Genomic DNA, 57671 nt, shown 5'->3' with positions numbered 1-57671 from the left:
AAGTGATCAGGAATCAAAACAGTCGAGGCATAGACGTCGCTGAGGTCCTCTTCGATCCAACCCCGCAGTGGCTGACCGATCTTCCACAAGATGTCTTGCCAGGCTTCGTCGTGAGCTTGGAGGTGGTGACCAAATTCGTGCAGAACGGTGAAGTTGTCGCGTCCACTGCCAGTGCGTGCCAGGGTGATAGTCGGTGGATCGGGGCGATACAGCCCGTCGACGGAACACCCCTCAGGCCTGTGGTCGGTGATCCGGATCCGGATCGTCGAGTTCTCGGTGATCGCGTGGGTGGGGTTCTCGAACAGCGCATCGTTCGGGATTCCATCAATCGTCATAGAGCGCTCTCGAAGCCGAGCAGCAAGTTGCTCGAGGATGCCCTGCTGACGCCACGCGTCGTTAGAACCCACCTCCGGAATGAGTATCACTACTCGTTCCTCAACCGGCGCACTGCCCGTTCCATCAGCTCGGCAGTTCGGTTGGTGCCAGTTGCCGTGCGAGCGGCCAGAGCAAACTCTGACTGCAGCGCAAGCCGGACGTCCAGCTCGGGCAGATTGCGGGCATCTCCGACGGCCCTGAGGTCGTCCTTGTAACGGGGCTTTCGCAACTCTCTCACCCACTCGCCCGACGCTGGCTCAAGAATCTCTCGCACATCAAGACCCCATGCGTCCGCAAGCAACTCAGCCTGCTCTTTCGTGGGGACACGGTCCTGCTTCAACAAACTGGACGCATCGGGCACAGTCACGCCTAGCGATTCTCGGACTTCGCTCACCTTGGCACCCTGCTCCAGTAGGACATCCCGCCGGAACACACCGTAGCCAGGCAGATCAGTCGGCCACTCGTTGAAGCAGAGGTGTTGGTATTGCCGCAGCAGTTCAGCGATAAAGGCGGCCTCGTCTGCCTCCTCCCCACCGAAGACCTCAAGCGGGGGCGAATGACCAGTGCGGACGGCGGCCCGTACTTCCTCGACCACGTCGGTCGACAGCCCGAGTCCGACACGCCGATGCAGCAGATGGCGTCCGAGGCCGGTCTCCGCCACAGACCAGAGTGCGAGTTCCGCGTGGAGATCGGCACTTTGCAATCTGAGCGCTGGCCCCGCCGCGGGATCAGGTGGAACCGTCACCGGCCAGGCAAGGATGTAGTCGTCCCGAACTCGGGAAATCAGAACCAGACCGACGGCAGCACTATTCCAGCTGAGCAGCCAAAGCTCGCCGACACTTGGCTGGGGACAACTGCCAACTTCCCATGCACCGCGGCCCTCAGGGGGGATGGAATTAGGAGCCCTGTCTAGGCTCAGGTCTTGCATGCGTTCCTTCTTGTCACATCGTGGGCTCAGTAGGTCAGTTGGAGATCAGTACCTGATCCGCTCCCAATACTCAAGAAACTCGCTTCGCCCCGGCTCCTGCAGATGCCCATAGAACGGGCAAAGCACCTCGTTCCCGAACCGCGATCCTTCTATTGTGTGCTGAAACCTCTCTGACCACCACCCTGGCTTGTTCAGGTTGCAGGATGTGTCCACAGAACTCGCCAGGTCACCGCGGGATCGAGTGGTTGTACTCCGGCCCAGCGTGGTCCAGAAGGTTGTGTTCGGCAATGCCGCCACCACCCCAACGGGGCGGTAGGTCTCGTGCGCGTCGCCGCCGACAAGAATGCTCGGACTCGCGCCGTAAATATCGGCTGGGATCGGTTCACTGTCGGGCACGCCGAGACGATAGCTCGCCTGACCGACAACGACGCACCCGCCACCCGCCTGGACAAGCCTGCGACCCAGGATTGCGCTACTCGGACTAGAGCTTCTGTCACTTGGACGAGCGAAGGCCGGGGCTGGAATGTAGATCGCAACTAGTGTGTAGTGACGTCGCCGGAGGAAGGATTCACGCCGTGAGCGCTGTCGATGTAGTGCTTGACGAGCTCAGAAACGAGCTGAACACCTCTATCGTTTCAACCCTCCTGGCCTCCCACGCGCTGGGATATTTCGCCGACGAGATGCGGTCTTGGGACAGCAAAGTCGGCCGACACCCACTCAACATTTGGCTGGGCGATCCCACGGTGCACTTCAATGACGCTGAAGACCCAGAGAGCCCGGACGCCGACCGACACACGCCTTCAGCCAGCATCCTGAGATCGGAGGCGTTGCGCATGATGGCCCTGCGGGGGCCCATAGAAATCAATCTAAGTCAGAGCTGGATCGTAAGTTTCTATGCCAGGTGGGAGGAGCACTTCAGGAAGCGACTTGCCGATGCGCACGGATGTGACGTCGAAGCTGTGATTTGTCCACCGCTTGGCGATCTCCGCCACCTACGCAATCTCGTGGTCCACAACGGCGGTGAAGTTGATTCCCGCTGGCGACGTAGCCAAGTATTTTCACACTGGTTCGAAGTCGGCGAGACGATCTACCTCCGAGGACATCACTTTCTGGAGTTCGAGCAAGCAATCCCATGGGAGGCACTCAAAGCGTCGACTACCTGAGACCTCCCTTCCTGCTCTAATTTCGAGCGGGCGGAGTAGTTGACGCTTACTGGCTGGGGCGGGGTCCAGCCTGACCTTCGTCGCGTTTAACTCGATGTGCGCGACTTCTGGGTATCGTCCGGCAGACTCACGGGTGCAACCTCCACCTGCTCTTCTCTCAAGGCCCAAAGTCAGGGCAAATTCCGTAGTAGCGCAGAGACTTACTGCATCGGAATGACAAGGTCTTGTGCATGACTAACCCATACTTCAGGAACGGCAAGCACCGCTTGCTGGATTCATACGTGGTCCACTTGGATGAGCTCGGAACGAGCATGGCCTTAAGCGCATACGACAATGACGCACTCGGGGTCTTTCTTAGCAGGACACAGGAACTCCGAGATGACCTTGAGTGGTCGGGTCTGCAGATCCATGCGTTCAGCGACAACGTACTTATTGGTGCGCCGCTCGACGACCCACAGTTCGATTGGGCGGAAGGTCCACATAGCCTCTTCCGGCCTGTCGCCCTTCACCAGTACAGGGCTGCTCTGCAAGGTGTCTACATTAGGGGGGCTTTGGCACGGGGGGCCTTGTACATGAGTGACCACCAGGTAACTGGGCGGGCCCTCCTAACTGCCTACAAGCTGGAGTCGGGGGTAGCACGGGTCCCGCGCATTCTTGCCACGCCCGAGGCGATAGCGCCGCGTCATGTAACCATCAAGGCCTTCGGGGGCGACCCGCTCTCATCTCCGTACTCTCGCGACTTCGCTGTCGACGAGGATGGGTGGGCTTTCATCAACTACCTGTATCAGGCGCACGATGCGGAGACTGAGGACGAGCGCGCCACCCAATTGCAACAGCACGCTGAGCACATCGAACGCAATCTGAAGACGTTCGTCGAACCTGGTGGAATCCGAGACAAGTTCGTGTGGCTGGCGCACTACCACAACTGGGTCTGCTCCACGTTCTTTGATCAGACTGGCGTGAGCGACACCCTCCTGTCACTCCTACAACCCGGCGAGCGGAGCAGCCCACGGTTGTTTATGCGCTTACAAGACTGAACCCGCGCCCTGCCAGCATGTCTCAAAAACGATGGGTTAATGAGAGCTCCTCCGGCGAGAGAGGCCCAGGCAATGATGGTCACCCGACCATTAGCGGAGATTTCTCAAAAACCCGTCTCAAAACCTGTATTCTCATAACCTGCAACAGGGCGAGTTTTTGAGAAAATGGAGCGGTATGGCGACCATCGGCTACGCAAGAGTCAGCACTACAGACCAGGACCCGCAACTGCAGCTGGACGCGCTGTCGGAGGCCGGAGCCGTTCGCGTCTTTACTGACCATGGAGCCAGCGGCAGCAAGGCGGATCGACCTCAGCTCATGGCCTGCCTCGACCACCTTCGCGAAGGCGACGTGCTCACAGTGTGGAAGCTCGACCGGCTAGGCCGGGATACGAGGCATGTACTCGACGTCATTTCCGAGCTCACTGAGAGGAAGATCAACTTCACCAGCATTACGGAGGGCCTGCATACCGATGGCCCGATGGGTAGAGCCATGCTCACCATCATGGCCGCGTTCGCCCAATTGGAACGAGACACGATGATCGAGCGAACCCGCGCTGGCCTGGCCGCAGCAGCCCAGAATGGCCGGAGAGGTGGTCGACCTCGCAAGGTCGACGACGCTCTCGCTTTGAGGGCACGTGAGCTGAAATCCAAGGGCATCTCCGCTCAGGAGATCGCCATGATGCTGGGTTGCTCTTTAGCAACCGCCTACCGGCACCTCAGTACTCCTACCTGACCACGCACGCGGCGATCACGCGGGCAAACCATGTTCTCGACCCCGGTCGCTTGTTGGCTACGAACGCCGATACGGTGTCGGCGGCGGACGTCCGCCCCGGAACGACTAGCGCGGAACACGAGAAGCACCCGCCCCACCGGAGGTTGGGCTCCCGCGCTTTGTGGAACGATTCGGCCATGACTCAGCCCGCGGCCACAATCATCGCGTCCTGTATTGCACTAAGCGCCGCCCTTCTGGCTTTCATCGGTGTGATCGTCAACAACTGGAACCAGAACCGTATGGAGCGCGACCGGGCGAAACGCGAAACCGCAGAGCGCAGGAGACTCGAGCGGATCGAATTGTTCGTTGAGGTCTTGGCCGACATCGACCAGGTGCAAACCATTTTCGTGTACTCGGCGAACTTCGGAAAACGCGGGAACTGGCCGATGAAGGAATACGACGACACCGTGCCGACCAAGCTGCTGATCGAAGCGGTGCGGAAGGCCTTGACCACGTCATTCAAGCTTCAACTACTTGGCTTCCCAGAGCGCAGCGCCGACGTAGCCGCGTTCACGAAAGTTGTTCATGACGAGTTCCGAACCTTGCCGAGTGAGAAGGGCGTTGAAGGCACTGCCGATGCTGTCACAAGGATGAACAATGCACGCGACCAAGTCGCGGATGGCTTGCGATCCGAGATACCGTCCGTCGAACGCGAACGCGAACACGAGCCGAGTGCGTGAGAATATCGAGCCATGACTCAACCCGTCGCGACGATCATCGCGGCCTGCATAGCCCTCCTCGCCGCCGCGTTGACGCTCTTTGGCGTTTGGTTGAACCTTCGACACCAGGCACAGTTGGACACGAACAAGGCAGAGCGTGATCGACTCGCGACACGGCGGCAAGAACGAGCCGATCTATTTATCGACGTAATGACTGCCGTGCGACCGGCGTTTGCTCGCTACCAGGACGCCTATCACGTTGGCCGTCGGCAGCTCACTATGCCTGAGTTCGGCCTCGACGAGGAGGCACGGGCGGGCTCGTTTACTGACGCCGAGTTCGCCGCTATGACTGAGGACCTTGATATCCACTCGATGCGATTACGCTTGCTCGATTTTGGTTCCCAAGCAGATTTTCTGCAGGTGTTCTTGACCGTTCTCGAGGATGCGTTCATAAACGCGCAGATAGCCGTTCACCAGTTCTACGACGACGGTGTAGAACCCGTCGTCGACGACGCGACGCTTCAGTCCGAGATGCGAGCGGTGTACGAGGCACGGGGCAACCTGCTCAAGTCGATGCAAAACCAGGTCGAAGACGCCACACCATCAGCAAGCTGAGCCTCAAATTTTGGGTTTACGATGCGCGGCCAAGAACCAACCCCACCGCGACCAGTCCTGTGGCGTGCATCGCCCTTGCAGGAGGGTGGCCTCGTCACCGAACACGCGCCGTACGTGCTCCAGTCGGGGTGTCCCACGCGGCCGTCGCCTTGTCGGTAGTTGTGTTCGCTGGGGCGACGTCCGGTGCCACGCCGGTAACCCCGGCCGAACGATTCGCGAACTCGGTCGCACCCCAGCGAGGGTCTCGGCCGTCGTGGCCCACAGCGGGATTACATTGGCGGCACGGCGAACTGGCAGTGGGACGAGATACTCCTAGCCTGCGATCTGGTGGCGCAGAACGAATGGAAGGAGTTGCGACCGACAAGCCCGCAGGTCATCGAGCTATCGCAGTTCCTCCGCACTCAGGTCTCAGGTGCCGTGTTGCTGGACGATCCAGAGTTTCGGAACGTCAATGGCGTGTCCAGGAAGACCACCGACGTCATGACCGCCCACCCGGCCTACTCAAGAGCCAGGACGAAGGGCGGGCGCACAACCCAGGACGTAGTTACCGCGTACCTTGCACATCCCATCTTCCACCACCGCGCATCAGTCGAACTCCGCAAAGCCGGGACCTTGGCACGGGGTGAAGACCAAGACTTGACGTTCCAGGCCGAGGACGAGCCTGCGGCGATCGAAGGCCGAGTGGCGGAACGTCTCACTCGGATAAGGGAGCGTGATCCGAAACTGCGCCAGCAGAAGATACGCCAGTCGCAAGTACTTCATGGCGGGCTCGCTTGCGAGGTGTGCACATTTGACTTCGAGCAGTCATATGGCGCTCTCGGGTCTGGTTACGTCCAGGTCCATCACGTTGTCCCGCTGCACTCATCAGGCGAAGTGACGACCACACTGGACGGCCTTGCCATTGTCTGCGCGAACTGCCATGTGATGCTTCATCGTGGGGCCAACTGGAGGACACCGAGCGAGCTTCAGGCGGTTCTGGCTACTCGACCACCGTCTAAGAAGTGAAGGTGGTTGAGTCCGCGACTCTAATTCGTGGATCTAGTCGACCGAAGAACGACCACCACCGCGGTCGATTATGCCGCACGGCCTTGACCCCCTATGGGTCAATCTGGCGACGTCGTCTTCCCCTGGGTCCCGGACATCGCGTTGGCGTTCGTCGCTGAGCTGAACGTTCTCGCTTCGTTCCAGAAGAGAACGGGTGGTACACACATCCGAATCGCGTAGACGTTGGGCAGAATGCTTTCTCTCCACTCCCAGTGCTAGGCGAGGCTTAGAGCTGTCCCTGTTGTTACAGGAGACAGCTCTGTCATTCCCATTAGCAGTATGAGGATGAGGCTGTTGGGCTACGGATATTAGTCGTATGCCCCAGGACCGGAAAATGCCGGCGATGCAAGCTTATTCAGCTTCGGAGGTGATGCCAGGTCTGCCTTTGACTCATCACGCTCGACGGCTTGGACATGGCGTTCGCACCATGCAGAGAGCGATCCCGCTCTAACCGGGGACGACTCGGCTCGTGAAGCCGATACCACTGGTAACGTGTGGTCTGCGTTCGGTAGAAAGACCCTGGGCTCCCGGCTTGACATCGGGAGGTGCACCCGGGGTCTTTCTTTACCCGGTCGACGATACTCCGTGACGGCGCTCGCTGGTAGCTGCCTCGTGTACCAGAACTGCACTAGAACAACGATATTCGGCATTTGTGTCGGTTGCACCGTCGAACCAAGCTCCACCTCGTTTCGGCGGTGGGTTCAGACGCAGATGATTGCTAGTGAGACACTGGCTGTGAGCTTTGATTTGCATCGCAGCCCGGGATGCAAATCGCTTGCCGTTGGCTTTTCGCTATTCGGCTTGAATGTTCGTGGGGCAGCCTCGCTGTTGCCGCTTCCGTGGCAGACCGGGATCCCTCTCGCGTGAAAATGCGAAGCATCAACTGCTCCGCCTAATCAACCGGTGCATCCCACGTCGCGTCGCGGTCCGTTGTGCACCATCGATTCCACTGGTTCTTGTGCGGCTTGGCGGAGCAAAGGCCTCTGCCCTCGATGGAGCAGTTCTCCCCATGCGAGCGACGCCGACAACACAGAGCGGGCGATTAGCGGTTCAACGATGCCCTGCGCTGCGACCTCAAAAATTTGGCCGCGCCCAGGCGGCGAGCCCAAAATCTTCACAACGAAGCCCTGAGCTCCGGTGTCTCGATCCATGACTTTTCACATTCGCTGCAACCACCGAACCCTGAGCAGCGTGAGAGGCGGTCACCTGGTATTACGGCGACCAGGGCTGGTGACGAGGCCCAGCCGGGCGAAGGAACTCGCTGACGGCTGGACGGGCCTTCTCATGTCGAACCACCGATACCTGCCGCCGGCCTGAAGTGAGCTGGGTTCGACCACGAGGAGGCCGTTGCGCCCCCGAGATTGGATCGCGCTCCCGCAATTTGCGGGCATGAGTTGCAAGCCGGGTGCTCTGTACAGAACTTCCCAGGTGTTCATCGCTGTCTTTGAGGTCATCGTCGCGCCGAGTTCTTTCAGATCCCACATCGACCCGCCCCGGCTCGGATCGACCTTCAAAAGAACATGACCCTTGGGGACACGCAGGCCGATATTGGCGGTTGGGGTTCTCGTCCAGAGGTCGTGGACGATGTCATGGTTCCGGGTGGCGGAATCGACTCCACTGCGCGACAACGGATGTATGGACCCCGGCATCAGACAGACGACTTCAAAGCCGTCATTGACGTACCGGTGCGCCCACGCGTACATGTCGATCATCACTTGGAGGCCCAGAGGATGGCCGGACGACCGGATTCTGCGGGGAAGCCAGCTCTTGCGAGTCCATTCACCTCGATGAACCCAGCGCGGTCCGCGGCCGAGATCGCGCTTCCGATCTGACCTCGAAAATGCAGCTCGGGAGGGAGCGCACGATAAATCTGCGATGCGGTGAACTCATGGCACGAGCGCACGGCGGCGAGCAAAAGGCGGTCGATGGCCTTGGCCGCCAGGGCAACAAGCCAATTCTTCACTTCGGCACGCGCCGCCTCCGCGAACTCGCCGATGTTTACAGCATCGATATGGGCGACGAGGCCGTCCCCATAGACGGTGCCGAAAGCCTCCATCAATTCCGCGTTGCTAGTCAGGGCGTCAGCCTCGTCAGTCCGACTCAGAACATTCCGGAGGAGAGCCAGCGAATTGACCTCGTCGCACTCGGATTCGTCGAAGAAGTCGTCTAGCAATGTCGTTGGCCAGTTCGCTGCGGCCTTCCCGTCCAACCAGCTGGTCCGGTCGTTTCGTGTTTCATCTTCACTTATCATCGGTTCGTCCTTCGTCTGAAATGTGTTTGTGCGGGGACCACAGGCATTGGTTGCCATACGGGGTCGAACTCAACGCTCGGTTGGAATGAATCGCGTGTCGGTACGGATAAGAATGTTGTCCTTCTCCCACGCGTCGAACTTGTCCAGCGGGTAGCGGATTTGCCTACCGAGCCTTAGGAATGGCGGCCCGCCGCCCTTGTAACGCAGCTGCGCCAGCTTGGACGGAGTCACCTGCAGGATTTGTGCCATTTCCTCTACCGTCGCGTGACTCGAACTTGACGTCATCCCAGTTCCTCCTCAATCGTCTGACTTCTACGTTGCCTGAGCGAGTATGAGCTCAAACCAACCCCAGTGTCAACCATCTGGGTTTCAAGTAGCATGTGGTGAATGAACGACCCCCAATCGCTGACAGACGTCGTTGGAAGCAATCTGAAGCGGCTGAGAACCGAGTCAGGGTGGACACTGGAAGCGGTATCAGTTGTCGCACGTAGAAGAGGTCTTCGATGGTCGCCAAGCAGAGTCGCGGACATGGAGGGCGGTCGAGTCGCAGCTACTCTGCCTACCGTTATTGCGCTCACGGTCGCGCTGAACGACCTATTGCATGAGTCCGTGACCGTGGGAGATCTGCTTTCCTCCGACCTACCAATCGAGGTCAACCCATCGCTTGAGGTCGCGCCCACCAAACTTCAGTCCTGGTTCCTCGGTGAGCCAGCCGAACTCCCAACGAATAAGCTCATTGGGCCGCTACGGCTTCAACTCGGCAGCTCTGGCGTCCCTTACGATCTTGAGGCGTTCGGAGACCTGGAAGGCGTCGACCGACCGCTCGTCGAACAGATTTACGCGACGTTCGGACAGACCGAATCACGTATCAGCGACGGGCTAACTATCAGCCCAATCCGTCTCGCAGTCTTGTCGGCAAAGCTTTGGGGCCGGTCGTTCGCCTCTGAGCGAGACTCACGGGCCGGTGCGCACGCGAATCCGCAGAAGCGTGGCCGCATCACCCGTGAGCTGAAAGACCAACTGCGGCAGGAGATTGACCGACGTGGCGACAGTCGATAGTTACTCCACCGCCGGCGGGAAACGTTACCGAGTTCGGTACCGCACCCCGGATCGTAGACAGACTGACAAGCGCGGATTCAAGACCAAGCGGGACGCGCAAGCATTTGCCTCGACGGTGGAGGTTGAGATGATGCGCGGCGAGTACGTTCCGCCGGGACTGGGCAGGATCACCGTCAGTGAGTTCGGCCCGCAATGGCTGTCCCGGAAAGAAACTGACCTCAAACCGTCCGCTTACAAGTCAATCGAGACTGCGTGGCGCGTTCATGTCTGCCCACGATGGGGCACCACGCGGCTTGCGGACATCACGCTCGATTCTGTCGAGCGGTGGATCGCCGATCTAGGACGCTCAGGTAAGGGTGCCACCGTAGTAATCCGGGCTTACGGCGTATTGGCTGGAGTGCTCGACTCAGCCGTTAAGGCTAAACGTCTTGCGAAAAACCCGGCACGCGGTGTGGAGAACCTTCCGCGGAAACAACGGAAGTCACATGTCTACTTGTCCCATACCGAGGTCCACGAGCTTGCTGACGCATCCGGTCAGCACCGAGTGCTCGTGTTCGTTCTGGCTTACTGCGGCGTTCGATGGGGTGAGGCAATCGGACTTCGTGTCCGTCACCTCGATCTCCTCCGCAAGCGTCTGAACATCGTTGATAACGCGGTGCAGGTCGACAACCAGATTCACGTCGGCACTCCGAAATCACACAAGTCGAGAGCAGTCCCGGTGCCGGCCTTTCTCGTCGAGGAGCTTGCGCGACTATGTATTGGCAAAGATCGAGATGACCTCGTGTTCTCAGGACGCAACGGTGACTACCTTCGACGGTCGGTGTCGTCCACGGGTTGGTTTACACGAGCGGTGGCGACGTCGGGAGTGCCCCGGCTTACGCCTCACGATCTTCGACATACGGCGGCGAGCCTGTCGATCAGTGCGGGTGTCAACGTGAAGGCGCTTCAGCGGATGCTCGGACACGCGTCCGCAGCGATGACCCTCGATGTCTATGCTGACCTCTTCGACGACGATCTGGACGCCGTGGCGGTAGCTCTTGATCGTGCCATGTCGGCGCAGGTTGTGGGCAGATCGTGGGCAGATCAACCAACCGACACCGAAATAGGAGTAGAGAAAAAGCCCTGACCTGCACCGTTGGGTGAGATCAGGGCTTCGTTCCTTGGCGGAAGCGGAGGGATTTGAACCCCCGGACGCTTTTACACGTCTCTCGCTTTCAAGGCGAGTGCATTGGGCCGCTCTGCCACGCTTCCGTGTGCGATCTTAAACGGCCGGGCGGCCCGAGGCCCAATCGCCCCTCATCGTCCAGCCCTCATCGTCGCGGTGCCGAGCCGGACGCGTCCATCGCGGCGTCGACCTTCTCGAAGATGTCGCCCAACACCTCAAGTTCGTGGGGCGAGAGGATGTCGACGAGGTGCTGACGGACGCCGCGGACGTGGGTGGGTGCCGCCTCCGCCAATCGCCGACGGCCCTCGTCGGTGATCACCGCGAGCACGCCTCTGCCGTCGTTGACGCAGGTACTGCGAGACACCATGTCCTGGAGTTCCATTCGCCTGATCTGATGCGTCAGGCGACTTCTGGAGGACAGGACACCGTCCGCCAGCTCACTCATTCTGATGGAGCCGTCGACCGATTCCGACAACATCACCAGGATGCGGTATTCGGCCATCGACAGATCGTGGCGATCCTGCAGATCCTTGTTCAATACCCCCATCAATCGTTGCCCGCCGTCCATATAGGCGCGCCATGCTTTCATTTCCGCAGTGTCGAGCCACTGCGGGTCCCCCCCGGGACCAATGGCTAATTCGGCCGTCACGCGTGTCATCTTAGGCAGGAAATCTACCCACGAGTAGGTTGACGCGGTTCGAGGCCCTGTTCGGTACAGCGCCCTAAGGTCGAAGAATGACCGATCCCAACATCGACCCGCCGTACGTTGCCGCCGCCGACCGCTACGAGTCCATGCTCTTCCGCCGAGTGGGCTCACGTGGCCCCCGACTTCCGGCGGTGTCGCTGGGACTGTGGCACAACTTCGGTGACGACGTACCGCTGATGAACCAGCGCGCAATCCTGCGTCGCGCATTCGATCTGGGTATCACGCACTTCGATCTGGCCAACAATTACGGCCCGCCGTACGGCAGCGCGGAGAAGAACTTCGGTCGCATCTTCGCGGAGGATTTCGCCGGATATCGCGATGAGCTGATCATCTCCAGCAAGGCCGGCTGGGACATGTGGCCCGGCCCGTACGGCTTCGGTGGCTCTCGCAAATACCTACTCTCCTCGCTCGAACAATCGTTGACGCGGATGCGACTCGACCACGTCGACATCTTCTACAGCCACCGCCCCGACCACGACACCCCGATCGAAGAGACTGCGGGCGCACTGATCAGCGCTGTGCAGCAGGGCAAGGCCCTGTACGCGGGCATCAGCTCGTACAAGCCCGAGGGCACGCAGAAGATGGCGGAGCTGCTCGCCGACGCGGGTGTTCCCCTGTTGATCCATCAGCCGAGCTATTCGATGGTCAATCGCTGGATCGAACCCGAACTGCTCGGCACTCTCGACGCGATCGGCGCGGGCGTCATCGCGTTCTCACCTCTGGCCCAGGGCATGCTCACCGACAAGTACCTCGACGGTGTCCCGTCGAATTCGAGAGCAGCGCAGGGTAAATCGCTGAATCCGGACTGGCTCACCGATGACCACATCGGGCATCTCCGGGCGTTGAACGACATCGCCGCCACTCGCGGCCAATCCCTCGCGCAACTCGCCCTGAGCTGGGCCCTGCGCGACCCGCGCGTGACCTCGGTACTGATCGGCGCATCGAGCGTCGAACAGCTGGAGAACAACGTGGCGGCATTGAAGAACCTGGACTTCACCGACGCCGAACTCGCCGAGATCGACACGCATGCCGAGGACTTCGGAATCAACCTCTGGGACCTGTAGGAGCGCCTGCGGCAGTGGAGGCGCAGTATGGAGACATGCGTGCCATCACACTCAGAGAATTTGGCGATCCCGACGTCATGGAATGGACCGAGGTTCCCGACCCACGTCCGAGCCGCGGGCAGGTGATCGTCGATGTTTCGGCCACCGCCGTCAACCGCGCCGATCTGATGCAGCGTCAGGGCAATTACCCACCGCCTCCAGGGGCCAGCGACATCCTCGGCCTCGAGTGCTCGGGCATCATCTCCGAACTCGGCGAGGGCGTCAGCGGCTGGAACGTCGGCGACAGGGTCTGCGCTCTGTTGGCCGGCGGTGGCTACGCCGAGCAGGTCGCCGTACCCGCCACTCAGCTGTTTCCCATTCCTCGGGGCCTCGATCTACATGTGGCAGCGGCACTTCCGGAGGTCGCCTCCACAGTGTGGTCCAACCTGGTGATGGATGCACACATGCGTTCGGGGCAGGTTCTGCTCGTTCACGGCGGCGGCAGCGGAATCGGCACTCACGCAATCCAACTGGCCAAGCAGATGGGCGTGACCGTCGCCGTCACCGCCGGATCGAAGTACAAACTGGACATGTGCGCCGATCTCGGAGCAGACATCCTCATCGACTACAAGAACCAGGACTTCGTCACCGAGATCCGTTCACAGACACAGGATCACGGTGCCGACCTGATCCTGGACAACATGGGAGCGAAGTACCTCGACCGCAACCTCGACGCATTGGCGATGGACGGCACCGTCGTCACCATCGGTATGCAAGGCGGCGTGAAGGGTGAGCTGAACTTCGGCAAACTCCTCGCCAAGCGAGGCTCGGTGCACGCAGCCGGGTTGCGCGGCCGACCCGAAACCGGGCCGTCGAGCAAAGCGAACATCGTCGCAGACATGACCGCGCATCTCTGGCCGATGATCTCCGAGGGTCGCGTCACCGCCGTCGTGCACGCCGAGATCCCGATAACCGAAGCAGCGCAGGGACATCGAATGCTCGACGAGGCCGAGACCATCGGGAAAGTGATCCTGCGAATCCAGTAGCGCCCAGGTCGGCGGTCGTGCGCGGAACCTCGTAGTGGGCTACGAGGCCGGAGTGGAGCCTGCGGAACGACCCGGAGGCTCCGGAGTGGAGCCTGCGGAACGACCCGGAGGCTCCTCGCGCACGTGCGGCGAAGCCGCTCTAGAGGGCGAGCGCAGTGAGCGCTTTGACGAGCTGATCGATTTCGTAGCGGGTGGTGTACGGAGCCAGACCGATGGTGACGGCACCACCCTCGTCGTTGACGCCCAAGGCGTCGAGCAGCCGACTGCCACCGTGGACTCCGCTGACACTGCCGATTCTGGCCTGCGCGAGTTGCTCGGACACCTTCACCGCTGGCATGCCCTCGACGGTGAAGCTCAGGGTGGGGATGCGCGTCGGTGCGTTGCCCAGCACCATGACGTGGTCCAGAGAATCGAGCGCCTTCATCAGGTAATCGAAAAGACCGTCGTGGTAGTGCTGCAACGATCCGATCGACAGTTCGAGGCGCTCGCGACGCGTCCCGGTGGCTGCGTCGTCCAGATTTGCCAGGTAGTCGATGGACGAGACCACGCCCGCCAACAATGCGTACTGATGGGCGCTGACCTCGAGCCTCTCGGGTCCCTTGGCCGACGGGTTCAACGACATCGACGGCAGCTGTTCCAGGAGCGTCGGGTCGCGGAAGATCAGCGCACCGACCGACGGCCCACCCCACGCGGCCGTGTCGATCGCGACGATGTCGGCCCCGAGTTCCTTGATGTCGACGTGGGCGTACGGGGCAGCTCCGGCCGCGTCGACCACGATCAGGCCACCGACCTCGTGCACCAGATCCGCCGCGACCCGAACATCGGGCGCACTACCGACGATCGGCGACGCCGCGGTGACCGCAACGAGCCGAGTGGTGGAGGTGATCAGGTCGTCGAACTGCCACGTGGGCAACTCGCAGGTATCGATCTCGACCTCGGCCCATCGCACGTGCGCGCCCGAGCGGCTGGCGACCCGCAGCCACGGTGCAACGTTCGCTTCCTCGTCCAGACGCGAGAGCACCAGACCGGTTCCCAACCCCAGCCGCGAGCTCATCGAATCCGCGAGCCAGGACAGCAACGTCGCGCGGTCCGGACCGATGACCACGCCGGACGGGTAGGCACCGACCAGGTCGGCGATCGCGACGCGAGCAGATTCCAGCAGAGCTGCACTGCGCTTGGCCGAGGTGTTGCCGGCCGAATGATTGGAGGCACTGTGCCGAAATGCGGTGGACACAGCGGTCGACACGCGGTCCGGGATCAGCATGCCCAGCTGAGGGTCGAGATGAATCCACCCGTCACCGAGCGAGGGGATGGAACCTCTCACTCGTGCGACGTCGTAACCCATGCCGGACACTCTAAGCGCCGACCGGTGAAGCATGTGTTCCACGTCCTGTTTCCCCAGGGAACGGTTGCCCACCTCGCACGCTCGATCCTCCCGGCCTCCACTGTTCCCGACGACCGAACCAGGATAATCGCCCCGGACGATCGCGCAACGGCGAGCGACGCGTAAAGATGGATATATGACTCAATCCGAGCCGAACAGCGCATCCGAGGACCATGTCGTTGTGATCGGCCCCAATGGAGAACCACTCGCCCTGAGCCGCGAGGAAGCGACGGCCGCTGCGGCTCGCGCCGCCGGATCCTCCGCGAACGACGGATCGGACGATGGCTCGGGCCTGTCGGAGATGGTCGAGCAGCCCGCGAAGGTGATGCGCATCGGCACGATGATCAAGCAACTTCTCGAGGAGGTGCGCGCCGCACCGCTCGACGACGCGAGCCGGACGCGGCTCAAGGAAATCCACAAGTCGTCCATCCACGAACTCGAACAGGGCCTCGCACCGGAACTGCGCGACGAACTCGAGCGCCTGGTACTGCCCTTCGGCGACGACGTGGTCCCCACCGACGCGGAACTGCGCATCGCGCAGGCTCAGCTCGTCGGCTGGCTCGAAGGCCTCTTTCACGGCATCCAGACGGCCCTGTTCGCTCAGCAGATGGCCGCGCGGGCTCAACTCGAACAGATGCGGCAGGGCGCGTTGCCTCCCGGTGTGATGGGCGCTCCGGGTGGCGGCCAGGGTGGCGGGGGCCACGGCGGCGGCGGTACCGGCCAGTATCTGTAGCAAGCTCGGAATGAGCGCAGTCTCCGAAGAGAGGTAGTGTCGACCGTCGTGTCGGCACCAGCGAAGGATCCCGAGAGCGAGGCAGGAGATCACATGCCTGCTCCGGTTTCGGACTCACAGACTTATCGGCGCGCTTTCGGCGACCTGAGAACCGGTTTCAGCCAGCGCGAACTATGGCTGCATCTCGGCTGGCAGGACATCAAGCAGCGGTATCGCCGGTCGGTGATCGGTCCGTTCTGGATCACCATCGCCACCGGTGTGCAGGCAATCGCCATGGGGCTGCTGTATTCGGTACTCCTGGACATCGACCTGCGCTCGTTCCTGCCGCACGTCACCGTCGGTCTGATCATCTGGAACCTCATCAGTGCCGCGATTCTCGAAGGCGGCGACGTCTTCGTCGCCAACGAGGGTCTGATCAAACAGCTGCCGAGCGCGCTGAGCGTGCACGTCTATCGGCTGGTGTGGCGCCAGCTGCTGCTTCTCGGCCACAACATGCTGATCTACGTGATCATCATCGCGATCTTCTGGCCTGAGGGCGGGCTGCACTGGACCGTGATCTTCGCGATCCCCGCGCTGGTTCTGATCCTGCTGAACGCGGTGTGGGTATCGATCCTGTTCGGCATCGTCGCCACCCGCTACCGCGACATCGCACCGATCCTGAACAGCTTCGTCACGCTGATGTTCTTCATGACGCCGATCGTGTGGACCACCTCGGGACTCGAGTCGATGGGCGGCGAGGCCGCGAACCGCGCCAAGCTCGTCGAGATCAACCCGCTCTTCCATTACCTCGACATCATCCGGGCCCCATTGATCGGCGAGGATCAGCAGGCGTACCACTGGTACATCGTGCTCGGCTTCACCGTCGTCGGATGGGCGCTGGCCATCGTCGCACTCAAGAAGTACCGGGCCCGCGTGCCCTACTGGGTTTAGGGGTATTCGAGTTGTCCATCAGCATCAGCACCCACGACGCGTGCGTCGACTTCCCGATCTTCGACGCCAAGACGCGGTCACTGAAGAAGGCGTTCCTCGGCAAGGCCGGCGGTGCCATCGACCGCAACTCCTCCGACGTCGTCGTCGTCGAAGCTCTCAAGAACATCACGATGAACCTCAAGGACGGCGATCGCGTCGGACTGGTGGGACACAACGGTGCGGGCAAGTCGACGCTGCTGCGTCTGCTCTCGGGCATCTACGAGCCGACGCGGGGCAGCGCCACCATCCGCGGCCGCGTCGCGCCGGTGTTCGATCTGGGCGTCGGTATGGACCCGGAGATCTCCGGCTACGAGAACATCATCATCCGCGGCCTGTTCCTCGGGCAGACCCGCAAGCAGATGCTCGCGAAGATGGACGAGATCGCCGAATTCACCGAACTCGGCGACTACCTCGACATGCCGCTGCGTACCTACTCGACGGGCATGCGCGTGCGCGTCGCGATGGGCGTGGTCACCAGCATCGACCCAGAGATCCTGCTGCTCGACGAGGGCATCGGAGCCGTCGACGCGGAATTCATGAAGAAGGCTCGGCTTCGTCTGCAGGAGTTGGTGAAACGATCGGGAATCCTTGTGTTCGCCAGCCACTCCAACGAATTCCTGGCTCAGCTGTGCGACACCGCGATGTGGATCGATCACGGTCAGGTGCGGCAGCAGGGCGGGATCGAGGACGTGGTGCGTGCATACGAGGGCAACGACGCGGGAGACCACGTCGCGCAGATCCTGAAAGAGATCGAGCGGGAAGACGCAGCGGGAGTGACGCCTGCGGAACGACCGGATGGGCAAACCGGTGCCTGACCGGATCATCGGGGTCATCGTCACGCACAAGCGGCGTGAGTTGTTGGCTCTCTCGCTCGACGTCATCGGCGCACAGACGCGTCCGCTCGATCATCTGGTCGTCGTCGACAATGCCGACGAGACGGCCGTACGCGAACTGGTGGAATCGATCGACCTGCCGACGACGTATCTCGGCTCGCAGCACAATCTGGGCGGCGCAGGCGGGTTTGCCCTCGGAATTCTGTATGCGCTCTCGCTCGGTGCGGATTGGGTGTTCCTCGCCGACGACGACGGCCGCCCCGAGGGCCCGAAGGTACTCGAGACTCTCTACGACTGCGCCCTCACCCACGGATTGGACGAGGTCTCCCCCGTCGTCTGTGACATCGCCGACCCGGACCGGTTGGCCTTTCCGCTACGTCGCGGCGTCGAGTGGCGTCGGCTGCGGTCGGAATTGATCGACCCCGAGAATCCCGATGACGACCTCCTCGAAGGCATTGCGTCGCTGTTCAACGGAGCACTGTTCAAGGCGTCGACGATCGACGCGGTGGGCGTGCCGGATCTACGGCTGTTCGTGCGCGGCGACGAGGTGGAAGTACACCGTCGATTGCAGCGCTCGGGCCTGAAGTTCGGCACCTGCCTCACCGCGGCCTACGTCCACCCCAACGGGGCCGAGGAGTTCAAGCCGATCCTCGGTGGCCGGATGCACACGCAGTACCCGGACGACGCGACCAAGCGCTACTTCACGTACCGCAATCGCGGCTACCTGATGTCGCAGCCCGGCATGCGAAAGCTGCTGCCGCAGGAGTGGATTCGCTTCACCTGGTTCTTCCTGATCACCACCCGCAACCCGAAGGGTCTGGCCGAGTGGTTCCGGTTGCGCGGGCTGGGGCGTCGGGAACACTTCCGCCGACCCTGACGCTGCCTCCAAGGGGTGCGCGCACCCACGTGATACCGCTACCGTGTGCCCATGACGGAACCTCGGAAGCTCGCTGATCGCATCAAGTCGTCGGCACGGGAGAAGCTTCAACGAGCGATCGGCGAGGTTCTGGCTCAGCAGACCGCCCAGCTGGCCGAGCAGACCAACGATCAGCAGGCGAAATTGCTCGACGTCCTCGAACGCCAACGCCGTGAGATCGACGATCTCCACGCATTCATCCGCGGCCTCGAAATGCGGATGCGTCGCGACATCCCGTACGCGTCCGACGTCGAAGCAGCCGCTCAGAGCGCCGAATTCGCCGAAGAGATGATGCCGCAGGCCCCGACGTTCCTGCGGCCGCACGCCACGCTGCGATTCGCGCTCGGCGAAGTCTCCATTCGCGGCATGGCCCTCGAATTCGGGGTCGCCAGCGGCACGACGCTCGAGATCATCGCCGAGGAATTGAGCGCGCGCAAGGACATCACCGTCGTCGCCGGATTCGACGTGTTCTCCGGCCTTCCCGAGGCCTGGCGTACGGGCTTTCCGAAAGGACTGTTCGAGCAGGACACCATCCCCGAGGTGCCCGGGGCGCAGATCGTCCCCGGTCTGTTCGAGGACTCGCTTCCGGGCTTCCTGAAAGGTCACCACGAGAAGTTGGCGTTCCTGCACCTGGACGCAGACCTGTACTCATCGACGGTCACCGTGCTGGATCTGGTGGCCGACCGACTCGCGGTGGGCACCGTCATCGTGTTCGACGAGTACTTCAACTTCCCCGGCTGGCGCAACCACGAGTACCGGGCGTGGACGGAATTCGTCGCACGCACCGGTACCGAGTTCGACTACCTGGGTTACACCGCCGACAACGAGCAGGTCGTCGTGCGGATTCGTACGGCTCCGAAGACGCTGACGGACTAGCTCGCGCCGAAGACCTACCGCACCAGCCGCACTATCTGGGTGACGTGCACCGTGTGTTGTTCTTCCACGTGGAATCCCGCTTTGCGGAGTTCCAGGTAGTCGGATGAAGTCTCGAAGTCCGAGGGCGGCAACACCCAGGTGTCGTTCGAGGTCAGCCGCACGGTTTCGGCCTCGCTACGATCCCGGTCTGTGAAATACCAAATTACCTGGCACCCAGAGAGTTCCGGCTCGAGCTCCGAAAGCGGCCGTTCCTCGTCCCACAGTTGACCCGACTCTGCTGCGCCCTTCGCGAGGCCGATACTGCGGGTTTCGCTGAACGATGACGGATCGACATCCTCGACCAGCCGCTGCGAGGACGGGTTCCACGCGGCACGTCCGAAGAGAACACAGTCTCCCGGAGCGACATTGGCTGCAGCGAACTCGTTGGCATCACTGAAATCCATCTGGAGCGGCTTGGCCCACGCTGATCTCTGCTGCAGATATGCCGGCAACGCGGCCAATGCCAAGGCTCCGATGAGCACCACCGACAGCCATCGCGGCCGACTCAACCGATCGAGGGCGACCCCGAGCAACAAGGCCACGGCAGGCGTGGTGAACGTGAAGTACCGGTCGAGGTAGATCGGTGATCGAACGATCGAATAAATCACCATCATGGCCATCGGTACGAGAATCCATGGGAGTGCGACAGGCAGGGGCCCGTTGCGCCAGTCCGCCGAGTCTGCTTTGAATATGGTCGAAACAACCAGCGCAGCAACGAGAATGACTCCAACGAGCAATCCGAACAATGGCGCGCCGAGAAACCATTGGTACTCCAGCACCACCCGGGGAAAGTTGCCGTCGATAGGCGGTATCCATCCAACCTGGGTCGCCTGCCTGAGGACGACCTTCAAGAAGACGGCGGTGACCACCAGCGCCGTGGCGACAGCGGTCGCCCACTGTAGGAAAGACGCCTGAAACCGACGGCGTGCCGCCATGATCAGCAGGTGTGCTGCCACCAGGGTCGCCAGATACACGAACAGCACAATCGATACTGCGAGCATCGCGCTGTAGAGAACCCACCACCACCGCGAACGGGCATGCAGCGCAACGAGAAATACTACTGTCAACCACACTGCTGCGGTGGCCGTCAACGCGTAACCACGCGCTTCGACCGCAGCCCACAACACTCTCGGCAGCAGCGCGAACGCAACACCGGAGAGCAGAGCGACTCGCAGTGTGGACAGCCGCGCTGCAAGCACCACCACTCCCGCCGCAGCCAACCCGACAGCCACAGCACTCGGAAAACGCATCGAGAACTCAGAGAAGCCGAATACTCGCCCCCACATATGCATTCCGACGTAATAGGCACCGTGGACGATATCGGTGCTCCGCAGCAGCTCCAGCAGCTCGCCGAACGAGCGACGACTCGAGTACACCGTGGCGGCCTCGTCGTACCAGTACGACGGAACCCACGAAGCGGCGACGCCGATCACGAATGCAAAGACCGCCACGACGGGCGCGAGCACTCCAGGGGTGCGCTGACCCCTGAGCGTCATACGTCGGTCGAGTACAAGCGAGCCCAATTCTCTCGGCTCGTCAGCTTCGGTACGGCGGCACGGTACGAGGCAGCAACCGTCGGCGTCTCGGTGCGCAAACGCTTGAGTGCGGTCACCCCGCGCTTGAGCAGCTCGGACGCATGTGCCTTGTTGCGCTTGCGAACTCGCACGCCTTCCTGCGAGCGATCGGTGACGATCGCGTGCGAGAACAGCGAGACGTGCCACCAGTGCGCGTCGTCCGCGGAGATGGCAACAGGACCGGGATTCACCGTGCCGCGCCACTGATTGATCACGCGCTTGGCGAGTACCGCGAATTCGAGTTTGGTGTTGGGCGTCGGTCCCGCCGGAGTGATGAACATGTCGGCCGGACGCACTCCGGGAACATCGTTCGCGTTGTGGCGCTTGGTTTCTCCGTATGCGGCACGTTCACGCCGGATGGAACCGGCAGCGTCCATTCCGCCGTCGAGCAGATGATCGGGGCCGGCCAGGAAGTCCTCGACGGCCTTGATCAGCGTGTACGCCATGCCGTACTGCATCGACACCAGGTACCGCAGCAGATCGGTGAACAGCTGCTTGGCGAGCGCGCGCCCGTCGAGTTCGATGTGCAGGGCCGCGGTGATCATGCCGTTGCGCAGGTTGAAGTAGCGGTGCCACTCGTCCCAGTCCTTCCACGCGAAGTCGGCATGCCACACCGCTGCGCCCGGAAGCGTCACGGTAGCGAATCCGTTTGCACGAGAACGGTATCCGTACTCGATATCGTCCCACTGGAAGAACAGTGGCAACGGGTAGCCGACCTGCCCGACGATCTCGGACGGAATGAGGCACGACCACCACCCGTTGTAGCCGGCGTCGACGCGGACGTCCTGCTGCCGCTTGCGCTTGAACGCACTCTTGTCCGAGATCGCGTTCTTGACGTGCACTCCGGCTTCGAGCTTCTGCAGGTTGGCCACCTCGGCACCGACATGAACACGATCGGGGTGCAGCAGGTACAGCATCTGCGCGCCGATGATCGCCGGCTCGACGGTCATGTTGGCGAACGAGTTCATGCGCACGATCGCCTCGGGCTCGCACAGCACGTCGTCGTCCATGAAGATCACGTTGGCCGGATCGCCGCCCTTGCCCTGCACCTCGTAGAGGCCACGGGTGAACCCGCCTGCCCCGCCGAGGTTGGGCTGAGTGATGTAGACGAGCTTGTCACCGAGCTCGGCCGCGACGCGCTGGAACTTCTCGCGCGTCTGCACCTGATCGGTGCCCTGATCGACGACGTAGACGTTGTCGACCCCGAGCAGGGCGATGGGATCGTCGGCCATGGCAGCGACGGTGTTGGCACAGTCGTCGGCGCGGTTGAACGTGCAGATCACCACCGAGGTGGGACGCAGCTTCTCCGGCGCGGCGACGGTCCATTCCGCGTCCTGCACCGACAACTCACTCGACGTGGTGGTGAAGCGGACGTACAGCGCGCCGCCGTCGAGGAACTGCGTCGTGGCGACGGGAACGGCCAATTGGGTCGACGCGTTCGCGGAATCGACCGTTGTACTGGCCATCGTGCGCTCGTGACCCTTGTAGTCCGTGGCCACCAGATCGATCCGACCCGCACCGGCGACGGTCGCCCGGAACACCACCTCGGTGACGGTGGTCCACCGCTGCCAGTAGCTGGCCGGGAACCGTCCGAAGTAGCTGTTGGTGTGCAGCACGCTGCGCTTGGCGATACGAACGCCCGTGCGGGTGCGCTCGGCATTGCCCTTGCCGACCGAGCTGTACATATCGGCACTGACCAGGGGCGACGGACCGTCGAACAGCAGTCTCTGAACTGTCAGTTCGGGCTCACCGTCACCGCCGGCAACAGCCGACACATCCGATGCGGAGCCGAGACGATCGAGAGCAGTGCCGTCCATACCGAGAAGTACCCCATCCGGTTCGAGTAATGACAGTTCGAGCGAAGAACATGTGCGGCCGTGTCGACAAGAAGACCACTGACCATGGTTGCACAGCCCCCGACCGATCCGTCAGACGCACGCCGCGCCGACTTCTGTCGTCCGAGTCGGACGGCGACGGAAGGGTGGCCGATTTCGCCAGGTCAAAGCCCGAAGGACCCATTCGAGCGGTCCATAGCGGAAGTGCGACAACCAGATACGGCTCAGCACGGACTGCACGGTGATCACGACGAGTGCGATGCCGAGCGCGGGGTACACCGACTCGGCCTCGAACAATCCGAACCCCCAGGCAGCGGCCAGTACGACGAACGACGCGGATACGTAGTTCGTCAGGGACATCTTGCCGAGTGGATCGAACACGGCTCGCAGCCCAGCGCGGATCGGGGCCCACTGCCACGCGAGCGCGAGGATGCCGATGTATGCCAGCGCCATGGCCAGACCGGCTCGAGCACCGGGAAGAGAGAAGCGCGGATCACCGGCGCCCGCAGAGATGTAGGACATCATCAGCGGTATCGCGGCCACGCCCGCCACGCAGGTCAGCACCAATCCCGGCACCACGGACTTCTCCATCATCGCCGGCACTCCCAGCTGCGCGGCGCCCGCCCCCACGAGCAGCAAACCCGGCAACGAGTCGAACCCACCACCGAAGAAACCGAAGCTCGCGACGGTCAAGGCACAGCCCACGACCACGTTGACGAGGGCCGGTGCCCACACGACCAACGGCATCACAATCAGTCCGACGATCGCATACGCGCGGAGAATGTCACCTCCGTACGCCAGCGAGTGCACCACCCCGATCAGTCCCAGTCCGAGCATTCGGAACATCAGCGGCTGCCACGCACCCACACCGCGTCGACGGGCACCGTCGGCGATCAGATACATCGACACCCCGAACAACAGGGTGAAGATCGGAACGAACCGGGATTGCACCGTGTAGTCGAGTAAGCCCCCGCCTGTTGTTTCGGCGGAGATCTCGGTGATGTCCAGGACGTTGACCAGCAAAATCCCGAACAGAGCGAACCCGCGAAGCGAGTCCATGAAGTGGTATCGAGTCATGATGAACAGTCTTCGGTCTCGGCGGTCGATCCACATCGGCCCAGCGGATGGTCTCGATCATCCGAGCGAATGATCGACAATGACTCTCGCGACCGATGGAAACCTTGTCGACCGGCGACTACACCGCTCGTCCGCACGCCACGGTTTCGGTTCCCGGCCACCTCGAGAGATACAGTCGAGTGTCTTTGCCCGAACTCACGGAGTTGACCCTTGACCCCCACGGATACCCCGATCGTGCGCGCCGCCCTGCCCGACAGCAGGAAAGAGCGCCTCGTGTGGGGAGCAGCGGTCGCTGCAGTCGTCGTCCTCGGTTATCTCCTGGTTCTCAGCGTCGATCCCCGGTTCTTCTACATCGACGACACCGAATCGGGTGCCGTACCCAACTGGCTCCAGCTCGGACGCATCATGCGCGACGGGCAATTCCCCTCGCTGGTGCTCGATCAGTGGATGGCGGGAAACTACCCGGTCGAGGGCCAGGGCGGCCTGTGGAACCCGGTGCAAATGGCGATCAACTACATCTCGCCGTCGATCGACAACCTGGTGCTGCTGGCCACGGTCGTCAAACTGGGCTTCTCGATCCTGTTGGCCTGGGGCGTCTTTCGCGTCGCTCTCGCCTACGGCGCGCGGGCCAACTGGGCTGCGGTCGCCGGTGCCAGCGCACCGTTCGTCGGCTTCACGCTGTTCTTCGAGAACACCTCGTGGGTGACCGCACTGATGGGCACCGCATGGATCATGAACGCGTGGGCGAGCTCGGTGTCCTACGCCCGCGGACGCAGCGGCCCGATCATCCCGTTCGTGTTCCTCTACCTCGCCATCAGCGTGGGATACGTCCACGCCGCGGTGATGGCCGGAGTGATGATCGGATCCGTCGCCATCGGCGAACGACTGTTCCAGCGGCTGTGGCGTCCGGCACTGAAGGTGTGCGCGGTAGGTATCGCTGCCGCGGCCTGCGGAGCCGTCACCTTCCTGCCCGGAGTGCTCACGTCCGCGGTCACCTGGCGTAGCGGCGACGAAGGCACGTTCAACGACAACTTCCTGACGGCACCGTGGTCGGAATCGCTCACCGCGAGCATCCCGACCGCCGTGACGAGCATCGAATCCTGGGCGGGCGAGACCACCGAATCTCCGGTCACCTACATCGCCTGGTTCGTCGTCCCCGCGCTGGCGTTCATCGCCTGGCGTCGGGTGCCCGCGGCTCTGCGCGAGCTGGCTGCCCCGCTGATCATGCTGGCGTTCGCCCTGATCTTCACCGCAGGTCCCAGCGACATCGGGCCGATCCGCTGGCCCGCCCGCATTCTGCCGTTCGTCGCCCTCGTCGCACTGATTCTCGTGGTCACTCTGATCAGCCGGTACGGAACTCTGGACAAGCTGCGGCCACGGCTGCTCGCGGCCGGCCTGCTGACGCTGGTACTGCTGCTGCGCGCTGGTTCGTCGGGCCCGGAGTTCTTCGGTCGCCACATCCTCGCGGCGCTGGTGATCCTGCTCGTCGGCGCACTCGCGCTGCTACTGGCCCACCGGTTCTCCACCCGGGCCACGGCGGCACTGCTGCTCGTGACGATCGCACCGGTCGCGATGTACCAGGTGGCAACCTACGAACCACCCTTCGACAAGTGGTGGCTGCCCGCGTCCCAGTCCGAGGCCAAGGCCGAGTTCCCGCAGTGGCAGGGCGCGACCCTGCAACTCGGCAGCCGTGCCCTCACCGAAACCCAGGCCGACGGACCCGACGACCCCCGGCTGCCCTGGCACTCCCAGGTATACGGCAACTCCGCCAAGATCATGGGCCTGGACTACGTCAACGCCTACACTCCCGTCGGCTATCTCGACTTCGCCAACCTGCTGTGCTTCGAGCACGAGGGATCGACCTGCACGGACGCCTTCCAGCGAGTCTTCGAGATCGAGCCGTACACCGGCAAGACGTACGCCGATCTGATGCAACTCGATCGAATCGTGCTGCAGAAGAACCAGTATCCGCTCGCGAACTCCCGGCCCGCACCCGCAGGCTGGATGTGGGTGACCGCTCCCACGCCCGAGTCCGCTCGCCAGATCTACGTCCTCGAACGCGTCGACGGGTTGATTCCCGCGTCGTCGGGACGCGTCGTCGCGACCGTGAACGCCACGGCCGAACCCCGATCGTCCGACGCGGACTCGGAGCACGTCGACGTCAGCGCACCCAACGGCGGCAGCGTCGTGTTCTCACGTCTGGCGTGGCCCGGCTACACCGCGACGCTGAACGGTGAAGAGCTGCAGACGAAGGGACTGGCCGACATCTTCCTGTACGTCGACCTTCCACCCGGTACCGAGAACGCGGACCTGCAGATCACCTTCCGGCCGCCCGGCGAACGACTCGGACTGGCCGCGATGGCGGGCGGAGTGATCGTCCTGGTCGGGCTCGTGGTGCTCGATGTGCGACGACGCAGAAGCTCGAATTCTCCGGAGTTCGGCAGTACGACGTCCAGCAGATAAGGTCAGACCTCGTGATGTCCGACGACGCTGCTGCTGATCCGCACCGCATCTCCATCGTGGTTCCGGTCTATCAGGGCGAACGGACGCTCAGCGCGTTGATGGACGAGATCATCCCGTTGACCCAGGTGGTGCACACTCCCCTTGGGCGTCCGATGGTCGTCGAAGAAGTTCTGCTCGTGTTCGATCACGGCCCCGACAACTCCGCTGCAGTGATCAGGCAGCTCACCGCAGCGCACACGTTCGTGCGCGGTGTATGGCTGAGCCGCAACTTCGGCCAGCACCCGGCCACCCTCGCCGGTATGGCATCGAGCGGCGGCGAGTGGATCGTCACGATGGACGAGGACGGCCAGCACGACCCGGCGGCCATCGGCGGCATGCTCGATACCGCCCTCGACCAGCAGTCCACCGTCGTCTACGCCAAGCCCACCAATGTCGCTCCCCACGGATTGTGGCGCAACGCAGCCTCCAAGGGCTCGAAGTGGCTGATCGCCAAGGCTCTGGCCGGAGACAACACCGTCGACTACCAGAGCTTCCGTCTGGTGCTCGGTGAAGTCGGTCGCTCCGTCGCCGCCTACGCCGGTTCCGAGGCCTACCTGGACATCGCACTCGGGTGGATCGCAGGCGATGTCACGACCAGCCCGGTGGCGTTGCGCGAAGAGGTGGACCGTCGATCGGGCTACCGACTGCGCACCTTGCTCTCGCACTTCTGGCGGATGGTGCTCTCGAGCGGCACCAAGGGCCTGCGGCTGGTCAGCTTCATCGGCATCGCCTTCGCGGTACTCGGTCTGATTCTGGTGGCGTACGTACTGGTGTCGTACTTCGTCTTCGATTCGGGTGCCGAGGTGCGAGGCTGGGCATCGACGATGGTGATCCTGTTGTTCGGCTTCGGGGCAACACTGTTCTCCCTCGGTGTGGTGGCCGAGTACGTGGGCGTGAACGTCAAGACGGCCATGGGCAAGCCGCCGTACCTGATCGTCACCGATCCCGGAAACGGCCCGCTCGGACGCACTGCGCCTGCCGTATCGACCGAATCGCCCGAAAAAACGCCGCCGTTGTGACCGCAACGCACACGTGGATCGTCGGCAGCGGCGGACTGCTCGGCGCTGCAGTGACCCGCGAGGCCGCTCGTCGTGGGCATCGGGTGCACACCAGCACCATCCCGTGGTCGGATACAGCGTCCGCCGAACAGGCTCTGCTGCAGCGCTGTTCGGACTTCTTCGACTCCTTCACCGACGGTACCTGGAACGTGATCTGGGCCGCGGGAGCGGGCGTGAACGGAACCAGCGCAGCACAATTCGCCGAAGAGAACGGCCTGATCCGCACCGTCCTGGCACGCATCGAGGCTGTCGCCGCCGACCGCGCGGGCACCGGAACCGTGTTCCTCGCCTCGTCCGCCGGAGGCGTCTACGCCGGCGCGACGGGAGCCCCACATCACGAGGGAACGAACCCGGTTCCGTTGGGCGACTACGGCTTCGCCAAGCTGCAGTCCGAGGCCATCGCGACCGAGTTCGGTGCACGCACCGGCATCAACGTGGCCATCGGCCGGTTCGCGAACCTCTACGGGCCGGGTCAGAACCTCGCGAAACCGCAGGGCCTCATCTCGCACCTGTGCCGGGGATACCTCATGGCCTCCCCCGTCTCCATCTACGTCCCGATGGACACGTTGCGCGACTACCTCTACGTGTCCGACGCGGCCGAGATGGTTGCCGACACCCTCGCCATGTCGGCCACGCAACGACTCTCGCCGACGATCAAGATCTTCGCCTCCGGTGAGGCCGTCACCATCGGCTCGATACTCGGAGCGTGCCGGACGGTGTTCCGCCGTCGACCGAACGTGGTGCTGGCGGCGTCCCCACTCGCAGTGTTCCAGGGTCGCGATCTACGGCTGCGGTCGACGGTCTGGCCACAGATCGATCGCCGAACGCACCGAACATTGCCCGCCGGCATCGCGTCGACCCTGTTCGCGACGCGTCAAGCATTGGGGGTCGGTCGATGACCGAACCACAGACTCCCGCTCCCCCGGCCGGCATGAACGGCGCGCCCGGGCCGCTGATGCGCATCGTCAAGAATCAGAAGATCGCGTTCCTGCTCGTCGGCGGCGTCAACACCGCATTGGGTACCGCGTGGTTCATCCTGTGGCAGTTGCTGATCGGCGAGCAGTACGGATACCACGCCGCGATCGTGCTCGGCTATCTCTGCAACGTGCTGTGCGCGTTTGCGATGTACCGCTACCTGGTGTTCCGCGTGCGGGGTCACCTCCTACGCGATCTGCTGCGGTTCTTCGTCGTGAACTTCGGCGCGTTCGTCGCCAACATCTCCCTGATGACGATCGCCGTGTCCGTCTTCCACTTCCCGCCCATCCCTTCACAATTGGTCGTCACAGCCGTGATGGCAGTCGTCAGCTTCTTCGGCTACCGCGACTTCTCGTTCCGCAGAAAGAGCCAGGCCCCCACATCATGATCCCCCGTGTTTCCGTAGTCGTCCCGGCATACAACAACGCCGAGTACCTGGCCGAGACCATCGATTCGATTCTCGCCCAGACGTTCACGGACTTCGAACTGGTCATCGCCGATCATTCGTCGACCGACGGAACCCTCGCCGTCGCGCAGAAGTTCGACGACCCACGGATCCGCCTCCTGACCACCCCGGCCGGCGGCGGGGCGCAAGCCAACTGGAACCGCGTCACCGAGGAAGCCACCGGCGAGCTGATCAAGCTCGTCTGTGGTGACGACACCATCGCGCCCACCGCCTTGGCCACCCAGGTGCAGGCTTTCGACGACAGCCCGTCCGCCGTTCTGGTCGCCTCGCAGCGGACGCTGATCGACGCCTACGGCAAGACGGTCATCGCCGCCCGCGGGCTCGGTGGACTGCACGGAACGGTGTCGGGTCGAGTCGCCGCTCGAACCGCAGTTCGGGCCGGTGCCAACATCTTCGGCGAACCCGGCGGCGTCATGATGAAGCTGTCGGAACTCCGCGAGATCGGACTGTGGGACAACAGCCATCCCTACCTGATCGACCAGGCCACCTTCATCGCGGTCGCACTACGCGGCGACATCGTGGCAATCCCGCAGCCCCTGGCCTCGTTCCGCATCAACTCGGGACAGTGGAGCGTGGAACTGGCGACACAGCAGGCACGTCAGGCCGCGGACTTCCATCGCTCACTGCAGGCAAGTGACCCGACGTTGTTGTCCGACAGCGACGTTCGCATCGGCAACGCCAAGGCCCTGATGACGTCGTTCATGCGTCGTGCGGTGTACCTGCTGCTGCGGCACCGGATGTCGCGCAGCAGCTAGTATCGCGCGGCGGCCTCGAGGCCCCGCAGCCTGTCCGACGGTGATCGACGCGGACAGCTGGTGCACTTGTCCGCCCCGCTCGTCTCGTAGAGGAGGCAGCACGAGCTACGCCGTGTGAACCGCCGTCCACCGACGTCGACGAAACGCGGCGCGGGAAGTGTCGCGGCCATCTCCCCGGTCAGCCATTCTGCGAAGTCGCTGCCGAGTGACCGATCACCCAGCGCAGCACCGACATCCAAGCTTCGGTTGGCGATCGAATCCGAGGCGATCGCCCACAACGCTTGCCTGCGTACCCCCGAGGCCGCCGACAACGCGTCGACGATGCCGGTGAACGTCTCGTTCACTGCCGCGGGCAATGCCGCGACCTCGAGAACGCTGTCCGACACCGTTCCACCCAGATATCCGTCCGAACGCAGGAAGCAGCGCGAGCCGTCCAGCCGTGGATCTGCTGCCTCACCCGTGACCATCGCGGTGGCGATGGCAAGGAACGCGATCGTCGAGCTGGCCGAATACCACCACAGCGTTCCATTGATCCGCGCGTCGGTGCACTGCCACCGGCGGCCGGTATCGTCGACCCGCGCCCGCAGCCAGTCGTCGTCGAGCATCACCGTCGCACAGAGATCGAACGGCCCGTCGATGTACTGCTGCAGACCCGGGACTCGTTCTGCCGCAAGTGCGTAGGCGTTCATGCCAGCCCGTGAATGTCGATGGTGGGGGGCGGTCCTGTTCGGACGGTCGCGCGAATGCCGAACACGTCGGCAAGCAACCGATCGTCGAGAACATCGGTGGTCGGTCCCGACGCCACCACGGCCCCGCCGTCGAGCACGGCGAGACTGTGGCAGTACTCCACCGCCAGCCGCAGATCGTGGACGGTCACGACGACGGCCAGCCCGTCCGCGGCGAGGTCGCGAATCGCGTTCATCACGATCAGTTGCTGCCGTAGGTCGAGGTGGTTGGTCGGCTCGTCGAGCAAGAGGGTCTGCGGTTGCTGCGCCAGGGCGCGCGCAATGGACACCCGCTGCCTCTCACCGCCGGACAGTGCACCGACGTCGCGGCCGTCCAAGGCGAGCAGGTCGACGCGGTCCATACACGCGGTGACGATGTCGTCGTCGGACGAGGTGGGGCGGTCGAACCAGCCGCGGTGCGGCACGCGGCCGAGCGCTACGGATTCACGGACGGTCAGACCGACCGATGCCTGCGGCTCCTGGGTCCCGACGCCCATCGTCCGCGACAGCTCCGATCGCTTCATGGTGTGCGCATCGACGCCATCGACGAGAACCGTTCCGGCAGAGGGAGTCAGAGCTCGATAACAACACCGCAGTGCCGTCGTCTTCCCGGACCCGTTCGGCCCGACGAGACCCAGCACCTCGCCGGGAGCAACGTCGAAGTTCACCCCGTGCAGCACCTCTCGCGACCCGAGTCGCGTGGACAATTCCCGCACGGACAGTCTCATCGGATCTCCCGTGCGTAGCGGCGATACAGCATGAACACGAAGATCGGTGCGCCGACGAGCGCGGTGATCACTCCTACCGGGACCTCGGTGCTCTGTGTGATCGATCGTGCGAGCGTGTCGGCACCGACGAGGGCTATCGCACCGAACAACGCCGCCACGGGCAGCAGCCTGACGGCGCGGGTGCCGACGACGTATCCGGCGAGGTGCGGCACCAGTAGACCGACGAATCCGATTCCGCCACTGACCGATACCGCTGCACCCGCCAGCAGGGAGATGGCCAGCAGTTGCATCATCCGGAACCGACGTACGTTCATACCCAGCGCGGCCGCGCCGTCGTCACCTGTTTTGAGCAGGTCCATCCTGGGCGCGCTCATCATCACGAGTATTCCTACGCAGACCAACGCCAACACGGGGAACACGAGCGTCGACCAGCGGGCGTCACCGAAACCACCTGCAAGCCAATGCATTACACCGCTCAGGCTTCGTTCGTCCGCGAACACGAGCAGCGTCAAGGTGATGAGAGCGGTGAACACGCTGCCCACTGCGACACCGACGAGGACGATCGCCGTCGACTGTGGGTAGCGACCGCCGATCGCGAGCGCCAGGAACAGCGGGATCAACGCACCGACGAACGCAGCCGCAGGCACGGTGAACGCGCCGAGTGCACCCGCGCCGATACCGAGCGTCATCACCATCACGACTCCGAAACCGGCACCCGAGGACACGCCGAGCAGGTATGGATCGGCGAGCGGGTTTCGCGTGACCGCCTGCGCCACACCGCCGGCGAGTGCGAGGGACGCACCGACCACCGCGGCGGTCAACGACCGCGGGAGCCGCGAATCGACGACGATCGCGGCACGCGCCTCGGTCCACCACGACTCGAACACGCCTGGCGCGAGACGGTGCGCGACTATGGCCCACACGTCGCCGATGGGTATGCGCACCGACCCGAACGAGACGGCCGCCGCAATGGATGCGAGCAACGCTGCCGACGAGAGGAGCAGGATCACGGAGTAGCCGGTGCGCGACGATCGCGTGCTCCGAACCGGGGCCGCGACGGGCCTGTCCAGCACTGCGCTCATCAGAAGCGATCGGGATGCAGCGAGCGCGCGATCGTCTCGGCGCTTCCGATGAGCCGCGGACTCTGGAAGAAGTCGTCGAGCGGAACGACCACAAAATTGTCCTGCTGCACTGCCGGCGTCGTCGCCATGATCGGCTGACTCTTCAAGAAGTCGATCTTGTCCTCCGCGGACGTATCGCCGTAATCGAGGACCACGATGGCCTCGGGGGCCCGTTCGCCGACGAGTTCCCACGTCGTACCCAAGTACGGCCGGTCCCCCTCGGGAAAGATGTTCTCGGCCCCGGCGTGATCGGCGATCAGTTGCCCGACGCCCACACTCCCGATCGTCGTGGGCTCGTTCTCGCCCGAATCGTAGAAGAACGTGGGTGTGGGGGCGACGCCTGCCAGCGCGTCGTCGATCTCGGCAAGCCCGCTGACCACGCCGTCGGTGACGTCCCGCGCAGCGTCGGCCACGCCCAGAATGTCGCCCAGTTGCGCGTAGTCCGTCTCCAACATGCCGATATCGGCAAGACCTGCGCCGCAGTACTCGGAGAACAGGAACGTCGGGATGTCGAGCTCTGCGAACGACGCGCGCGAGCGCCCCTCCTTGTCGTCGAACGCGCTGCGCATGCCGCCCACGACGAGATCCGGCTCGAGATCGAGAATTTGCTCCTTGGTCGGATACTCGTCGGCGAGTCCCTCTATCGACGCGAACTTTTCGGCGGTCTCCGGCGTCGGAACGGCATTGCGATACCCCATTCCGACGATCCGATCCGCCACGCCCATCTCGATGAGGACCTCTGTGACGTGGTCGTTCATCGACACGATGCGCTGAGGCGGGGATTCGAAGCGCTGGAGGGTTTCGCAGTTGGTAACCTCCACGGGCTGATCGAACGACGCTGTCTGCGCAGCCTCGGTCGGGGAGTCACCGCGGGAGCACCCCGCGAGAAGGACGGCCGCGGCGAGAACGGCGATGCGGGCGGAGCGTGACATGAGGACCTCACTGGAGCTCAGAGCCACGAAATGAGAGTCGGGTGCGCAGCACGAAGCGGCCACGCGCAGGACTGCCGATTCGTAGACCACGACGAATAGGTGTGTCGCACACCGGTCGCTGGGTAATCGGGCTCGCCACCTGTATCAGTGGCCCACCGTTGCGGGTCAGCGCCGGATTTCGACCGGCTTCCCCCATTGCGACTGGCTTGCTTGTGTTCGCCACGCAGTATGCACCACAGTGCCGATCCCGCGTGACCGTGCCTCCGCGTCGGTTACGGCAGGACGGACTCCTTCGCCGCGTAGACCGCCTCGGTGGCGTCTTTCTGCGGTCGCCACCACTGCTCGTTCTCGCGGTACCAGTCGACGGTTGCCTTCAGTCCGGCGCGGAAGTCGACATACGTTGGTGTCCAACCCAATTCGGTACGCAGTTTGGTCGAGTCGATGGCGTAGCGGAGGTCGTGGCCGGGCCGGTCGGTGACGAAATCGAAGGCGTCGGGTGCGTTGCCGGTCTCTTCGAGGATCGCTTCGAGGACGGTGCGGTTGTTCGCTTCGCCGTCGGCTCCGATGAGGTAGGTCTCGCCGATGCGGCCACCGTCGATGATGGCCCAGACGGCACTGTTGTGGTCGTCGACGTGGATCCAATCGCGCACGTTCTGCCCTGCCCCGTAGAGCTTGGGCCGGGAGCCACTGAGGATGTTGGTGATCTGACGCGGGATGAACTTCTCCACGTGTTGGTACGGGCCGTAGTTGTTCGAGCAGTTGGAGATGGTGGAACGGACCCCGAACGATCGGGTCCAGGCGCGCACCAGCAGGTCGCTCGAGGCCTTGGTGGAGGAGTACGGGCTCGACGGGTTGTACGGGGTCGATTCGGTGAACCGTGCCGGGTCGTCGAGTTCGAGGTCGCCGTAGACCTCGTCGGTGGAGATGTGGTGGTAGCGAACGTCGTGTTCGCGGACCGCGTTGAGCAAGGTGGTGGTGCCGATGACGTTGGTGTGCACGAACGGCCACGGGTCGGTCAACGAGTTGTCGTTGTGGGATTCGGCGGCGAAGTGGACGACCAGGTCCGTCTCGCGCACGAGGCGGTCGACGAGGTCGGCGTCGGCGATGTCGCCGTGCACGAACTCGATGCGATCCGCCACCGGGTCGAGGGAGGCCTTGTTGCCGGCGTAGGTGAGTTTGTCGAGCACGGTGACCTGGGAGTCGGGGCGCTGCGCGAGGGTCTGATGTACGAAGTTCGCGCCGATGAACCCGGCCCCACCCGTGACGAGAATTCTCATGAACAGGCACTTTACCGGCGGAGGCTCGTGCGGGCCGTTCTTGTCGGGTCCACTGGCCATCCCAGCGGGGGTGCTGCGCTGCACGGAATGCTCCACTCGACGCCCCAGCTGTGGGGATCCCGGCGGTGAGACCTTCGAGTGGAGCAGTAGTTGCACCGCGTCCGGAGGTCGACCCATCTTGTCGGGCGCGCGTGCTAGCTTCTGTTCGACTTCGGGGGGAGTGACGATGCGTCTTCGATACATACTGCTGCGTCTCGCGGCATCAGTAGCGGTGCTGTTCGGGATGATGTGGGCAATCCCGCACTTTGCGCCGCCTGTGCCGGAACCGTACGAGGGGGTACAGGCCCTTCCTCCGGTGTCGCCGGAACCCACGGGCTCGACCACGCCCCCACCACCCCTGCCGCCGGGGTTTCCGTCCATGAACCGGCCGCCACCGAAAATCGAGGTGCCCGACGGCCAGCCGCAGCCCATCGCCACCAAATTCGGCTGGACCTACGAAATACCGGCGGACTGGGAAAACTGGAATGACGGATTCTCGGAGTGGGTCGGCGAGGACGGATCGACCGCAACGTACGGGGCAATGGGCCTCCACGGTCGATTCGATTGCGAGGGGGGTGAGTTCGAGTCTTCGGCGATCAGCGGAATGACCGGTCGACGTGCCGGAGACTTGACGGTCCTCGCCTATCGAGAAGCGCAGAAAGCGTCGATGATCTTCACCAACCAAGACGGGTCACTGGCACCCACTGTTCAGATCAGCGACCCCGAGTATCTACAGGTCGACGGAGTCCCGGCTGTCCGCTACACAGCCCTGGTGGAAGACATACCGGATTCGCCGTACTGCCCTCCTCCCCGCGCCACATTCGACGTTGTCACCACTACCGGTTTCGCCACGGCAGAGGTCGCGGTCTTCGTCGTGCTCGCCGACCGTGATGTCGAGAACGCACTCTCCGATGAGGACGTCGACGGCCTCGTCTCGTCACTGAGAAGGACCGAGACGCAATGACCGAACCGCTGATCGCCAGATCCTCGGAAATAGCCGGCTTCGGAAATCTTCTCGATCGCATCGGCGGCGACACTCTGGCCAGTCATCGTTACCTGCTCGATCATGCAGGCCTGAGCGAGAACGTGATTGGGCAGATTCTGCAGCGACTCCAGCCGTATCTCGCACGCTTTCAGGAGATGACACGCACTCGGCAGGTTCACCTGTCCGCCAACTGCGGGGAAATGGGTGCAGAACTCAACAGGGCGGCATGGCTGTATGCCGATCAGGATCAGCGAAACTATGACCTGCTGAACGCTCACACAAGCGCGCTGCCACTACCGGGCATCGATCGTGGCAGCTCGGATCGTGCCGCGGTCGGCCACGTGGACGAATTCGACGGGGCGGCCGATTACGGACGGCCCCACGGGATCGACTATCCCGCGCCGAATCCCGTCGTCGACGACGTCCGAGAGTTACTCGACGATGCCGCGGAGATCGTGTGGCCGAGCGAATGGCCGACTCCGATCGCCGAGACCGGCACTTCGCCTTACCGAATTCAGTGGGAGTGATCGACCGCTGGAACTGTCAGGAGCCTCGGACAGTGCGCCCGGCGAAAGCCGCCAAACGCTCGTACGCGTTTGCGCTGTCGGGTGCCGGTTGCTCAGGATCGAAGGCACCGCCCCGCCGTTCGTCGGTCATGTTGGCCGACATGAACACCATCCCCTCCTCCGCCACCGTCTGGTCGAGGTCGTCCGTGCCGCGACCGAGTGCGGTCGCGAGATCCCACGCGTGCACCGAGAGTTCCGCAGCGACCATGCCGAGCGGCAACGATGAACCTGCATCGATCTCGGCCAGCAGTTCGCGAGTCCGCTCCGTCCACAGCGGAATCGGATCCGACGACGGTTCGGGCGACGCCGCCCAATCGATCTCGCCACCTCGAGCCATGGTCACCAAGTTGGCCGCGGTGTTCACCAGGTGGTCCGTCAGCTCGGCGACGGTCCACTCGGTGCAGGGCGTGGCCGATGCGCGTTCGACTTCGGTCACTGTGGAGAGCAGAGCGGTGACCTGGCTGATACCGGTTTCGATCTGGGTGCGGCTCGTCACGATCGTTGTCCTCGGTTCTCTCGGAGGGCTGGGTATGCGGCGAGCGTAGGTGCACCTCGGAGCTCACGCAGCGGAAACGGGGCAGGCACAACCGCGCGGTCGACCGGGGGGTCTGGAAGACTGCGGGTTCATGCGGGGAATCATTCTGGCGGGCGGCACGGGCTCGCGTCTTCATCCGATCACGATGGGCGTCAGCAAGCAGCTGGTCCCTGTCTACGACAAACCGATGATCTACTACCCGCTCTCGACACTGATCCTGGCCGGGATCCGCGAGATCCTCATCATCACCACCCCCCAGGACGCCGACCAGTTCACCCGCCTCCTCGGCGACGGCTCCCAGTTCGGCATCGAACTGACCTACAAGGTCCAACACGAGCCCAACGGCCTCGCCCAAGCCTTCGTCCTCGGCGCCGAGCACATCGGCACCGACTCCGCCGCTCTGGTGTTGGGCGACAACATCTTCTACGGCCCCGGCCTGGGCACCCAACTCTCGCGCTTCGATCACATCGACGGCGGAGCCGTCTTCGCCTACGAGGTCTCCGACCCCACCGCCTACGGCGTCATCGAATTCGACGACAACCGCACAGCCATCTCCCTCGAAGAAAAGCCCGCCGCCCCGAGATCGAACTACGCCGTCCCCGGCCTGTACTTCTACGACAACGACGTCATCGCCATCGCCCGCGACCTGCAGCCCTCCGCGCGCGGGGAGTACGAAATCACCGACGTCAACCGCCACTACTTGGAGGCCGGCCGCCTGCAGGTCGAGGTCCTGCCTCGCGGTACTGCCTGGCTCGACACCGGCACCTTCGACTCCCTCCTCGACGCCTCCAACTACGTGCGCACCATCGAACAACGCCAAGGCCTGAAAATCGGGTCCCCCGAAGAAGTGGCCTGGCGACGAGGATTCATCACCGACGACGAACTGCGCGTGCGCGCCGAGACACTCGTCAAGTCCGGGTACGGCCGCTACCTGCTGGATCTGATCGACCGAGGGAACCGATGACCTTTCGTGAACTGACCATTGCCGGTGCCTACGAGTACACGCCCCGCCAGTTCGGTGACGACCGCGGAGTGTTCTTCGAGTGGTTCAAAGCGTCGGCGTTCGAGGCCACGACCGGGCGGTCGTTGGAGCTGCTGCAGGCGAACTGCTCGGTCTCCGCAGCCGGGGTCCTGCGCGGGATTCACTTCACCACCAACCCGCCCGGGCAGGCGAAGTACGTCACCTGCGCCCGCGGAGCCTTCCTCGACGTCATCGTCGACCTGCGCGTCGGATCACCGACGTTCGGGCAATGGGACAGCGTGCTGATCGACGACATCGACCGCAAAGCAGTCTTCCTGTCCGAAGGACTCGGCCACGCCATCTTGTCCCTGGAGGACAACTCGACCGTCATGTACCTGTGCAGCCTCGAGTACACCCCGGCCTTGGACCGCGACATCAACCCCCTCGACCCCGCCCTGGGCATCGACTGGCCCACCACCGCACGCGACGGCACACCCCTGACCTACGAGCTCTCCGACAAGGACACAGCCGCACCCACCCTCGCCGAAGCCCTCGAACGCGGAGACCTGCCGAACTTCTCGTGAGCGGCGGGACGAGGCGGCGACGCCAGATCCGGGCAAACGCGCGCGCGTTAGTCAGGCGCGCGCAGAATCGCCCGTGACCGCTGACGAGAATGCGCGCGTCTAACAAGTGCGCGCGCGTTTGCGGACCTCACGGGGGGGGCGAACCCGCGCCTGCGAACGCCCGGCGGCGACTCGGAGGCTCAGCGAATCTTGAAGATCACGAACCGCTGAACGAGGAAGTTGATGACCGTCGCCGTGCCCTGCGCGATGACGAAGGCCACGTTCGCGTACCAGAAGCCGTCGGGAAGGGCCTGGTAGAGCCAGGTGTAGATGCCCACCTGGACGGCGAAGGTAACTCCGTACAGCGCGACCACGGCAAAGAACCGCGCCCGTGACGGGGCCGCGTTGAACGTCCATCGACGATTGATCAGGTAGGCCGTCGTGGTTCCGAGGACGAAGCCGATGGCCTTGGCCAGGGTCACCCCCACGCCGAACACGAAATGCAGGATCAGGTTGACGCCCTGGTCGACGATGGCCGACAGCACACCCGTCGCCAAGAAGCGCAGCACCTGCGTCTTGAGATCGAGGGCCGCGTCGGCGATGTTCTCGGTCAGCGGCAGCTCGACGGGGAGCGGGACGTGATGCTGCAACTCGTCGTCCTCGGGCGACCAGTCGTCGCCCGTGGAGCCTTCTTCTGCGGAGCGGTCGGGGGTGGACACGAGGACTGACACTAGCCGCTGCTGCGGTGCGGGTACCCTCTTGAGCGATGTCCACGACAGCCGACGACGCACTCTTCCCCCTGGAACCACAGGCCGGGAACACTGCGCCGCTACCCACGCAGACCCGCACACTCACCGGTTGGGGCCGCACTGCGCCCTCCACTGGAGAGGTGCTCTCGACCTCCGACCCCGAGCTCATCGCGAACGCGGTCAAGCAGGTCGCCGAGCAGAACGACTCCAAGCCGGCCCACCTCCGACGCGGCGTCATCGCCCGCGGCCTCGGCCGCTCCTACGGTGACAACGCGCAGAACTCCGGCGGCCTCGTCATCGACATGAACGCCTTGAACGGCATTCACAGCATCGACGCATCGACGCGGATCGTCGACGTCGACGGTGGCGTCAACCTCGACCAGCTGATGCGTGCCGCGCTGCCGTTCGGCCTGTGGGTACCGGTGTTGCCGGGCACGCGCCAGGTCACCATCGGCGGTGCCATCGGAACGGACATCCACGGTAAGAACCATCACAGCGCAGGTAGCTTCGGCAACCACGTCCGCTCGATGGAACTGCTCACCGCGGACGGCCAGGTCCGCCACCTGACGCCGTCGGGCAAGAACGCCAAGCTCTTCTGGGCGACGGTCGGCGGCAACGGCCTGACCGGCATCATCCTGCGCGCGACGATCGAGATGACGCCGACGGAGACGGCCTATTTCATCGCCGACGGCGACGTCACAACGACCCTCGACGAGACCATCGCCCTGCACAGCGATGGCAGCGAGAACAACTACGACTACTCGAGCGCGTGGTTCGACGCGGTTGCTCCGCCGCCCAAGCTCGGCCGCGCGGCCCTCTCCCGCGGATCGCTCGCGACGTTGGACCAGTTGCCGGCCAAACTCCAGAAGGACCCGCTGCGGTTCAACGCCAAGCCGTTGGTGACGTTCCCGGACGTCTTCCCGAACGGTCTCGCGAACAAGTACACATTCTCCGCCGTCGGCGAGGTCTGGTATCGCAAGGCCGGCAACTACCGGAACAAGGTCCAGAGCCTGACGGCGTTCTATCACCCGCTGGACATGTTCGGTGAGTGGAACCGTGCCTACGGCTCCAAGGGATTCCTGCAGTACCAGTTCGTCGTGCCGCCGGAGGCCGTCGACGAGTTCAAGAAGATCATCGTCGACATCCAGAAGTCCGGGCACTACTCGTTCCTCAACGTGTTCAAGCTGTTCGGGCCCGGAAACAAAGCGCCACTGAGCTTTCCGATTCCGGGTTGGAACATCTGCGTCGACTTCCCGATCAAGCCGGGCCTGAACGAGTTCGTCCGTGAACTCGACAAGCGCGTGCTCGAATTCGGTGGCCGTCTCTACACCGCGAAGGACTCGCGCACCGATGCCGAGACCTTCCACTCGATGTACCCGCGGATCGACGAGTGGATCAAGGTCCGTCGATCTGTTGACCCCACAGGCGTTTTCGCCTCCGATATGGCTAGAAGGCTGGAACTGCTGTGACGATAGACGCCGTAGGTAACCCCCAGACGATTCTCGTTCTGGGTGGCACCAGCGAGATCGGTCTCGCGATCACCGAGGAGTACCTGTCGAAGTCCCCGGCACGTGTCATCCTCGCCGCGCTGCCGAACGACCCGCTGCGCGAGAGCGCCGTCGCCCAGCTGAACGCCAAGGGCGCGAAGTCCGTCGACGTCATCGACTTCGACGCACTCGACACCGCGTCGCACCCGAAGGTCATCGACGCGGCCTGGGCCAAGAGCGACGTCGATGTCGCCATCGTCGCCTTCGCCGTCGACTTCGACGCCGAGCAGCTCTGGCAGGACCAGCGCAAGGCCGTCCTCGCCGCGAACATCAACTACACCGCGTCCGTGTCGGTCGGCGTGCTGCTGGGCGAGAAGATGAAGGCGCAGGCCTACGGCCGCATCATCGTCATGTCCTCGGTGGCGGGCGAGCGGGTACGTCGCTCCAACTTCGTCTACGGCTCCACCAAGGCCGGACTCGACGGGTTCTACCTCGGACTCGGAGAAGCGCTGCGCGAGTTCGGACCTCGGGTCACCGTCGTTCGCCCGGGCATGGTGCGCACCAAGTTCAGCGCGCACGTCAAGGAAGCCCCGATGACGGTCGACAAGGAGGTCATCGCGAAGCTCGCGGTGAACGCGTCACGCAAGGGCACTCCGCTCATCTGGACTCCCGCTCCCTGGCGTCTGGTGATGATGGTCCTGCGGCACGTACCGCGGCCCATCTTCCGCAAGCTGCCCATCTGATCTCGATGACACTTCTGCATTCGTGACAACGGGGCTCATGACACAGCAGGTTGCACCGGCTCGCAGGACCGCCTCTGCCGTCGGGGAAATCGTTCTCGGTGTGCTCGTTGCAGTCGTCGTGGCGACGGTCGGGTTGTACGCCTTCTCACTGGTTCAGTGGCCTGCGTTCAACTCGTCCAACGTCACCCGCGCCATCACGACGCTCGGTCAGGTGGTTGCGGCAGCACTGTTCGCGGCGTCGGTCTACCTGTACCGGATTCGGAAGTGGCCGTGGATCGCCCGGCTCGCGGCGTGGATCGGGCTGAGCGGATTCGTCACCGTCACTCTCGGGATGCCGTTGGCCGCAACCAAGCTCTACCTGTTCGGCATCTCCGTCGACCAGGAGTTCCGCACGGAATACCTGACTCGCCTGACCGATTCGGCGTCGTTGCGCGACATGACGTACGCCGACATTCCGCCGTTCTACCCCGCAGGCTGGTTCTGGCTCGGCGGACGCGTCGGCAACCTGCTGGGCATGGACGGCTGGGAAGTGTTCAAGCCCTACGCAATCGGGCTGCTCGCCGTTACCGCCGTCGTGTCGTTCGTACTGTGGAAGGCGTTGATCCGAGCCGACTGGGCTGTCGCCGTCAGCGCCGTCACCACCGCACTCGTCGTCGCCCACGCCTCCCCCGAGGCATACAGCGCCGTGATCGTGATGCTGTTCGCTCCCGCACTGGTCCTCGCCTGGGGCGGGCTGTACCGCTCCGCATCGGGCGGGTGGGGAGCGGTGGTCGGCACCGGACTCTTCCTCGGCTTGGCCGCGACGTTCTACACCCTGTATCTCGGTCTGGCTGCCTTCACCGTCGTACTCATGGCGTTGTTCGCCGCCGTCCTCGCCTATCGCGAGCGGAAGTCCTGGAACGTACTGGTTCCCATCGCGATCAAGGTCGCCGCGATCGCCGCGATCTCGGGCCTCATCGCCGCGACCGTGTGGCTGCCGTACCTGATCGAGTTCTTGCGCGGCGCGCCGTCCACGTCGGGCACAGCGTTGCACTATCTACCGGAAGCCGGTGCGACACTTCCCTTCCCGATGTTCGAGTTCTCCCTGATGGGCGTGCTCTGTCTCATCGGCACCGTGTGGGTGGCGGTGCGGTTCTCGTCCTCGCGCCGGGCGCAAGCACTGGGCGTCGGCGTCGTCTCCATCTATCTGTGGACGCTGCTGTCCATGGCCGCCACGGCGGCGGGCACCACCCTGCTCTCGTTCCGCCTCGAAGCGGTGCTGATCGTATTACTCGGCAGCGCAGGCGTTTTCGGCTTTCTCGAAGGTAGCCATGCGATCTACCAGGCCATCAACGAGCCACCGAAGTTCCGTATCGCCGCTGTCGTCGTAGCGGCCATCGGTGCCATGACCTACGCGCAGAACATCCCCCAGGTACTGCAGACCGAGATCACCGTCGCGTACTCCGATACCGACGGCGACGGCAACCGCGCCGACATGCGTCCGCCGAGCGCGGTGTCGTACTACCGCGAGGTCGACGACGCACTCACCGAGCAGACCCAGCGTCCGCGCGACGAAACCGTCGTGCTGACGGCGGATACGTCGTTCCTCAGCTACTACCCGTACTTCGGCTTCCAAGGACTGACCTCGCACTACGCCAACCCACTGGCGCAGTTCGATCAGCGAGCCGACGCCATCGAGCAGTGGACCGAGCTCGAGACTCCCGATCAGTTGGTGGACGCGCTCGACAACAGCCAGTGGCGCGCGCCGGATGCGTTCCTGTTCCGCCGCGGTGCAGACGGCTACACCCTGCGCCTGGCCGAGGACGTCTACCCGAACGACCCGAACGTGCGCCGCTACACCGTCACTTTCCCCGAGGCACTGTTCGAGGATCCACGCTTCACCGTCACCGACATCGGACCCTTCGCACTGGTGGTGCGTACCGCTTAGCGAATTGGGTGGCACCTACCCGCATGCTTGGAAACAGTCCGCCGAGGTGCAAGAACTGTTGCGCCAGCTGGTATCCGGCCAGGTTCCGATGACGAACGACCCCCTCGACAGCGTCGGCGACGATCGCCGCGCACCGCGCCTGCGGGGCATCCACCATCACGCTTCCCCGCTCATGAATCGACTACGTGTCGAACGTGGTGAGGTAGTGTCACGGTCATGACACTGCAGAAAGGCGCATGAGCGCCCCGTCGTCCGAGCGTAGACTCTTGCGCCCACGGTACATTCGTTTCGCTGGCGGCCGACTGTGGGCGATCGATGAAACCCAGCCTGTTGCAGTACTTCTCGAACCGAGATACGGGCAGATCGACCGGATTGTCTCCTGGCCCGAGATACCCTCACCGTCACCCGCACTGACCGTTGCCTCTTATGAGGACCGTGTTTGGCTTCAATACCGCGGGACGGAGGTTCTGGCCTGCGTCACTGCGGAAGGGGTACGTCACGCCGAGTATCTCGAAGGCACACAGCTGCTGACGGCAGGACCGTCGGGAGCATGGTGTTTTCGACCCACCCGGATTCGTGACGACGTCGCACGTACCGCGGACGCGCCTCCGCTCCTACGCCCTCGACCTGGACCTCCTTTCCTCCTCGCCCACCCGGGCGGAGGCATGTCTCCGATAGCCATCGACGGGGTTGTCTTGGCAGCCGATTTCGACGAAGAATCGGTCCACCTCGGGGTCGAGCACGCCCCATGGTCGCGCACCTATCGGGACACCCCAACTCCGGCAGGATACGTTCTTCGACAATCCACGTCGTGGATTCACCTACCACTGAACGCAGAGACATCTCGTATCGAACTCGATGACTACCCACGGTCGAGAGCTGACGGCGTCTGGCACACGAGTGAGTACGCCGACGTGACATACAACGAGCAGCACCGCCGTAAGCGCGCGCTCGGAGACGGCATCCGATGGCACTGGGGCACAACGGACAGACGCAGCGGCGTTCTTCTCGTGAAGGCATTCCGTGACGGCTCGTCGACGCCCGTACGTGAGATCGCACTGACCGGCGTCCAAGTCTACGAGGGCACCGCACACGGTGACCGGCTGTGGCTTCTTGTCAGATCTGCAGACAGAGGCAGGCCGGGCCGCCAGCTTATTCGACTGTCGATAGACACAGCAGAGCGCGAACTCGAAACAGCGATAGACGATCTGGACATCACGGGGTACTGCAGGCCCGTCGCCCCGGAGCCGCCGGATCATGCGTCGTATGTTCGCTACTGCATTCGTCGACTCGACGGTCGCCAGTTCTCGAACCGAATGCACGACGTGCGAGCCGAGTTCATCGGGGACTGGCCGCGCGGTCGATTGCACATCAGTTTCACGCACGATGACTACGAGCGGCTTACTTTGGTGGCTCGACTCAATCTGTACGACGAACAGGGACAGCGCCTCGACGACATAACTCGTTATGCCCCGACAGAATTGATGGAGCAGGCAGACACTCGCGCCTACCCTGATCGGTCGCACGCCATTGGCGGAGTGTTGTACGTATGACGCATTGGGTCGAGGTGTTGCTGAAGATCGTCGATGGTCCGCAGCGGCCGGTCACGGGCATCGCCCACGCAATTCACGCCGACATCGGTCCGCGAGTCGTCTACGACGCGCACTACGGCATCGTTCCGTCGTACGTGGGTTTCGGACTCGGCGAGGTCCGTCTGTTCCGTTTCGGTCGAAAGACGCGCATGGAGTCCCTCGATGGGAAACCGCTGTTCATTGCCGACGGCCAGAAGTGTTGGGTCTTTCAGGCTGGTCATGACGATCCGATCGAAACAAACGAACTCAACACACGGATACATGACCCTGGCCGGGATCTCATCGTGTCCCGCCCAGTCGAACACTGGGCGCGGCCGGGCCTTACCCGACCCACACGCCCCATCGAAAAGATCGAGTTCATCGGACGACGCTGCTGGACAGTGGAATTGAAGACCGGCAGCAGGGGCCTGCCGATGGTGCTGACGATCGACACCGAGACCGGGGCCGTGCTGAGGCAGCAGTGCGAGGAGGGCAGTGGGGAGTACGTCCAGTGTGTTGTGTCGAACGAAGTACCGGACTCGACGTTTTCGTGGACCGGCCCGGTCAGAATGGCCCGAAACGTGTTCGCCGAAGATCAGGCGCGCTCGATCGAACGATCGAAAAGCACCATGCAATGGTTCCACGACAACGTCAGCCCACAACGTCTGCAGGCAACCGTCCTGGTCGACTTCACCCCGACCGAGGTGCGACGAGACCCCGAACACCCGGACAGCTTCGAAGCCGATTTCGAGAAGGGTATTGGCCGCCTGTGGCGCCGCACGCGCTCCTGCGAAGACTGGCTGCTCCCCGTCAATTGGACCGCTCACTACCCGACTCCGATCCGAGCGTGGTCCACGGACGAATTCGACTGGGCATGCGCAATAGGTCTGGGAGCGGGCAGTTTGACCGATGCGACATTGGCGCAACTACAAGACGCTCTGCATCCAGGTCAAGACGTGGTGGGCACACCTCCACTGAATCCGAGACCCCGCTGAGCAGTACGACCGACTCCGATATACAGAGTCACCATAGAAGTTCTGCATGTTGTTGCAGCACTTCAACTTCTGTCGGTATCCACAGGGCCAATGTTCCTCATTTGATGACGAGCATGGGACCTTCCGACGGTTTCCTGAGCCGCTGACGGTCCCAGCCAGAACCGCATGGTGCTGAGAACAACAGCGCATTGCCGTCGTTCTAGTGGAACCGTGGACTGGGTCGAGAAAGAACTGAGGGTCGCCGCTGTTACCGGTGCGTGCACAGGTGTTGGAGTCATGATTCCTTGGGCTCTCGAGCGGTCCATGTCCTGGCTCGCGCTACTGCTTTTTCCAGCGTTCTGCGGTGCGGTGGCCGGGCTGTTGGTCGGTGTGATCGCGGTCGGTGGTGGCAGCTACGCCTTGTGGTCCAATCGCGTGTGGCCCGCACGGTCGCACCGCACCGCCCGAACACAAGACCGCCTCGGAGAGTTCTAAGCCCGCGTCCCGGCCCGTCCTCAGCTTCCTCCGGGGAGTATGCCGCCGTGCAGGTACGACGATATGGGCGAGTGATCGCAGCCGTCCTTGTTGTGGGTTATTGCAGCGCAGCGAATCCCGCGCCGCCTAGGAAGTCCAGCCCTCGCCCGGAACAGCTTCGTCTTCGAGGTCGGTTGCCAGGAAACCGTCATCGACGGTGTTTGAGCCGGGCCGAGAATCTCGGACCCAGTCACGGATGGATTGCGGGGCATCGCCATCGATGACCGGATCTTCCAAGGCTGGGTCGTTATCGTCGCCCATTTGGGCACCGACTGTCTGGTCGCCGCGGTGGTTGTTCTGATCGCTCACGGTGGTGTTCTCCAATTCGGTGCCTAGGACCGAGGATCGCTGAACGCAATCGAACCACACCATGTGGTACGAAATATGCCAGAACCAGACATGTACCCCATTCAGGGCATGAACTAGGCGAAGGAGTAGGCGATCAACGACGTCCGGATCGAGAAGAACGGCGACTTGCGATGGGGTCTTGCCGCCTTCATCACTGTCGCACTGCCCGTCGCTGGTTGCACAGTCGACGACACAGCAGTGCCGACTGTGGGCGGGCCAGACGCCGTCATGGTCGCCACCGTGGATTGCGGCGACGACGGCGCAGCTACGGTCCGCGCCACGTTCGGTTCCCGCGACACCGAGGAGCTGTCGGTGGCAAAGGCTCCCGCGATTGCGTCAGCTGACACAGTCCCGATTTACTCCGACGAGTTCAGGGCAGAGGACGGCGCAAACGAATCCGCGTTGACCATCTGGACATCACCTACCCGCGGAGTGTGCACCACTGCGCTGACCGACCCAGCGACGGGCAACGTGCTGGTCCAGGTAACAAGTCCAGCAGCTGAGACAGTCGAAGGGCTGGTGAAATCTGACGGCTAAACGGTGGAGTGTGCATTCGAACGTCGATGTGCTGAGGACCGGCACGTTCGTCAGCTCGGTCGACGTGTAGCGATAGGTGCGATCGGAGTGATGACGGTCAGGTCGTTGAGGACGACCTGGCCGTCGCCACCGTGCGACCGGTCGGCCAGTGCACCGGATGGGTCTGTGTCGAATTGTTGTTTCGGCGGGTCAGGCGGGGAAATCCGCGCTACGAGACAGCGTTTCGTTCGACCGAATGCCGCCCAGGTTCTGCTCCAGCGCATCGATCACGGCGTCGTATCCACTGTTGCCCAGGATCAGCCGACGCGGCGGCGGGTCCTGGGCCATCGCTGCGACCACCGCACGGGCACCGCGATGCGGATCGCCCGGTTGCACCCCGTTCATGTCGATGAAAGCGGCACGGACCTCTTTCAGCATGACGTGGTATTCCGGAATCCTCTCCGAGACGGTCTCGTCGGCGAACCCGGCGTAAGCGTTCGTGCGGAAAGCCCCCGGTTCGACCGCCAACACGGAGATGCCGTGCTCGGCAACCTCTTGGCGCAGAGCGTCGGTGACGGCCTCGATCGCGTATTTCGTGGCGCTGTAGTAACCGAATCCGACCGCCGCCAGAAGCCCGGCCACCGAGGACACGTTGACGATCCACCCGCTTCCGCGGGCGCGCATACCCGGCAGCACTGCGCGCGTGACGGTCAGTACGGCAAAGAAATTCAGCTCGAACATCGCCCGTATCGAGGTCTCGTTCATTCCCTCGATCGATCCGTACCAGCCGCGGCCGGCGTTGTTGACCAGTACGTCGATACCGCCGAAGTGCTCCTCGGCTGTTCGTACCGCCTGCAGTACCTGCGCCGCGTCGGTGACATCCATGGGCACGACGAGAACGCGATCACCGTACTGATCGGCCCACGACGCCAATTCCCCCGGACGCCGAGCCGTGAGTACCACGCGGTCCCCCGCCTCCAGCGCCACCTCGGCGTACGCCATGCCGAAGCCGCCAGGTGTGCCACCGGTGATGAACCATCGCTTGCTCATGGCTCGATCACCAACCGGTCGATCAGCGCGCCGTCCAGCGTGAATCGGTAGTGCAGGTCGGCGATTCCCCCGGGGAAGTCGCCTTCCAGGTGCTGCTCGACGTCGACGGTCGTGCCGGTCGTGGTCGCTCCGGTGAACTCTGTTGTGTAGGTGTACTCGCTCTCACTGACCGAGGCGGCCAGCCAGGCCTCGATCTCGGCACGGCCCGAGTGGTCGTGGCCCTCATCGGTCACCACGGCATCCGCGGTGAATACGGTGAGCGCTCGAGCGCCCTGTCGGGCATCGAGTGCGGTCATGAACTTCTTCACGGTGTCCGGGAGTCCATCCCATTCTGTGGTCATGACCCCACCGTGATCCTTCCCCCAAGGGGAGTGTCAACACTCGGCCGACATCGAGCCCCTCGGCACCGAAATCTGCCGGCCCATTTTCAGCACCACCTCACCCGTCGGCCTGACTCCCAGAAGACACAGCTGGGTACGGAATCGTCCGATGCACGCCCGCCCCGTCGAGCCACGCCGCAGACCGATCGCTTCGATGTGACGAGAAAAGCGGCCTGACGTACCGCGCCGGCCGGTGTGACCCAGGTCGTTCGAGTTTTCGCCCATCGTGATCTTTCTGTAACCTCGACGCGATGACCACCCACGACCAGAGAGTTCTCGAGCGGCAGCCGCTTACGGCACCGGCTCGACACTCCGGTGTCGGGCGTGGCGACGTCGTGGCGGCCGTCGGATTTCTGATCGCCGCCGTGTACGTCCTGCAGGGTCAGTGGCGCAATCCGAACGGCGGCTACCTCTACAACAGCGGCCAGGACCAGACGATGTGGGAGTGGTTCTTCTCCGTCGCCGCCCATTCTGTCGCGCATCTGGACAACCCGCTGTGGAGTGACCTGCAGAATTACCCGCTCGGGGTGAATCTGATGGCGAACACGGCAATGTTCGGGATCTCCATTCCGCTTGCGCCGATCACATTGCTCTTCGGACCCACCGTGACCTGGGCGATTGCCCTCACCGCAGGCCTGGCCGGCACCGCGTTCGCGTGGTTCTGGCTGTTCTCCCGCCAGCTCAATGCGTCCAAGGGTGCCGCTGCAATGGGCGGCGCGTTGTGCGGCTTCGCGCCCGGCGTGATTTCCCACGCCAACGGCCACCCCAACTTCGTGGTGCTGTTCCTGCTTCCGGTCATCGCCATGCTGGTCACCCGCATCGCACGTGGCGGCGGGACCAAGAAGAACACCATCGGACTCGGGTTGATCGTCGCGCTGCAGATCCTGCTCGGCGAAGAGCCGCTGCTGATCTTCGCGATGTCGTTCGCCATCTTCGCCGTTGTCTACTACGTGTCCCGGCCGCGGTCACTGTGGCCTGCCGTCCGCAACGCCGTTCCCCGACTCGCGGTGTCCGCCGGTATCGCGTTGACGCTCGTGGCGTTTCCGCTGTGGTGGCAGTTCTTCGGCCCGCAGTCGTACTCGTTCCTCGAACACGGCGCGATGGGCAACGACGCCAAAGCACTGTTCCAATTCCCGACGCAATCCCTCGGCGGCGAGGCGACGCCGGGGCAGAACGTCCGCATCAACGCCACCGAGGAGAACGCGTACTTCGGCTGGCCGCTGCTGGTGCTGTGCCTCGTGGCAGCGGTGTGGATGTGGCGCGTCGCCTGCGCCCGCGCCGCCGCCGCGACCGCCATCGTCATGAGCGTGCTCTCGCTCGGTGCGACGCTGGTGATCGGCAAGGACGACACCGGCATCACGCTGCCGTGGACGAAGCTCGCCGAGTATCCCCTCGTCGAATCCGTGCTCGAGACCCGCTTCGCATTGGGCGCGGTGCCTGCCCTGGCACTGCTGCTCGTCCTGGCCACCGATCGCACATTCCGCAACGGACTTCGCCCATTGCCTGCGTTCTGGATCGCCGGCCTCGCCCTCGCTCTCGTACCGCTGATCCCCACGCCGCTGGTGACCGTCGACAAGTCCCCGACCCCGGAATTCTTCGCCGACGGTGAGTGGGAGAACTACGTCGACGACGGTTCCGTCGTCACCGTTCCCCTCCCACGGCCCGAGGACGCGCGCCCGCTGCGCTGGCAGATGGACGCCGACATGGGCTTCAAGCTGGCCGCCGGATACTTCGTGGGACCGAGCGACAAAGAAGAGAAGGTCGCCAAGTACGGAGCCGTCGACCGTCCGACGGCATTGCTGCTCGGCTCGGTCTACGACTCGGGCACCGTCCCCGAGATCACCGACGATCAGCGCAGCCAGGCCGCCGAGGACATGGCGTTCTGGGAGGCCGACGTCGTCGTCCTTCCGCCGGGCAAGAACACCCTCGCCCTGCGCACCACCGTCACCGACCTCGTCGGCGTCGAGCCTCGGTACACCGGGGGCGTGTGGGTGTGGGACGTGCGGACGCTCGTCCCATAGCATCGTCGGCGTGCCCGAGACCGCTCCGAACATCGCGACCGCCCGGCTGATAGCGATCGTCACCGGCATCATCGGTGCCGTCCTGGCCATCGCCACGCCCCTGCTTCCGGTCCAGCAGGACGTCGCGACGCTGTCGTGGCCGCAGAGCTCGTTCGGCAGCGTCAACGCCCCGCTGGTGAGTTACTCGCCCGTCGACCTCGAGGCAACCGTTCCGTGCAGCGCAGCCACTGCTCTCACCGACGGCGGCACTCTGGTCTCCACCGCACCCATCGCGGCTGCGAAAACCGAGCAGAAGGCACTGATCGTGCGGGTCGACGACGGCCGACTGCAGGTGCTGCTGCGTGATCGCGTCCTCGCCGAGGCTCCCGTGTCCGAGCTGTCCGAAGACTGCGCACTGACGGTCTCCTCGAACGCCACCAGCACGGTCGTCGACCTCGACGGCGAGGCGAACACCGTGGACGGAGACATCCGGCCGCAGGTCGTCGGCATCTACACCGACCTCACCGCACCCGTCGACGGCCTGAACGTGCGTGCCGACATCGACTCGCGCTACTCCTCGAGCCCCACCACGTTCAAGTTGCTGGCCATGATCGTCGGCGCACTCGCCGTGATCGCCTCCCTGTTCGCGCTGCATCGCCTCGACAGCATGGATGGTCGACGCCACCGCCGATTCCTCCCCTCGCGCTGGAAGTCCATCACCGGCGTCGACGCCGTCGTGGTCGGCGTGCTGGTGCTGTGGCACTTCATCGGCGCGAACACCTCCGACGACGGCTACCTGCTCAACATGGCCCGGGTCTCCGAGAACGCCGGGTACATGGCCAACTACTTCCGCTGGTTCGGCGTCCCCGAGGCACCGTTCGGCATGCCGTACTACGACATGCTCGCCGCCCTCGCCAAGGTCAGCACCGCCAGCATCTGGATGCGCCTGCCCGCCACCATCGCGGCGCTCCTGTGCTGGCTGGTCATCAGCCGCGAGGTGATCCCCCGCCTCGGTCGCGCGGTCCTCACCAACCGTGTCGCACTGTGGACCGCCGGATTCGTGTTCCTCGCCTTCTGGCTGCCCTACGACAACGGACTGCGCCCCGAACCGATCATCGCCCTCGGCGCACTGCTCACGTGGTGCTCGATCGAACGCGCAATCGCCACCGGACGACTACTGCCCGCCGCCATCGGCACCCTGATCGCCGCATTCTCCCTCGCCGCCGGACCCACCGGACTGATCGCCGTCGCCGCCCTGCTCGCCGGGCTGCGCCCGCTGGTGATGATCGTCGTCAAGCGGGCTCGCCAGGTGGGACTGCTCGCCGTTCTCGCGCCGCTGGTCGCGTCGGGACTGGCGGTGTTGATCGCGATCTTCGCCGACCAGACTCTGAGCACCGTTCTCGAAGCCACCCGGGTGCGCTCGGCCATCGGACCGAACGTGCCGTGGTTCGAAGAACGCGTCCGCTGGGACGCGCTGATGACCATCTCGCCCGACGGCTCGCTCGCCCGACGATTCGGCATGTTCGCGATGCTGCTGTGCATCGTCGTGTGCATCGCGGTGATGCTCCGCAAGAACGGACGCATCCCCGGCACGGCCACCGGGCCATCGCGTCGGATCCTCGGAATCATCCTGGGCGCACTGGCTTTGATGATGTTCACCCCCACCAAGTGGACCCACCACTTCGGCGTGTACGCCGGTCTCGCGGCATCGTTGGCCGCGCTGGCTGCCGTTGCCGTCACCGCTGCGACCGTCCGATCTCCGCGCAACAGAACACTGTTCACCGCCGCCGTGCTGTTCCTGACGGCGGTGGCGTTCACCAGCTCCAACGGCTGGTGGTACGTCTCGAGCTACGGGATTCCGTGGTTCGACAAGCCGCCGTCCATTGCCGGCAAGGGCTTTTCGACGATCCTGCTCGGACTGACGGTTCTGACATTGCTCTACGCCGCCTACCAACACGTCCGATTGCCTTATCGCAGAAAAGAACCCACCACGCGTCGTAGATTCGCGCCGTCCGCGCTGACCATCGTCGCCGGCGGCGTTGTCGCCTTCGAGGTGCTCTCCTTCGTCAAAGGTGCTGTGGCGCAATACCCGGCGTACTCCATCGCCCGCTCGAACTTCTCTGCCCTCGCCGGAAACTCGTGCGGACTCGCCGGCGACGTACAGGTGGAGACCGACGTCAACGGCTCGGTCCTGCAACCGATCGAACCCGGCGTGGACGCACTCGGAGCGGGTGGCAGCACCGGATTCACCCCCGACGGCGTCGCACAAGACCTGACGGCCGACTCCGAGGACACCGCGCAGGGCAGCGCGAACTCCATCCGCCCCGAGGACTCCGAACAGAGCGCGGCCGCCACCTCGTCGAACTCCGCGGGCACCTCCGGTGGGACCAACGAGAACGTCGGAGTCAACGGCAGCACCGTCGCTCTGCCGTTCGGACTCGATCCGAGCACCACACCGGTACTCGGCAGCTTCGGGGCCACCGAGCCTGCGTCCCTGACCTCGGGTTGGTACTCACTGCCTGGAGAGGGCGACCTCATCACCATCGCCGCCGCCGGCCGCATCCGATCGGTGGACAAGGACGGAATCGTCACCGAAGGCCAACGCGTCGAACTCGAATACGGTCGCCGCGACGGCGGTGACGTGCTCGCGCTGGGGCGGATCACCCCGCTCGACATCGGTCCGTCGCCGTCGTGGCGCAACCTGCGCGTGCCGATGAACGAGCTGCCTGCCGACGCGGACGTCGTGCGCATCGTCGCCGAGGACAACGACCTGGCCGGCGATCAATGGCTCGCCGTCACCCCACCGCGCGTCCCGAAGACGCAGACTCTCAACTCGTTGGTCGGATCGACCGATCCGGTGTTGCTGGACTGGGCCGTCGGGCTGGCGTTCCCGTGCCAGCGCCCGTTCGATCACCGGGACGGCGTCGCCGAGGTGCCGGAGTACCGGATTCTGCCCGACCGCACCGGTGCCGAGTCCACCAATGCCTGGCAGGACTCGATCGGCGGTGGCCCGCTGGGCTGGACCGAACTGCTACTCGGTGCGCAGACGTTGCCGTCGTACCTCGCCGACGACTACGCCCGAGACTGGGGATCGATCGAGAGATACATGCCACTCGATCCCGACGCGGCGACGGCCGAGATCGCCGTCGAGCAGCGGTCTCGGTCCGGATTGGCCAGCGACGGACCGATGAAAACAGACTGATCCCCTGGTTCTGGAACTATTCCGGGGACGGTGCCTGTGTGACCTCTTCGTCACGCTCGCATAACATCGACTCTCGTGCCCGACGTCGTGACAGATTCATCAGCTGGTCCACCCGTTCCCGCTCCACTGCGAGCCTCGGACGAACTTCGTGCTCAGGTACGAGTTCCCCGGCTGATCGCCATGGTGGCCGGCGTGCTCGGTGTGCTGTTCGCGCTGATCACTCCGTTCGCACCCGTCACTCAGACCACGGCCACCATCGAATGGCCGCAGAACGGCCTCCTGCAGGACGTGGACGCCCCGCTGGTGTCCCAGGCACCCCTGAGCCTCACTGCGACCCTCCCGTGCTCTGCCGTCGCAGCACTTCCCGCGTCGGGCGGGCTGTTGCTGGCGACTGCGCCCCCGCAGGGCGAAGGCGCGGCACTGAACAGTCTGTTCGTGCGCGTCGGCGAAACGAACGTCGACGTTCTGGACCGCAACGTGGTCGTCGCGACGGCACCTCGCGCCGACGTCGAGAGCACCCGCTGCGCGGCCATCGAGATCACCTCGAACGACCAGTACACCTCCGCGGCCTTCACCGGACTGACCGATGATGACGGCCAGCCTCTGCAAGGCCGGCTCGACGGCGATCTGCGCCCCCAGGTCGTCGGCATCTTCAGCGATCTCAGCGGCGCGGCCCCGGCCGACATGTCCGTCACCGTCGACGTCGACTCGCGGTTCTCGTCGTCGCCGACGTTACTCAAGTCGCTGATCATGATCCTCGCGATCGCCTGCACCTTGCTGGCCATCGGCGCACTCGGTCGGCTCGACGGCACCGACGGCCGCGCGCACCGCCGCTTCTTCCCCTCCCACTGGTGGAAGTTCACCGGCGTCGACGTCACCGTCCTCGGTGTTCTGGTGGGGTGGCACTTCGTCGGTGCCAACACCTCGGACGACGGCTACCTGCTCACGATGGCCCGCGCCGCCGATCACTCCGGCTACATGGCCAACTACTTCCGCTGGTTCGGCGTACCCGAGGCCCCGTTCGGCTGGTACTACGACGTACTCGCCGTCTTCGCCAAGATCTCGACCGCCAGCCCGTGGATGCGTCTACCCGCCCTCATCGCAGGCGTCCTGTGCTGGATGGTGATCAGCCGTGAGGTGGTGCCACGCCTCGGCCGCGCAGTGCGCAAATCCAACGTCGCTCTGTGGACCGGCGGACTGGTGTTCCTCGCGTTCTGGCTGCCGTACAACAACGGACTGCGTCCCGAGCCGATCGTCGCCCTCGGCGCGCTCCTCACCTGGTGCTCGGTGGAACGATCCATCGCCACCGGACGTCTGCTCCCCGCAGCCGCCGCATGTCTCATCGGAGCCTTCACCCTGGCCGCAGCGCCGACCGGATTGATGTGTGTGGCAGCACTTCTCGCCGGAGCCCGGCCCATCGCGCGCATCGTCGTCCGACGCCACCGCCAGGTCGGCACCCTCGCGATGCTGGCACCGTTGGCCGCGGCAGGCGTACTGGTTCTCGTGGTCGTGTTTGCCGACCAGACGTACGCGACGGTCATCGAGTCCACCCGAGTCCGCACCATCATCGGCCCCAACGAGGCCTGGTACCAGGACTTCCTGCGCTACTACTACCTCTTCGTCCAGACCGTCGACGGCTCCGTCGCACGCCGCTTCGCGTTCCTGACGATGATCCTGTGCCTGTTCACCACTCTGTTCGTGCTGCTGCGTCGCCGACGCATCCCCGGCATCGCGAACGGGCCGGCCTGGCGGCTCCTCGGCGTCGTGCTCGGCACCATCTTCTTCATGATGTTCAACCCCACCAAGTGGACTCACCACTTCGGTTCCTACGCGGGAATCGCCGGTGGACTCGCCGCACTGACCGCCGTCGCCGTCTCGGCCAGCGCCCTGCGCTCGCGACGCAACCGATCGCTGTTCACCGCCGGACTGATGTTCGTTCTCGCACTGTCGTTCTCGGGCATCAACGGCTACTGGTACGTTTCGAGCTACGGCGTGCCGTGGTTCGACAAGACGGTATCGCTGAGCGGCAACGAATCGGGAACCCTGTTCCTCATCCTCTTCGGACTGGTCCTCGCCGTCGCCGCATTCCAGTACCTACGCGAGGGATACGCTCCCCCACAACCGAAACCGACGTCTGCGCGCGGCAAGCGCATCCGTAAGTTCGCCGCCGCACCGCTGACCGTCATCGCCGGAATCATGGTGCTCTTCGAGGTGCTCTCGCTCGTCAAGGGAGCCGTCTCGCAGTATCCCGCCTACTCGTTGGCGCGCTCGAATGTGCAATCGGTTCTGGGCAATTCGTGCGGACTCGCCAACGACGTCCTCGTCGAATCGAACCCCAACGCAGGTGTACTGAGCCCGCTGCCGGAGGAATTCGACCCCGTCGCAGGACCCCTCGGCGGATCGAGCAGCACACTGCGCAACTTCACCGCCAACGGCGTCCCCAGCGATCTCAGCGCCGACGCCGTGGAAGTCAAACCAGGACAGGGCAATACCGACCAGCAGTCCGTCGGACCCGCCTTCGAGGAAGGCCAGAGTTCGGGTACCGCAGGAGGCACCGGCGAAGTGGGCGTCAACGGCTCCTCCGCCGCCCTCCCCTTCGGACTCGACCCGGCCACCACCCCCGTCCTCGGCTCGTACCAGGAAGGCGTCCAGGAGCCCGCGTCGGCCACCTCGAGCTGGTACCAACTACCCGCCCGCAGCGACGATGCACCGCTGGTCGTCTTCTCCGCAGCCGGACGTATCTGGTCCTACGACGACACCGGAGCCCTCACCTACGGACAGTCGCTGCTGCTCGAATACGGCAAGCGCCAGCCCGACGGTAGCGTCCAGGCCCAGGGCACCTACCTGCCGCGCGACATCGGACCCGCACCCTCGTGGCGCAACCTCCGAATCCCGTTGGCAGACATCGCACCCGACGCCGACGCCGTCCGCATCGTCGCCAACGACCCCAACCTCACCGGCGACCAATGGCTCGCGTTCACACCACCGCGAGTGCCCGTGATGGAAAACCTCAACACCATGATCGGCAGCGAACAGCCGGTGCTGCTCGACTGGGCCGTCGGACTGCAGTTCCCGTGCCAGCGCCCCTTCGACCACCGATACGGCGTGGCCGAGGTACCCGGATACCGCATCCTCCCCGACCGCCCACTCGCCGTCAGCTCCACCGACACCTGGCAATCCGGCGAGAACGGCGGCCCCCTGGGCTGGTCCGAACTGCTCGCCAAGCCCGTCACCGTCCCCACCTACTTGGAGAACGACTGGGCCAGGGACTGGGGATCGTTGGAGCGCTACGAGCAGTACTACCCGAGCGCCGTGCCCGCTGAACTCGACACCGCCGACGTCACCCGATCGGGTTGGTACAAAGACGGAGAACTGCGAGTCTTCGAGGACTGACCGCCCGCCCGCCCCCCGCTCCGCGTCAATGGACCCTCGCACTGCACTGGACCCCGTAGGTTGGACCGTTAATTGAAATCCTAGGCCGCGGGGGCCTGGGCTCGGTATCGCACCGGGCTCAGGCCGTCGAGACGTAGCGAGATGCGGTCATTGTTGAACCAGCCGATGTAGTCCTCGATCGCGGTGTGCAAGGCGTCGAGGTTCAGGTATCGGACGTGATGGAACATCTCCTCTTTGAGGTGACCGAAGAAGTTTTCGATGATCGCATTGTCGTAGCAGTTCGCTTTGCGGGACATCGACTGGATCGCTCCCGCATCGGCCAGCAACCGACGCCACGAGAAGTGCTGATAGTGAAATCCCTGATCCGAGTGCACAATTGGACACTCCTGTTCACCGAGGGTGTCCAATGCTGCCCGCAGGGAACGGTTGGTGAACTCCGTCGTCGGAGACCGACCGATCGAATACGAGATGATCTGGCGATCGAACAAGTCCATCACCGGCGACAGATAC

55 protein-coding genes, 1 tRNA gene and 1 riboswitch (1 of these 57 running past the window's edge) are annotated in these 57671 nt (G+C 63.8%); of the genes, 34 read left to right on the top strand and 22 right to left on the bottom strand.

From position 1 onward, the window contains the following. Together ABZ677_RS21520 and ABZ677_RS21515 are read right to left on the bottom strand one after the other, a co-directional pair. Positions 1-425, bottom strand: partial view of a hypothetical protein gene (locus ABZ677_RS21520; RefSeq protein WP_358373048.1) — the beginning only. It extends 628 nt beyond the left edge of the window; only the first 425 of its 1053 coding nucleotides appear in the window; its start codon is at positions 423-425; its stop codon lies beyond the left edge, outside the window. Continuing rightward, positions 425-1303, bottom strand: coding sequence for a hypothetical protein (locus tag ABZ677_RS21515; protein WP_358373045.1), 879 nt, complete (start codon positions 1301-1303; stop codon positions 425-427). The genes ABZ677_RS21520 and ABZ677_RS21515 overlap by 1 nt, the downstream gene beginning before the upstream one ends. A 575-nt stretch (positions 1304-1878) precedes the next feature. Between ABZ677_RS21515 and ABZ677_RS21510 the strand changes: the two genes are divergently transcribed. From ABZ677_RS21510 to ABZ677_RS21485, 6 genes are all read left to right on the top strand, one after another. Then, the gene (locus tag ABZ677_RS21510; RefSeq protein WP_358373042.1) at positions 1879-2466 is read left to right on the top strand and encodes a hypothetical protein; all 588 of its coding nucleotides are present in this window, start codon (positions 1879-1881) and stop codon (positions 2464-2466) included. Between the two features lie 230 nt (positions 2467-2696). Further along, the gene (locus tag ABZ677_RS21505) at positions 2697-3503 is read left to right on the top strand and encodes a hypothetical protein (RefSeq protein WP_358373039.1); all 807 of its coding nucleotides are present in this window, start codon (positions 2697-2699) and stop codon (positions 3501-3503) included. 175 nt (positions 3504-3678) lie between these two features. Then, positions 3679-4236, top strand: coding sequence for a recombinase family protein (locus ABZ677_RS21500; RefSeq protein ID WP_358373036.1), 558 nt, complete (start codon positions 3679-3681; stop codon positions 4234-4236). A gap of 176 nt (positions 4237-4412) precedes the next feature. Then, positions 4413-4955, top strand: a complete 543-nt coding sequence (locus ABZ677_RS21495; RefSeq protein WP_358373034.1) for a hypothetical protein — start codon at positions 4413-4415, stop codon at positions 4953-4955. Between the two features lie 12 nt (positions 4956-4967). Continuing rightward, a complete protein-coding gene (locus ABZ677_RS21490; RefSeq protein WP_358373031.1) occupies positions 4968-5549 on the top strand; it encodes a hypothetical protein in 582 nt (193 codons plus the stop codon). Positions 5550-5876: 327 nt separating this feature from the next. Continuing rightward, positions 5877-6554, top strand: coding sequence for an HNH endonuclease (locus ABZ677_RS21485; RefSeq protein ID WP_358373028.1), 678 nt, complete (start codon positions 5877-5879; stop codon positions 6552-6554). 1241 nt (positions 6555-7795) lie between these two features. Here the strand turns inward: ABZ677_RS21485 and ABZ677_RS21480 are convergent. From ABZ677_RS21480 to ABZ677_RS21470, 3 genes are all read right to left on the bottom strand, one after another. Continuing rightward, positions 7796-8305, bottom strand: coding sequence for a bifunctional DNA primase/polymerase (locus ABZ677_RS21480; RefSeq protein WP_358373165.1), 510 nt, complete (start codon positions 8303-8305; stop codon positions 7796-7798). Further along, positions 8305-8844 (bottom strand): hypothetical protein, encoded by a 540-nt coding sequence (locus tag ABZ677_RS21475; protein WP_358373025.1) that lies wholly within the window; start codon positions 8842-8844, stop codon positions 8305-8307. Before ABZ677_RS21475 ends, ABZ677_RS21480 begins: the two co-directional genes overlap by 1 nt. A 69-nt stretch (positions 8845-8913) precedes the next feature. Next, on the bottom strand, positions 8914-9129 hold the full coding sequence (locus ABZ677_RS21470; RefSeq protein WP_358373023.1) for a helix-turn-helix domain-containing protein: 216 nt from the start codon (positions 9127-9129) through the stop codon (positions 8914-8916). Between the two features lie 102 nt (positions 9130-9231). On the opposite strand from ABZ677_RS21470, the gene ABZ677_RS21465 reads away from it, so the two are divergent. Both ABZ677_RS21465 and ABZ677_RS21460 read left to right on the top strand, forming a co-directional pair. After that, a complete protein-coding gene (locus ABZ677_RS21465; RefSeq protein ID WP_358373020.1) occupies positions 9232-9903 on the top strand; it encodes a helix-turn-helix transcriptional regulator in 672 nt (223 codons plus the stop codon). Next, positions 9887-11029 (top strand): tyrosine-type recombinase/integrase, encoded by a 1143-nt coding sequence (locus ABZ677_RS21460; protein ID WP_358373017.1) that lies wholly within the window; start codon positions 9887-9889, stop codon positions 11027-11029. The genes ABZ677_RS21465 and ABZ677_RS21460 overlap by 17 nt, the downstream gene beginning before the upstream one ends. Positions 11030-11064: 35 nt before the next feature. Here the strand turns inward: ABZ677_RS21460 and ABZ677_RS21455 are convergent. Both ABZ677_RS21455 and ABZ677_RS21450 read right to left on the bottom strand, forming a co-directional pair. Beyond that, positions 11065-11154: transfer RNA gene (locus ABZ677_RS21455), tRNA-Ser, on the bottom strand. A gap of 59 nt (positions 11155-11213) precedes the next feature. After that, positions 11214-11657 (bottom strand): MarR family transcriptional regulator, encoded by a 444-nt coding sequence (locus ABZ677_RS21450; RefSeq protein ID WP_358373014.1) that lies wholly within the window; start codon positions 11655-11657, stop codon positions 11214-11216. 146 nt (positions 11658-11803) lie between these two features. Between ABZ677_RS21450 and mgrA the strand changes: the two genes are divergently transcribed. Together mgrA and ABZ677_RS21440 are read left to right on the top strand one after the other, a co-directional pair. Next, positions 11804-12838 carry an L-glyceraldehyde 3-phosphate reductase gene (gene mgrA / locus ABZ677_RS21445; RefSeq protein ID WP_358373011.1) on the top strand — a complete coding sequence of 345 codons (1035 nt, stop codon included), beginning with the start codon at positions 11804-11806 and terminating at the stop codon, positions 12836-12838. A 35-nt stretch (positions 12839-12873) separates the two neighbouring features. Then, entirely contained in the window at positions 12874-13863 is a 990-nt protein-coding gene (locus ABZ677_RS21440) for an NAD(P)H-quinone oxidoreductase (protein WP_094740667.1), read from the top strand. Between the two features lie 139 nt (positions 13864-14002). On the opposite strand, the gene ABZ677_RS21435 is transcribed toward ABZ677_RS21440, so the two are convergent. Next, positions 14003-15208, bottom strand: coding sequence for a cysteine desulfurase-like protein (locus ABZ677_RS21435; protein ID WP_037187257.1), 1206 nt, complete (start codon positions 15206-15208; stop codon positions 14003-14005). Between the two features lie 175 nt (positions 15209-15383). Here ABZ677_RS21435 and ABZ677_RS21430 point away from each other — a divergent pair, with 175 nt between their 5' ends. The 5 genes from ABZ677_RS21430 to ABZ677_RS21410 all read left to right on the top strand — a co-directional run bounded on the left by ABZ677_RS21430 (position 15384) and on the right by ABZ677_RS21410 (position 19574). Next, entirely contained in the window at positions 15384-15980 is a 597-nt protein-coding gene (locus ABZ677_RS21430; protein ID WP_037187254.1) for a bacterial proteasome activator family protein, read from the top strand. Positions 15981-16073: 93 nt separating this feature from the next. Further along, a complete protein-coding gene (locus ABZ677_RS21425; RefSeq protein ID WP_358373007.1) occupies positions 16074-16910 on the top strand; it encodes an ABC transporter permease in 837 nt (278 codons plus the stop codon). A 17-nt stretch (positions 16911-16927) separates the two neighbouring features. Further along, positions 16928-17764, top strand: coding sequence for an ABC transporter ATP-binding protein (locus ABZ677_RS21420; protein WP_358373162.1), 837 nt, complete (start codon positions 16928-16930; stop codon positions 17762-17764). Continuing rightward, the gene (locus ABZ677_RS21415) at positions 17745-18659 is read left to right on the top strand and encodes a glycosyltransferase family 2 protein (RefSeq protein WP_358373005.1); all 915 of its coding nucleotides are present in this window, start codon (positions 17745-17747) and stop codon (positions 18657-18659) included. Before ABZ677_RS21420 ends, ABZ677_RS21415 begins: the two co-directional genes overlap by 20 nt. 51 nt (positions 18660-18710) lie before the next feature. Further along, on the top strand, positions 18711-19574 hold the full coding sequence (locus tag ABZ677_RS21410; RefSeq protein ID WP_358373003.1) for a TylF/MycF/NovP-related O-methyltransferase: 864 nt from the start codon (positions 18711-18713) through the stop codon (positions 19572-19574). Positions 19575-19588: 14 nt separating this feature from the next. Here the strand turns inward: ABZ677_RS21410 and ABZ677_RS21405 are convergent, their stop codons facing one another. The 3 genes from ABZ677_RS21405 to ABZ677_RS21395 all read right to left on the bottom strand — a co-directional run bounded on the left by ABZ677_RS21405 (position 19589) and on the right by ABZ677_RS21395 (position 24099). Beyond that, positions 19589-21109, bottom strand: a complete 1521-nt coding sequence (locus tag ABZ677_RS21405; protein ID WP_358372999.1) for a glycosyltransferase family 39 protein — start codon at positions 21107-21109, stop codon at positions 19589-19591. After that, positions 21106-23004, bottom strand: coding sequence for a glycosyltransferase (locus ABZ677_RS21400; protein ID WP_358372996.1), 1899 nt, complete (start codon positions 23002-23004; stop codon positions 21106-21108). Before ABZ677_RS21400 ends, ABZ677_RS21405 begins: the two co-directional genes overlap by 4 nt. 111 nt (positions 23005-23115) lie before the next feature. Next, positions 23116-24099 carry a DUF418 domain-containing protein gene (locus ABZ677_RS21395; RefSeq protein WP_358372994.1) on the bottom strand — a complete coding sequence of 328 codons (984 nt, stop codon included), beginning with the start codon at positions 24097-24099 and terminating at the stop codon, positions 23116-23118. A gap of 210 nt (positions 24100-24309) precedes the next feature. Here ABZ677_RS21395 and ABZ677_RS21390 point away from each other — a divergent pair, with 210 nt between their 5' ends. From ABZ677_RS21390 to ABZ677_RS21370, 5 genes are read left to right on the top strand one after another with little or no spacing between them, the layout of a single operon-like run. Further along, positions 24310-26562 (top strand): hypothetical protein, encoded by a 2253-nt coding sequence (locus ABZ677_RS21390; protein ID WP_358372992.1) that lies wholly within the window; start codon positions 24310-24312, stop codon positions 26560-26562. 14 nt (positions 26563-26576) lie between these two features. After that, positions 26577-27620, top strand: coding sequence for a glycosyltransferase (locus tag ABZ677_RS21385; protein ID WP_358373159.1), 1044 nt, complete (start codon positions 26577-26579; stop codon positions 27618-27620). Further along, complete coding sequence (locus tag ABZ677_RS21380; RefSeq protein ID WP_094634725.1) at positions 27617-28558, top strand: NAD(P)-dependent oxidoreductase; 942 nt, start codon at positions 27617-27619, stop codon at positions 28556-28558. The genes ABZ677_RS21385 and ABZ677_RS21380 overlap by 4 nt, the downstream gene beginning before the upstream one ends. Further along, a complete protein-coding gene (locus tag ABZ677_RS21375) occupies positions 28555-29022 on the top strand; it encodes a GtrA family protein (RefSeq protein ID WP_358372989.1) in 468 nt (155 codons plus the stop codon). Before ABZ677_RS21380 ends, ABZ677_RS21375 begins: the two co-directional genes overlap by 4 nt. Then, on the top strand, positions 29019-29855 hold the full coding sequence (locus ABZ677_RS21370) for a glycosyltransferase family A protein (protein ID WP_358372986.1): 837 nt from the start codon (positions 29019-29021) through the stop codon (positions 29853-29855). The genes ABZ677_RS21375 and ABZ677_RS21370 overlap by 4 nt, the downstream gene beginning before the upstream one ends. Here the strand turns inward: ABZ677_RS21370 and ABZ677_RS21365 are convergent. The 5 genes from ABZ677_RS21365 to rfbB form a co-directional block, all read right to left on the bottom strand. Beyond that, positions 29852-30544 (bottom strand): (2Fe-2S)-binding protein, encoded by a 693-nt coding sequence (locus ABZ677_RS21365; protein ID WP_358372983.1) that lies wholly within the window; start codon positions 30542-30544, stop codon positions 29852-29854. The genes ABZ677_RS21370 and ABZ677_RS21365 overlap by 4 nt on opposite strands. After that, entirely contained in the window at positions 30541-31308 is a 768-nt protein-coding gene (locus ABZ677_RS21360; protein WP_358372980.1) for an ABC transporter ATP-binding protein, read from the bottom strand. The genes ABZ677_RS21365 and ABZ677_RS21360 overlap by 4 nt, the downstream gene beginning before the upstream one ends. Next, positions 31305-32390 (bottom strand): iron ABC transporter permease, encoded by a 1086-nt coding sequence (locus ABZ677_RS21355; RefSeq protein ID WP_358372977.1) that lies wholly within the window; start codon positions 32388-32390, stop codon positions 31305-31307. The genes ABZ677_RS21360 and ABZ677_RS21355 overlap by 4 nt, the downstream gene beginning before the upstream one ends. Beyond that, the gene (locus ABZ677_RS21350) at positions 32390-33361 is read right to left on the bottom strand and encodes an ABC transporter substrate-binding protein (RefSeq protein WP_358373156.1); all 972 of its coding nucleotides are present in this window, start codon (positions 33359-33361) and stop codon (positions 32390-32392) included. Before ABZ677_RS21350 ends, ABZ677_RS21355 begins: the two co-directional genes overlap by 1 nt. A gap of 99 nt (positions 33362-33460) precedes the next feature. After that, positions 33461-33599, bottom strand: a riboswitch (cobalamin riboswitch). A 34-nt stretch (positions 33600-33633) separates the two neighbouring features. After that, positions 33634-34638: a dTDP-glucose 4,6-dehydratase gene (gene rfbB, locus ABZ677_RS21345; protein WP_037188736.1), complete on the bottom strand. Its 1005-nt coding sequence runs from the start codon at positions 34636-34638 to the stop codon at positions 33634-33636. Positions 34639-34864: 226 nt separating this feature from the next. On the opposite strand from rfbB, the gene ABZ677_RS21340 reads away from it, so the two are divergent. Further along, the gene (locus tag ABZ677_RS21340; protein ID WP_358372974.1) at positions 34865-35641 is read left to right on the top strand and encodes a hypothetical protein; all 777 of its coding nucleotides are present in this window, start codon (positions 34865-34867) and stop codon (positions 35639-35641) included. Further along, the gene (locus ABZ677_RS21335; RefSeq protein ID WP_358372971.1) at positions 35638-36189 is read left to right on the top strand and encodes a hypothetical protein; all 552 of its coding nucleotides are present in this window, start codon (positions 35638-35640) and stop codon (positions 36187-36189) included. The genes ABZ677_RS21340 and ABZ677_RS21335 overlap by 4 nt, the downstream gene beginning before the upstream one ends. 16 nt (positions 36190-36205) lie before the next feature. On the opposite strand, the gene ABZ677_RS21330 is transcribed toward ABZ677_RS21335, so the two are convergent. Beyond that, on the bottom strand, positions 36206-36724 hold the full coding sequence (locus ABZ677_RS21330) for a maleylpyruvate isomerase family mycothiol-dependent enzyme (protein WP_358372968.1): 519 nt from the start codon (positions 36722-36724) through the stop codon (positions 36206-36208). Positions 36725-36854: 130 nt separating this feature from the next. Here ABZ677_RS21330 and rfbA point away from each other — a divergent pair, with 130 nt between their 5' ends. Beyond that, positions 36855-37727: a glucose-1-phosphate thymidylyltransferase RfbA gene (rfbA, locus tag ABZ677_RS21325; protein ID WP_358372966.1), complete on the top strand. Its 873-nt coding sequence runs from the start codon at positions 36855-36857 to the stop codon at positions 37725-37727. Continuing rightward, positions 37724-38308, top strand: a complete 585-nt coding sequence (rfbC, locus tag ABZ677_RS21320) for a dTDP-4-dehydrorhamnose 3,5-epimerase (protein WP_037187225.1) — start codon at positions 37724-37726, stop codon at positions 38306-38308. The genes rfbA and rfbC overlap by 4 nt, the downstream gene beginning before the upstream one ends. Before the next feature lie 179 nt (positions 38309-38487). On the opposite strand, the gene ABZ677_RS21315 is transcribed toward rfbC, so the two are convergent. After that, positions 38488-38937, bottom strand: a complete 450-nt coding sequence (locus tag ABZ677_RS21315) for a GtrA family protein (protein ID WP_230596179.1) — start codon at positions 38935-38937, stop codon at positions 38488-38490. Between the two features lie 116 nt (positions 38938-39053). Between ABZ677_RS21315 and ABZ677_RS21310 the strand changes: the two genes are divergently transcribed. The 6 genes from ABZ677_RS21310 to ABZ677_RS21285 all read left to right on the top strand — a co-directional run bounded on the left by ABZ677_RS21310 (position 39054) and on the right by ABZ677_RS21285 (position 46233). After that, positions 39054-40505: an FAD-binding oxidoreductase gene (locus tag ABZ677_RS21310; protein WP_037187223.1), complete on the top strand. Its 1452-nt coding sequence runs from the start codon at positions 39054-39056 to the stop codon at positions 40503-40505. Further along, the gene (locus ABZ677_RS21305) at positions 40502-41266 is read left to right on the top strand and encodes a decaprenylphospho-beta-D-erythro-pentofuranosid-2-ulose 2-reductase (protein ID WP_358372963.1); all 765 of its coding nucleotides are present in this window, start codon (positions 40502-40504) and stop codon (positions 41264-41266) included. Before ABZ677_RS21310 ends, ABZ677_RS21305 begins: the two co-directional genes overlap by 4 nt. Before the next feature lie 37 nt (positions 41267-41303). Continuing rightward, entirely contained in the window at positions 41304-43193 is a 1890-nt protein-coding gene (locus ABZ677_RS21300) for a galactan 5-O-arabinofuranosyltransferase (RefSeq protein ID WP_358372960.1), read from the top strand. Positions 43194-44107: 914 nt separating this feature from the next. Continuing rightward, a complete protein-coding gene (locus ABZ677_RS21295) occupies positions 44108-44746 on the top strand; it encodes a hypothetical protein (RefSeq protein WP_358372957.1) in 639 nt (212 codons plus the stop codon). Continuing rightward, positions 44743-45759, top strand: a complete 1017-nt coding sequence (locus ABZ677_RS21290; protein WP_358372955.1) for a hypothetical protein — start codon at positions 44743-44745, stop codon at positions 45757-45759. The genes ABZ677_RS21295 and ABZ677_RS21290 overlap by 4 nt, the downstream gene beginning before the upstream one ends. Positions 45760-46035: 276 nt before the next feature. Next, the gene (locus ABZ677_RS21285; protein WP_358372952.1) at positions 46036-46233 is read left to right on the top strand and encodes a hypothetical protein; all 198 of its coding nucleotides are present in this window, start codon (positions 46036-46038) and stop codon (positions 46231-46233) included. Between the two features lie 126 nt (positions 46234-46359). Here ABZ677_RS21285 and ABZ677_RS21280 read toward each other — a convergent pair whose 3' ends face one another. After that, a complete protein-coding gene (locus ABZ677_RS21280) occupies positions 46360-46581 on the bottom strand; it encodes a hypothetical protein (protein ID WP_358372949.1) in 222 nt (73 codons plus the stop codon). Positions 46582-46827: 246 nt separating this feature from the next. On the opposite strand from ABZ677_RS21280, the gene ABZ677_RS21275 reads away from it, so the two are divergent. Then, positions 46828-47157, top strand: coding sequence for a hypothetical protein (locus tag ABZ677_RS21275; RefSeq protein ID WP_358372946.1), 330 nt, complete (start codon positions 46828-46830; stop codon positions 47155-47157). A gap of 189 nt (positions 47158-47346) precedes the next feature. Here ABZ677_RS21275 and ABZ677_RS21270 read toward each other — a convergent pair whose 3' ends face one another. Together ABZ677_RS21270 and ABZ677_RS21265 are read right to left on the bottom strand one after the other, a co-directional pair. Continuing rightward, on the bottom strand, positions 47347-48186 hold the full coding sequence (locus ABZ677_RS21270; protein WP_358372941.1) for an SDR family NAD(P)-dependent oxidoreductase: 840 nt from the start codon (positions 48184-48186) through the stop codon (positions 47347-47349). Continuing rightward, a complete protein-coding gene (locus ABZ677_RS21265; protein ID WP_358372937.1) occupies positions 48183-48527 on the bottom strand; it encodes a nuclear transport factor 2 family protein in 345 nt (114 codons plus the stop codon). Before ABZ677_RS21265 ends, ABZ677_RS21270 begins: the two co-directional genes overlap by 4 nt. A 290-nt stretch (positions 48528-48817) precedes the next feature. Between ABZ677_RS21265 and ABZ677_RS21260 the strand changes: the two genes are divergently transcribed. The 3 genes from ABZ677_RS21260 to ABZ677_RS21250 all read left to right on the top strand — a co-directional run bounded on the left by ABZ677_RS21260 (position 48818) and on the right by ABZ677_RS21250 (position 57161). After that, positions 48818-50587 carry a glycosyl transferase gene (locus tag ABZ677_RS21260; protein WP_358372934.1) on the top strand — a complete coding sequence of 590 codons (1770 nt, stop codon included), beginning with the start codon at positions 48818-48820 and terminating at the stop codon, positions 50585-50587. 10 nt (positions 50588-50597) lie between these two features. After that, positions 50598-53768 (top strand): arabinosyltransferase domain-containing protein, encoded by a 3171-nt coding sequence (locus tag ABZ677_RS21255; RefSeq protein ID WP_358372931.1) that lies wholly within the window; start codon positions 50598-50600, stop codon positions 53766-53768. A gap of 180 nt (positions 53769-53948) precedes the next feature. Continuing rightward, positions 53949-57161 (top strand): arabinosyltransferase domain-containing protein, encoded by a 3213-nt coding sequence (locus tag ABZ677_RS21250; protein ID WP_179274825.1) that lies wholly within the window; start codon positions 53949-53951, stop codon positions 57159-57161. An 80-nt stretch (positions 57162-57241) separates the two neighbouring features. Here ABZ677_RS21250 and ABZ677_RS21245 read toward each other — a convergent pair. Continuing rightward, the coding region (locus tag ABZ677_RS21245; RefSeq protein ID WP_358372928.1) for an IS3 family transposase at positions 57242-57671 on the bottom strand (430 nt) is incomplete at its 5' end.

Source organism: Rhodococcus sp. NPDC006774 (assembly GCF_040636045.1).
GTDB lineage: Bacteria > Actinomycetota > Actinomycetes > Mycobacteriales > Mycobacteriaceae > Rhodococcoides.
This window is presented reverse-complemented; position numbering and strand designations above follow the sequence as displayed.

Bases quoted from the DNA above. Each gene is read 5' to 3' on its own strand.
- ABZ677_RS21300 (WP_358372960.1), top strand. From the start codon at position 41,304: ATGACACAGCAGGTTGCACCGGCTCGCAGGACCGCCTCTGCCGTCGGG.
- ABZ677_RS21355 (WP_358372977.1), bottom strand. From the start codon at position 32,390: ATGAGCGCAGTGCTGGACAGGCCCGTCGCGGCCCCGGTTCGGAGCACG.
- ABZ677_RS21450 (WP_358373014.1), bottom strand. From the start codon at position 11,657: ATGAAAGCATGGCGCGCCTATATGGACGGCGGGCAACGATTGATGGGG.
- ABZ677_RS21270 (WP_358372941.1), bottom strand. From the start codon at position 48,186: ATGAGCAAGCGATGGTTCATCACCGGTGGCACACCTGGCGGCTTCGGC.
- ABZ677_RS21260 (WP_358372934.1), top strand. From the start codon at position 48,818: ATGACCACCCACGACCAGAGAGTTCTCGAGCGGCAGCCGCTTACGGCA.
- mgrA (WP_358373011.1), top strand. From the start codon at position 11,804: ATGACCGATCCCAACATCGACCCGCCGTACGTTGCCGCCGCCGACCGC.
- rfbB (WP_037188736.1), bottom strand. From the start codon at position 34,638: ATGAGAATTCTCGTCACGGGTGGGGCCGGGTTCATCGGCGCGAACTTC.
- ABZ677_RS21395 (WP_358372994.1), bottom strand. From the start codon at position 24,099: ATGACTCGATACCACTTCATGGACTCGCTTCGCGGGTTCGCTCTGTTC.
- ABZ677_RS21430 (WP_037187254.1), top strand. From the start codon at position 15,384: ATGACTCAATCCGAGCCGAACAGCGCATCCGAGGACCATGTCGTTGTG.
- ABZ677_RS21370 (WP_358372986.1), top strand. From the start codon at position 29,019: ATGATCCCCCGTGTTTCCGTAGTCGTCCCGGCATACAACAACGCCGAG.
- ABZ677_RS21350 (WP_358373156.1), bottom strand. From the start codon at position 33,361: ATGTCACGCTCCGCCCGCATCGCCGTTCTCGCCGCGGCCGTCCTTCTC.
- ABZ677_RS21360 (WP_358372980.1), bottom strand. From the start codon at position 31,308: ATGAGACTGTCCGTGCGGGAATTGTCCACGCGACTCGGGTCGCGAGAG.
- ABZ677_RS21375 (WP_358372989.1), top strand. From the start codon at position 28,555: ATGACCGAACCACAGACTCCCGCTCCCCCGGCCGGCATGAACGGCGCG.
- ABZ677_RS21250 (WP_179274825.1), top strand. From the start codon at position 53,949: ATGGTGGCCGGCGTGCTCGGTGTGCTGTTCGCGCTGATCACTCCGTTC.
- ABZ677_RS21265 (WP_358372937.1), bottom strand. From the start codon at position 48,527: ATGACCACAGAATGGGATGGACTCCCGGACACCGTGAAGAAGTTCATG.
- ABZ677_RS21425 (WP_358373007.1), top strand. From the start codon at position 16,074: ATGCCTGCTCCGGTTTCGGACTCACAGACTTATCGGCGCGCTTTCGGC.
- ABZ677_RS21405 (WP_358372999.1), bottom strand. From the start codon at position 21,109: ATGACGCTCAGGGGTCAGCGCACCCCTGGAGTGCTCGCGCCCGTCGTG.
- ABZ677_RS21415 (WP_358373005.1), top strand. From the start codon at position 17,745: ATGGGCAAACCGGTGCCTGACCGGATCATCGGGGTCATCGTCACGCAC.
- ABZ677_RS21365 (WP_358372983.1), bottom strand. From the start codon at position 30,544: ATGAACGCCTACGCACTTGCGGCAGAACGAGTCCCGGGTCTGCAGCAG.
- ABZ677_RS21435 (WP_037187257.1), bottom strand. From the start codon at position 15,208: ATGGGTTACGACGTCGCACGAGTGAGAGGTTCCATCCCCTCGCTCGGT.
- ABZ677_RS21515 (WP_358373045.1), bottom strand. From the start codon at position 1,303: ATGCAAGACCTGAGCCTAGACAGGGCTCCTAATTCCATCCCCCCTGAG.
- ABZ677_RS21495 (WP_358373034.1), top strand. From the start codon at position 4,413: ATGACTCAGCCCGCGGCCACAATCATCGCGTCCTGTATTGCACTAAGC.
- ABZ677_RS21290 (WP_358372955.1), top strand. From the start codon at position 44,743: ATGACGCATTGGGTCGAGGTGTTGCTGAAGATCGTCGATGGTCCGCAG.
- ABZ677_RS21465 (WP_358373020.1), top strand. From the start codon at position 9,232: ATGAACGACCCCCAATCGCTGACAGACGTCGTTGGAAGCAATCTGAAG.
- ABZ677_RS21480 (WP_358373165.1), bottom strand. From the start codon at position 8,305: ATGATCGACATGTACGCGTGGGCGCACCGGTACGTCAATGACGGCTTT.
- ABZ677_RS21470 (WP_358373023.1), bottom strand. From the start codon at position 9,129: ATGACGTCAAGTTCGAGTCACGCGACGGTAGAGGAAATGGCACAAATC.
- ABZ677_RS21335 (WP_358372971.1), top strand. From the start codon at position 35,638: ATGACCGAACCGCTGATCGCCAGATCCTCGGAAATAGCCGGCTTCGGA.
- ABZ677_RS21410 (WP_358373003.1), top strand. From the start codon at position 18,711: ATGACGGAACCTCGGAAGCTCGCTGATCGCATCAAGTCGTCGGCACGG.
- ABZ677_RS21505 (WP_358373039.1), top strand. From the start codon at position 2,697: ATGACTAACCCATACTTCAGGAACGGCAAGCACCGCTTGCTGGATTCA.
- ABZ677_RS21385 (WP_358373159.1), top strand. From the start codon at position 26,577: ATGTCCGACGACGCTGCTGCTGATCCGCACCGCATCTCCATCGTGGTT.
- ABZ677_RS21500 (WP_358373036.1), top strand. From the start codon at position 3,679: ATGGCGACCATCGGCTACGCAAGAGTCAGCACTACAGACCAGGACCCG.
- ABZ677_RS21340 (WP_358372974.1), top strand. From the start codon at position 34,865: ATGCGTCTTCGATACATACTGCTGCGTCTCGCGGCATCAGTAGCGGTG.
- ABZ677_RS21400 (WP_358372996.1), bottom strand. From the start codon at position 23,004: ATGGACGGCACTGCTCTCGATCGTCTCGGCTCCGCATCGGATGTGTCG.
- ABZ677_RS21490 (WP_358373031.1), top strand. From the start codon at position 4,968: ATGACTCAACCCGTCGCGACGATCATCGCGGCCTGCATAGCCCTCCTC.
- rfbA (WP_358372966.1), top strand. From the start codon at position 36,855: ATGCGGGGAATCATTCTGGCGGGCGGCACGGGCTCGCGTCTTCATCCG.
- ABZ677_RS21475 (WP_358373025.1), bottom strand. From the start codon at position 8,844: ATGATAAGTGAAGATGAAACACGAAACGACCGGACCAGCTGGTTGGAC.
- rfbC (WP_037187225.1), top strand. From the start codon at position 37,724: ATGACCTTTCGTGAACTGACCATTGCCGGTGCCTACGAGTACACGCCC.
- ABZ677_RS21285 (WP_358372952.1), top strand. From the start codon at position 46,036: ATGATTCCTTGGGCTCTCGAGCGGTCCATGTCCTGGCTCGCGCTACTG.
- ABZ677_RS21310 (WP_037187223.1), top strand. From the start codon at position 39,054: ATGTCCACGACAGCCGACGACGCACTCTTCCCCCTGGAACCACAGGCC.
- ABZ677_RS21440 (WP_094740667.1), top strand. From the start codon at position 12,874: ATGCGTGCCATCACACTCAGAGAATTTGGCGATCCCGACGTCATGGAA.